General features: G+C 61.8%; 51 protein-coding genes, 1 tRNA gene and 1 pseudogene. 20 read left to right on the forward strand and 33 right to left on the reverse strand.

Annotated elements, in window-relative coordinates; genetic code table 11:
• Window positions 1–183: 183 nt before the first annotated feature.
• Window positions 184–891, forward strand: coding sequence for an IS6 family transposase (locus BUB53_RS00005; protein WP_073031319.1), 708 nt, complete (start codon window positions 184–186; stop codon window positions 889–891).
• A gap of 51 nt (window positions 892–942) precedes the next feature.
• Here BUB53_RS00005 and BUB53_RS00010 read toward each other — a convergent pair.
• The 9 genes and pseudogenes from BUB53_RS00010 to BUB53_RS00050 all read right to left on the reverse strand — a co-directional run.
• Window positions 943–2,148: pseudogene (locus BUB53_RS00010) on the reverse strand (L-aspartate oxidase); the annotation flags it as partial.
• A 3-nt stretch (window positions 2,149–2,151) separates the two neighbouring features.
• On the reverse strand, window positions 2,152–2,493 hold the full coding sequence (gene sdhC, locus BUB53_RS00015) for a succinate dehydrogenase, cytochrome b556 subunit (protein WP_229709469.1): 342 nt from the start codon (window positions 2,491–2,493) through the stop codon (window positions 2,152–2,154).
• The gene (locus tag BUB53_RS00020) at window positions 2,490–2,822 is read right to left on the reverse strand and encodes a succinate dehydrogenase (RefSeq protein ID WP_073031323.1); all 333 of its coding nucleotides are present in this window, start codon (window positions 2,820–2,822) and stop codon (window positions 2,490–2,492) included. The genes sdhC and BUB53_RS00020 overlap by 4 nt, the downstream gene beginning before the upstream one ends.
• Window positions 2,815–3,549: a succinate dehydrogenase/fumarate reductase iron-sulfur subunit gene (locus tag BUB53_RS00025; protein WP_073031325.1), complete on the reverse strand. Its 735-nt coding sequence runs from the start codon at window positions 3,547–3,549 to the stop codon at window positions 2,815–2,817. Before BUB53_RS00025 ends, BUB53_RS00020 begins: the two co-directional genes overlap by 8 nt.
• A gap of 109 nt (window positions 3,550–3,658) precedes the next feature.
• A complete protein-coding gene (locus tag BUB53_RS00030; protein ID WP_073031326.1) occupies window positions 3,659–5,038 on the reverse strand; it encodes an amidase family protein in 1,380 nt (459 codons plus the stop codon).
• Window positions 5,035–6,645 (reverse strand): ABC transporter ATP-binding protein, encoded by a 1,611-nt coding sequence (locus BUB53_RS00035; protein WP_073031328.1) that lies wholly within the window; start codon window positions 6,643–6,645, stop codon window positions 5,035–5,037. Before BUB53_RS00035 ends, BUB53_RS00030 begins: the two co-directional genes overlap by 4 nt.
• A gap of 3 nt (window positions 6,646–6,648) precedes the next feature.
• Window positions 6,649–7,488: an ABC transporter permease gene (locus tag BUB53_RS00040; protein WP_200797764.1), complete on the reverse strand. Its 840-nt coding sequence runs from the start codon at window positions 7,486–7,488 to the stop codon at window positions 6,649–6,651.
• Window positions 7,489–7,500: 12 nt separating this feature from the next.
• On the reverse strand, window positions 7,501–8,466 hold the full coding sequence (locus BUB53_RS00045; RefSeq protein ID WP_073031329.1) for an ABC transporter permease: 966 nt from the start codon (window positions 8,464–8,466) through the stop codon (window positions 7,501–7,503).
• 97 nt (window positions 8,467–8,563) lie between these two features.
• Window positions 8,564–10,108 carry an ABC transporter substrate-binding protein gene (locus tag BUB53_RS00050; protein ID WP_073033637.1) on the reverse strand — a complete coding sequence of 515 codons (1,545 nt, stop codon included), beginning with the start codon at window positions 10,106–10,108 and terminating at the stop codon, window positions 8,564–8,566.
• Window positions 10,109–10,349: 241 nt separating this feature from the next.
• On the opposite strand from BUB53_RS00050, the gene BUB53_RS00055 reads away from it, so the two are divergent.
• Window positions 10,350–11,054: a GntR family transcriptional regulator gene (locus tag BUB53_RS00055; protein WP_073031331.1), complete on the forward strand. Its 705-nt coding sequence runs from the start codon at window positions 10,350–10,352 to the stop codon at window positions 11,052–11,054.
• Here BUB53_RS00055 and eda read toward each other — a convergent pair.
• The 5 genes from eda to BUB53_RS00080 all read right to left on the reverse strand — a co-directional run bounded on the left by eda (window position 11,045) and on the right by BUB53_RS00080 (window position 18,175).
• On the reverse strand, window positions 11,045–11,695 hold the full coding sequence (gene eda / locus BUB53_RS00060; RefSeq protein ID WP_073031333.1) for a bifunctional 4-hydroxy-2-oxoglutarate aldolase/2-dehydro-3-deoxy-phosphogluconate aldolase: 651 nt from the start codon (window positions 11,693–11,695) through the stop codon (window positions 11,045–11,047). The genes BUB53_RS00055 and eda overlap by 10 nt on opposite strands.
• Window positions 11,695–13,515, reverse strand: a complete 1,821-nt coding sequence (edd, locus tag BUB53_RS00065; RefSeq protein WP_073031335.1) for a phosphogluconate dehydratase — start codon at window positions 13,513–13,515, stop codon at window positions 11,695–11,697. The genes eda and edd overlap by 1 nt, the downstream gene beginning before the upstream one ends.
• 63 nt (window positions 13,516–13,578) lie before the next feature.
• Window positions 13,579–14,838 carry an NAD(P)/FAD-dependent oxidoreductase gene (locus BUB53_RS00070; protein ID WP_073031337.1) on the reverse strand — a complete coding sequence of 420 codons (1,260 nt, stop codon included), beginning with the start codon at window positions 14,836–14,838 and terminating at the stop codon, window positions 13,579–13,581.
• Window positions 14,822–17,065: a TRAP transporter permease gene (locus tag BUB53_RS00075; RefSeq protein ID WP_073031338.1), complete on the reverse strand. Its 2,244-nt coding sequence runs from the start codon at window positions 17,063–17,065 to the stop codon at window positions 14,822–14,824. Before BUB53_RS00075 ends, BUB53_RS00070 begins: the two co-directional genes overlap by 17 nt.
• A gap of 99 nt (window positions 17,066–17,164) precedes the next feature.
• Entirely contained in the window at window positions 17,165–18,175 is a 1,011-nt protein-coding gene (locus tag BUB53_RS00080) for a TAXI family TRAP transporter solute-binding subunit (protein WP_073031340.1), read from the reverse strand.
• 166 nt (window positions 18,176–18,341) lie between these two features.
• Here BUB53_RS00080 and BUB53_RS00085 point away from each other — a divergent pair, with 166 nt between their 5' ends.
• Window positions 18,342–19,265, forward strand: coding sequence for a LysR family transcriptional regulator (locus tag BUB53_RS00085; RefSeq protein WP_073031342.1), 924 nt, complete (start codon window positions 18,342–18,344; stop codon window positions 19,263–19,265).
• A 126-nt stretch (window positions 19,266–19,391) separates the two neighbouring features.
• Window positions 19,392–20,039: a phosphoribosyltransferase gene (locus BUB53_RS00090; RefSeq protein ID WP_073031344.1), complete on the forward strand. Its 648-nt coding sequence runs from the start codon at window positions 19,392–19,394 to the stop codon at window positions 20,037–20,039.
• Window positions 20,040–20,118: 79 nt separating this feature from the next.
• Here BUB53_RS00090 and BUB53_RS00095 read toward each other — a convergent pair whose 3' ends face one another.
• The 6 genes from BUB53_RS00095 to BUB53_RS00120 form a co-directional block, all read right to left on the reverse strand.
• Entirely contained in the window at window positions 20,119–23,889 is a 3,771-nt protein-coding gene (locus tag BUB53_RS00095) for a translocation/assembly module TamB domain-containing protein (RefSeq protein ID WP_073031346.1), read from the reverse strand.
• The gene (locus BUB53_RS00100) at window positions 23,889–25,691 is read right to left on the reverse strand and encodes an autotransporter assembly complex protein TamA (RefSeq protein WP_229709468.1); all 1,803 of its coding nucleotides are present in this window, start codon (window positions 25,689–25,691) and stop codon (window positions 23,889–23,891) included. The genes BUB53_RS00095 and BUB53_RS00100 overlap by 1 nt, the downstream gene beginning before the upstream one ends.
• 93 nt (window positions 25,692–25,784) lie before the next feature.
• Window positions 25,785–28,877, reverse strand: coding sequence for an efflux RND transporter permease subunit (locus BUB53_RS00105; RefSeq protein ID WP_073031348.1), 3,093 nt, complete (start codon window positions 28,875–28,877; stop codon window positions 25,785–25,787).
• A complete protein-coding gene (locus BUB53_RS00110; protein WP_073031350.1) occupies window positions 28,874–29,995 on the reverse strand; it encodes an efflux RND transporter periplasmic adaptor subunit in 1,122 nt (373 codons plus the stop codon). The genes BUB53_RS00105 and BUB53_RS00110 overlap by 4 nt, the downstream gene beginning before the upstream one ends.
• 154 nt (window positions 29,996–30,149) lie before the next feature.
• Entirely contained in the window at window positions 30,150–32,726 is a 2,577-nt protein-coding gene (locus BUB53_RS00115) for an ATP-binding protein (RefSeq protein ID WP_073031351.1), read from the reverse strand.
• Window positions 32,727–32,747: 21 nt separating this feature from the next.
• Window positions 32,748–33,248, reverse strand: coding sequence for a putative pterin-binding protein (locus tag BUB53_RS00120; protein WP_073031354.1), 501 nt, complete (start codon window positions 33,246–33,248; stop codon window positions 32,748–32,750).
• Between the two features lie 109 nt (window positions 33,249–33,357).
• On the opposite strand from BUB53_RS00120, the gene BUB53_RS00125 reads away from it, so the two are divergent.
• Window positions 33,358–34,014, forward strand: coding sequence for a response regulator (locus BUB53_RS00125; protein WP_373285759.1), 657 nt, complete (start codon window positions 33,358–33,360; stop codon window positions 34,012–34,014).
• A gap of 90 nt (window positions 34,015–34,104) precedes the next feature.
• Here the strand turns inward: BUB53_RS00125 and BUB53_RS00130 are convergent, their stop codons facing one another.
• Genes BUB53_RS00130 through BUB53_RS00140 form a run of 3 tightly spaced genes read right to left on the reverse strand, consistent with a single transcriptional unit; the run spans window position 34,105 to window position 36,451 of the window.
• Window positions 34,105–35,172 carry a methyltetrahydrofolate cobalamin methyltransferase gene (locus BUB53_RS00130; RefSeq protein ID WP_073031358.1) on the reverse strand — a complete coding sequence of 356 codons (1,068 nt, stop codon included), beginning with the start codon at window positions 35,170–35,172 and terminating at the stop codon, window positions 34,105–34,107.
• A gap of 20 nt (window positions 35,173–35,192) precedes the next feature.
• Complete coding sequence (locus BUB53_RS00135) at window positions 35,193–36,128, reverse strand: methylenetetrahydrofolate reductase (RefSeq protein WP_073031359.1); 936 nt, start codon at window positions 36,126–36,128, stop codon at window positions 35,193–35,195.
• Between the two features lie 26 nt (window positions 36,129–36,154).
• Window positions 36,155–36,451, reverse strand: a complete 297-nt coding sequence (locus tag BUB53_RS00140) for a virulence factor (protein WP_073031361.1) — start codon at window positions 36,449–36,451, stop codon at window positions 36,155–36,157.
• 234 nt (window positions 36,452–36,685) lie between these two features.
• Between BUB53_RS00140 and BUB53_RS00145 the strand changes: the two genes are divergently transcribed.
• Window positions 36,686–37,798, forward strand: coding sequence for a Ppx/GppA phosphatase family protein (locus tag BUB53_RS00145; RefSeq protein ID WP_073031363.1), 1,113 nt, complete (start codon window positions 36,686–36,688; stop codon window positions 37,796–37,798).
• The gene (locus tag BUB53_RS00150; RefSeq protein WP_073031364.1) at window positions 37,798–38,514 is read left to right on the forward strand and encodes an RlmE family RNA methyltransferase; all 717 of its coding nucleotides are present in this window, start codon (window positions 37,798–37,800) and stop codon (window positions 38,512–38,514) included. Before BUB53_RS00145 ends, BUB53_RS00150 begins: the two co-directional genes overlap by 1 nt.
• Before the next feature lie 15 nt (window positions 38,515–38,529).
• Here BUB53_RS00150 and BUB53_RS00155 read toward each other — a convergent pair whose 3' ends face one another.
• Both BUB53_RS00155 and BUB53_RS00160 read right to left on the reverse strand, forming a co-directional pair.
• Window positions 38,530–38,736 (reverse strand): hypothetical protein, encoded by a 207-nt coding sequence (locus BUB53_RS00155; protein ID WP_073031366.1) that lies wholly within the window; start codon window positions 38,734–38,736, stop codon window positions 38,530–38,532.
• 159 nt (window positions 38,737–38,895) lie between these two features.
• Window positions 38,896–38,985: transfer RNA gene (locus BUB53_RS00160), tRNA-Ser, on the reverse strand.
• Between the two features lie 119 nt (window positions 38,986–39,104).
• On the opposite strand from BUB53_RS00160, the gene BUB53_RS00165 reads away from it, so the two are divergent.
• From BUB53_RS00165 to BUB53_RS00200, 8 genes are all read left to right on the forward strand, one after another.
• Window positions 39,105–39,962, forward strand: coding sequence for a DUF2059 domain-containing protein (locus tag BUB53_RS00165; protein ID WP_229709467.1), 858 nt, complete (start codon window positions 39,105–39,107; stop codon window positions 39,960–39,962).
• A complete protein-coding gene (locus BUB53_RS00170) occupies window positions 39,959–40,798 on the forward strand; it encodes a DUF2059 domain-containing protein (RefSeq protein ID WP_073031369.1) in 840 nt (279 codons plus the stop codon). The genes BUB53_RS00165 and BUB53_RS00170 overlap by 4 nt, the downstream gene beginning before the upstream one ends.
• A 194-nt stretch (window positions 40,799–40,992) precedes the next feature.
• Window positions 40,993–41,655, forward strand: a complete 663-nt coding sequence (locus BUB53_RS00175) for a 50S ribosomal protein L21 (protein WP_073033639.1) — start codon at window positions 40,993–40,995, stop codon at window positions 41,653–41,655.
• 14 nt (window positions 41,656–41,669) lie between these two features.
• Window positions 41,670–41,939, forward strand: a complete 270-nt coding sequence (rpmA, locus tag BUB53_RS00180; RefSeq protein WP_073031371.1) for a 50S ribosomal protein L27 — start codon at window positions 41,670–41,672, stop codon at window positions 41,937–41,939.
• Window positions 41,940–42,109: 170 nt separating this feature from the next.
• A complete protein-coding gene (locus BUB53_RS00185; protein ID WP_073031372.1) occupies window positions 42,110–42,649 on the forward strand; it encodes a GNAT family N-acetyltransferase in 540 nt (179 codons plus the stop codon).
• A gap of 31 nt (window positions 42,650–42,680) precedes the next feature.
• Window positions 42,681–43,718, forward strand: coding sequence for a GTPase ObgE (gene obgE, locus BUB53_RS00190; protein ID WP_073031374.1), 1,038 nt, complete (start codon window positions 42,681–42,683; stop codon window positions 43,716–43,718).
• Window positions 43,706–44,812, forward strand: coding sequence for a glutamate 5-kinase (gene proB, locus BUB53_RS00195; protein WP_073031376.1), 1,107 nt, complete (start codon window positions 43,706–43,708; stop codon window positions 44,810–44,812). Before obgE ends, proB begins: the two co-directional genes overlap by 13 nt.
• Window positions 44,813–44,859: 47 nt before the next feature.
• Window positions 44,860–46,125: a glutamate-5-semialdehyde dehydrogenase gene (locus BUB53_RS00200; protein ID WP_073031378.1), complete on the forward strand. Its 1,266-nt coding sequence runs from the start codon at window positions 44,860–44,862 to the stop codon at window positions 46,123–46,125.
• On the opposite strand, the gene BUB53_RS00205 is transcribed toward BUB53_RS00200, so the two are convergent.
• The gene (locus tag BUB53_RS00205) at window positions 46,122–46,727 is read right to left on the reverse strand and encodes a histidine phosphotransferase family protein (protein WP_073031380.1); all 606 of its coding nucleotides are present in this window, start codon (window positions 46,725–46,727) and stop codon (window positions 46,122–46,124) included. The genes BUB53_RS00200 and BUB53_RS00205 overlap by 4 nt on opposite strands.
• 27 nt (window positions 46,728–46,754) lie before the next feature.
• Here BUB53_RS00205 and BUB53_RS00210 point away from each other — a divergent pair, with 27 nt between their 5' ends.
• Window positions 46,755–46,937, forward strand: coding sequence for a DUF3553 domain-containing protein (locus BUB53_RS00210; protein ID WP_073031381.1), 183 nt, complete (start codon window positions 46,755–46,757; stop codon window positions 46,935–46,937).
• Between the two features lie 118 nt (window positions 46,938–47,055).
• The gene (locus BUB53_RS00215) at window positions 47,056–47,826 is read left to right on the forward strand and encodes an L-ornithine N(alpha)-acyltransferase (RefSeq protein WP_073031383.1); all 771 of its coding nucleotides are present in this window, start codon (window positions 47,056–47,058) and stop codon (window positions 47,824–47,826) included.
• Here the strand turns inward: BUB53_RS00215 and BUB53_RS23345 are convergent.
• The gene (locus BUB53_RS23345; RefSeq protein ID WP_268794032.1) at window positions 47,816–47,947 is read right to left on the reverse strand and encodes a hypothetical protein; all 132 of its coding nucleotides are present in this window, start codon (window positions 47,945–47,947) and stop codon (window positions 47,816–47,818) included. The two genes, BUB53_RS00215 and BUB53_RS23345, sit on opposite strands and share 11 nt — an antisense overlap.
• Between BUB53_RS23345 and BUB53_RS00220 the strand changes: the two genes are divergently transcribed.
• The gene (locus BUB53_RS00220) at window positions 47,892–48,656 is read left to right on the forward strand and encodes a lyso-ornithine lipid O-acyltransferase (RefSeq protein ID WP_407690090.1); all 765 of its coding nucleotides are present in this window, start codon (window positions 47,892–47,894) and stop codon (window positions 48,654–48,656) included. The genes BUB53_RS23345 and BUB53_RS00220 overlap by 56 nt on opposite strands.
• An 86-nt stretch (window positions 48,657–48,742) precedes the next feature.
• On the opposite strand, the gene BUB53_RS00225 is transcribed toward BUB53_RS00220, so the two are convergent.
• The 3 genes from BUB53_RS00225 to BUB53_RS00235 form a co-directional block, all read right to left on the reverse strand.
• On the reverse strand, window positions 48,743–49,363 hold the full coding sequence (locus BUB53_RS00225) for a thiamine phosphate synthase (protein ID WP_073031385.1): 621 nt from the start codon (window positions 49,361–49,363) through the stop codon (window positions 48,743–48,745).
• 373 nt (window positions 49,364–49,736) lie between these two features.
• A complete protein-coding gene (locus BUB53_RS00230) occupies window positions 49,737–49,850 on the reverse strand; it encodes an entericidin EcnA/B family protein (RefSeq protein ID WP_159437749.1) in 114 nt (37 codons plus the stop codon).
• 22 nt (window positions 49,851–49,872) lie between these two features.
• A complete protein-coding gene (locus tag BUB53_RS00235) occupies window positions 49,873–51,708 on the reverse strand; it encodes an extracellular solute-binding protein (RefSeq protein WP_084728755.1) in 1,836 nt (611 codons plus the stop codon).
• 303 nt (window positions 51,709–52,011) lie between these two features.
• On the opposite strand from BUB53_RS00235, the gene BUB53_RS00240 reads away from it, so the two are divergent.
• On the forward strand, window positions 52,012–52,785 hold the full coding sequence (locus tag BUB53_RS00240) for a 3-hydroxybutyrate dehydrogenase (RefSeq protein ID WP_073033643.1): 774 nt from the start codon (window positions 52,012–52,014) through the stop codon (window positions 52,783–52,785).
• Window positions 52,786–52,852: 67 nt separating this feature from the next.
• Window positions 52,853–53,869, forward strand: a complete 1,017-nt coding sequence (locus BUB53_RS00245) for a patatin-like phospholipase family protein (protein ID WP_073031386.1) — start codon at window positions 52,853–52,855, stop codon at window positions 53,867–53,869.
• Between the two features lie 3 nt (window positions 53,870–53,872).
• Here BUB53_RS00245 and BUB53_RS00250 read toward each other — a convergent pair whose 3' ends face one another.
• The 3 genes from BUB53_RS00250 to BUB53_RS00260 form a co-directional block, all read right to left on the reverse strand.
• Window positions 53,873–54,535, reverse strand: coding sequence for a cytochrome b/b6 domain-containing protein (locus BUB53_RS00250; protein ID WP_073031388.1), 663 nt, complete (start codon window positions 54,533–54,535; stop codon window positions 53,873–53,875).
• Complete coding sequence (locus BUB53_RS00255; protein ID WP_073031390.1) at window positions 54,528–56,165, reverse strand: tetrathionate reductase family octaheme c-type cytochrome; 1,638 nt, start codon at window positions 56,163–56,165, stop codon at window positions 54,528–54,530. Before BUB53_RS00255 ends, BUB53_RS00250 begins: the two co-directional genes overlap by 8 nt.
• 116 nt (window positions 56,166–56,281) lie before the next feature.
• Window positions 56,282–56,998, reverse strand: a complete 717-nt coding sequence (locus BUB53_RS00260) for a DUF502 domain-containing protein (RefSeq protein ID WP_073031393.1) — start codon at window positions 56,996–56,998, stop codon at window positions 56,282–56,284.
• Between the last annotated feature and the right edge of the window lie 299 nt (window positions 56,999–57,297).

The following is a 57,297-nucleotide window of genomic DNA, read 5'->3' on the forward strand; positions in this document are numbered from 1 at the left end:
AGCACCGTCAGCACCGCGCAAACCAAATCCTAATCACTCGCAGAACAGCACAAAACTTTCCGCACTATTCGACAATGTATAGGCTCAGGGGTCATGTCAGAGGAACTTGGCTTGAGGCGGGCAGGGGGATGTGTCAGAGGAACCCAGCTTGAGCGGGGCAGGGCGTGCGCGTAGTCTGCAGGGATGACCCAGAAGCGCAGCCCGTTCCGATATTTCAAGACGTCACCCGAGATCATCCGCCTCACGGTGATGCTGTATATTCGCTTCCCCCTGTCGCTCCGGAACGTGGAGGACCTGTTGCACGAGCGGGGTGTTGAGGTGAGCCACGAGACAGTCCGGTACTGGTGGAACAGGTTCGGGCCGATATTCGCGGCCGAGATCCGGAAGCGCCGGGTGCAGAGCATGCGATCGAGCCAGTGGCGCTGGCATCTGGACGAGATGTTCGTGAAGATCAACGGCAAGCAGCACTATCTGTGGCGGGCCATTGATCATGAGGGGGAGGTGCTGGAGAGCTTTGTCACGGTCACACGGGACAAGGCTGCGGCGTTGAAGTTCCTCAGGAAATCGATGAAGCGGCATGGTCGACCCCGGGACGTGGTGACCGATCGTCTCCGCAGCTACGGTGCCGCCCTGAAGGATATGGGGCGGGGTGACGATCGCGAGATGGGGCGGTGGATGAACAACCGCGCGGAGAATTCACATCTGCCATTCCGAAGGCGGGAACGGGCGATGCAGCGCTTCCGGCAAATGCGATGTCTGCAGAAATTTGCCTCCGTCCACGCCTCGGTTCACAACCACTTCAACCAGGAACGTAGCCTCTCCTCGCGCTCGATCTTCAAGCAGAACCGTGCCGCCGCCCTCGCCGAGTGGCGCGGCCTTTTCGCGGCCTGACGGGTCAGCTTGCCTGCCCTTGCGGAGACCGTGTCGCATTAGTCTGACAGCACCGCCATAGACGGTGGAATTGGCCACGCCATTTCCGCCCAGCCGGTTCGAGCCATGCGCGCCGCCGGCATCCTCGCCCGCCACGTAAAGCCCTTCGAGCGCGGTGCGGGTATCCACATCGACCACAACGCCACCCATGAAGTAATGCGCGGTCGGCACCACCTCGACCCGGCCACCGGCCAGATCGAAACCGCAATCGGCGCAGCGTTTGACCATGCCTTTGAATTTCTCGGTCACGAAGTCCGGGCCGAGATGCCCCATCGAGATGTAGACCCCACCGTTTTCCGAGGTGTTGCTTTTGCGCATTTCCTCGTAAATGCCACGGCTGACCACGTCGCGCGTGGCGCGTTCGCCCTTGCCGTCGTAATCGAACATGAAGCGATTGCCGGACCCGTTCAGAAGATGCCCGCCAGCCCCGCGCAGCCCTTCTTCCAGAACCGTGCCGGTCATCCTTGTATGATCGCCCGCCAGAAGGCCGGTGGGGTGAAACTGTACCATTTCCATGTCGCGCAACGGCAGGTCCGCGCGCAGCGCCATGGCAAGCCCGTCCATCGTCTTGTCGCCCGAGGGCGTGTGATACTTGTACATGGTCGGGCCGCCGCCGGTGGCCATCAGCACGGTCTTGGCCCGCACGAAGCGGAAGCGCCCGGTGCGCATGTCGATCATCAGCACGCCAGCCAGCGCGCTGCCGTCGCGAGTGGGGATCAGGCCGATGGCGCGGTGTTCCTGCAATTTCTCGACGGGGCGCGAGAGGACCTGTTCCATCAGGCGGTTGATGATTTCGATGCCGGTCAGGTCGCCCTTGTGCACGGTGCGATCGGCAGTCTGCCCGGCAAAGGCCTTTTGGTGCAGGGTGCCGTCGGGGTTGCGGTCGAAGAAGCAGCCAATCTCGTTTTCCAGCTCGTGAATGCGGATCACGGCCTGCTCACACAGCCGCCAGGCCATGTCCTGATTGGGAAGCCACTTGCCGCCGTTGATCGTGTCCATGAAGTGCCGCTCGACCGTATCGCCGCCGCCAAGAGCGACGTTATAGCCGCCCTGAACCATGCGGGTGCAGCCGCATTTCCCGATCAGCCCCTTCACGGCGATGGTGATTTTCGTCCCCTCGGGCGCGGCCTGTTGCGCGTGCAGCGCGGCGAACAGGCCCGCGCCCCCGGTGCCGAGGATCAGGATATCGGTGTCGTGATGGTCAATGTCAGGGCGCATGGGTCAGATCGCATTCAGGAAAAAGGAGCCGGACACCAGAACCGCAACGCCCACGGCGGCGGCGGCCAGCGTTTTCTGGCTGTTGCTCCAGGGCAGGAACTCCAGCGCCAGAAGGCGCAGCCCGCCGAACAGGTGGACCGCCAGCAGAAAGACCAGCCCGAATTCGGCCAGTTTGACCATGGGCAGTTCGGTCAGCGCAAAGAAGCTGTCCAGACTGTCGGGCGCGGTGATGGCCCTGGACAGGGTCCAGAAATGCAGCGGCAGGAACAGCGCCAGCGCCAGCCCGGACAGGCGGTGCAGGATGAAGGCCAGCCAGAGGGGGTGCGCGCGCGGCGGTGTTTTCATGCGAAGGTCACGGCCCAGACGGCGCGTGCTCCGAGTGTAAAGAGGCCAAGGCCGGTGGCCCATGTGAACAATGACAACGCCATGCCCCGGAGCCCCACCCATTCATGTGCGATCACCCGCAGGCCGATGGCGGCATGTACCGATACCGCCAGGACGAACAGGCCGTAAAACGCGAACCAGAAGGCCGATCCCTGGGTGCGGCCAAGGATTTCCGCCACGCTGAGCCCGCCCTGAATGGCATAGATCATCACCGCGATATGCCCCAGCACGAGCGGCGCCATGATCAGCGCCGACAGGCGCTGCGCCATGTATAGCCGCAGATCAAGCATCCTTGCGCCTCAGCAGGGCATGGCGCACCGTTTCGCGTTTGACACCGGCGATGGCGCTCATCGGATCGAGCTCGTTCGGGCAATATTGCGTGCAGGAGCCCATCGAGTGGCAGTTATGGCAACCGCCCGCGCCCGACACCGCATCGAGGATGGTGGCCCGCGCGCCATCCCTGGTGTCGTTCAGTAAGGTCCAGGCACGTTGTAGGGCGGCGGGGCCGAGATATTCGGGATTGCCCGCCACCGTATCGCAAGCGGCGTAGCAGACCGCGCAATTGATACATTCGATCCCGGCATTGGCCTGCTTGCGCGCCGGGGTGGTTGCGTCAATCGGTTCGATCGGGTCCTGCCGGGACTGGGTGGGGTGATGTAGCCCCTCCGCCGCGACCCATTTATCGAAAAACGCGTCCATATCGGCGGCCAGGTCCTTGATGACCGGCAGGTTGCGCAGCGGTTCGATGGTCAGTTTTCCTTCATCCACCACCTTGCCCACATGGGTGCGGCAGGTCCAGCGGGGGATGCCGTTGACCATCATCGCACAACTGCCGCACATGCCGACACGACAGGCGAAACGATAGGTCAGGGTGGGATCGGAATGGTGCTGAATCCAGCTGACCACGTCCAGAACGGTCTGGTTGTCGTGCGCCGGAACCTTGTGGGTTTCAAGTTCGCCGCCCGCCGCGGTGCCGCGCCAGACCGTAACGTCGAGTGTCTGTTCCGGCTTGGACAAAAGAGGGCTCCGTCGCTGAGTTCAGGTTCGGCGACCAGTTATATTTCCGAATACAGCTAACAAAAAGGAATAAATTCTTAGAGTTATCGTTAGTTTTTCTAACGGTTTCCTACAGTGCTGTCGGTACGATTCCGGCGATGATGTCCCCGGCGTCCAAGAGGATATCCTCGCGGAACTGGTTCGCGACCAGTTGCACCCCGACAGGGCGGCCCTGTGCCGTTCCCGTGGCGACGCTCAGTCCCGGAAGCCCGAGGAAGGGCAGGCCGATCTGAAGCGCCTGCGCGGCGATGATCGCTTCGAATTCGGATTGGCTGATCACGTCGCGCAGATCGTCAAATGGCAATTCGCCCGAGACCGGGCACAGCATCACCGGGTAATCGGACAGGAAGGCCCGCCATTGCCGCATGAGGCGCGAGCGGCCGCGCAATGCCTCCAGCACCGCGGGCGGTTCGGACTCGGGCACGATGGCCTGAAGATAGTCGTAGATCGCCAGCGCGTCGGGGTCGTCCTCGTCGATGATGGCGTCATGCGCACCGATGCGCATCTCCGACAGCCACAGGATCAGTTGCAGGCGCATGGCCTCGTGGACGGGCGGGGTGTCGACCTCGTCGATTTGCCAGCCGGCCGCGGCAAGGCGCGAGGCGGCGGCGCGCAGGGCGTCCTTGACCGGGGCGTCGACCTCCATTCCGTCGGGGGCAAGGCACAGGGCGGCACGTCGGGGCAGGGTGGGGCCACGCAAGGGGGCGGGTGTGTACCACGGATCGCGCAGGTCGGGCTGCGCCATGGCGGCAAGCGACAGCCGCAGATCGGGGATCGAACGGGCCAGAGGGCCGGACACCGCCATCAATTGGGCGCCGATATTGCGGTCGGGCGCCGATGTGTTGAAGGCCGGAACGCGGCCAAGCGACGGGCGCAGGCCGTGGATGCCGCAGGCATAGGCCGGGTAGCGGATGGAGCCTGCGATGTCGGTGCCATGCGCCACGGGGCCCATCCCGGCGGCCACCGCCGCGCTAGCCCCGCCCGACGATCCGCCGGGGGTGATCCCCGGAGCGCGCGGGTTGGTCGTATGGCCATGCAGGGAATTGCGGGTGAACCAGCGCAGGGAAAACGCCGGGGTGTTGCTGCGCCCGACGATGACCGCCCCGGCCTTGCGCAGGTTCGACACGACGGGGCTGTCCTGCGTTGCGATCAGGTTGCGCTGGCGGCGCAGCCCGTTGGTGGTGGCATGGCCCACCTGATCGGTATTGACCTTGATGGTGACCGGAACACCGGCCATCGGCCCGGTGTCCAGCCCCTGGGCGCGGGCGGCATCTATTGCGTCAGCAGCGGCACGGGCTTCGTCATCGCAGCGGGCGACAATGGCGTTGCACTCGGCATTCACGGCGTCGATGCGCGACAATGTGCTTTCGGTCACCTCGCGGGCGCTGACATCGCCACGCTGAATGAGTTGAACCAGTTCGGTGGCGGTCAGGGTCCAGAGCGGCGTCATGCGGCGCCCACCTGCCATTCGGTGCCGGGCACGGCGGCCAGCAGGTTGCGGGTGTATTCGGCCTTGGGGTTGAGGAACACCTCGGCCACCGGGCCGATCTCGACCAGCTTGCCGAATTGCATCACCGCCACCCGGTCACACAGTTGCGCCGCCACGCGCATGTCGTGAGTGATGAACATCAGCGACAGGTGAAGGCGCTGTTGCAGATCGCGCAGCAGTTCCAGAACCTGCGCCTGAATGGAGACATCCAGCGCCGAAACGGCCTCGTCTGCGATGATCAGGTCGGGGTCCATCGCCAGGGCGCGGGCGATGCCGATGCGCTGCCGCTGCCCGCCCGAGAATTCATGCGGATATCGGTCGGCCGCGCCGGGGTCCAGTTCGACGATTTCCAGCAATTCGTGCGCGCGCGCCTGGGCCTTGTCTTTGGGCACGCCTTGCACGATCGGACCTTCGCACAGCGCGTGCAGGATTTTCTTGCGCGGATTGAGCGAGGCGTAAGGGTCCTGAAAGATCATCTGCACGCGGCGGCGTGCGGTGCGCAGTTCGGCGGGGGACAGGGCGTTCATGTCCTGCCCGTCAAGGATCACCTCGCCGCTGTCGGCTTCGACAAGCCGCACGATGGCGCGGCCCACGGTGGATTTGCCCGAGCCGGATTCACCGACGATACCCAGAACCTCGCCCCGGGCGATGCTGAACGATACGCCGTCAATGGCCGTTACGCTGCGCGTCGGTTTGAACAGGCCGCCAGAGGTGACGAAAGTCTTGCGCAGATCGCGGACTTCCAGGACCGGCGGTTCGGTGACCGGCTCGGGGGTGGGCACGCTATCCGAGGGGATCGCGTCGAGCAGGGCGCGGGTATAGTCGTGCTGCGGGTTGCTGAGCACCTCCCGGGCCGCGCCCTGTTCGACGATCTCGCCATACCGCATGACGATCACCCGGTCGGCGATCTCCGCCACCACGCCGAAATCATGGGTGATGAACATCACCGCCATGCCGTGGCGTTCCTGGATCGTCTTGATCAGGTCGAGGATTTGCGCCTGCGTCGTCACGTCGAGCGCCGTGGTGGGCTCGTCCGCGATCAGGATCGCGGGGTCCAGCGCAAGGGCCATGGCGATCATCGCGCGTTGGCGCTGACCGCCGGACAGCTGGAACGGATAGGCGCGGATGATCTTTTCGGGGTCGGGCAGGCCGACCTCGCGGATCAGGGCCAGAGCCTTTTCGCGCCGTTCCGGGGGTGTGTGACGGTTATGGGCCTCGAACACCTCGGCGATCTGATCGCCGATGCGCATCAGCGGGTTGAGCGCGGTCATCGGTTCCTGAAAGATCATGCCGATCCGGTCGCCGCGCAGCTTGCGCCGCTCGGTATCGGGCAGAGCGAGCATGTCACGCCCTTCGAACTGCGCCACGCCGCGCGCGACCTCGACCTGATCGGGCAACAGACCCATCAGGGCGTTGGCGGTCATCGACTTGCCCGACCCGGATTCACCGACGACGCACAGGATTTCACCGGCATTCAGATCGAAACTGATATTCTGGACGGCATAGTCACGGTCAGCCCCCGGAGGCAGGGAGATCGCGAGGTCCTGAATGGAAAGAACGGCATCCATGTCTCAGCGCCCCTTTCTGGCCAGACGCGGGTTGAGCGCGTCGTTCAGCCCTTCGCCGATCAGGTTGAGGGACAGCACCGTCAGCAGGATCGCCACGCCCGGAATGAAGCTGAGCCACCAGGCCGAGCGGATCACGGTGCGCGCGGCCCCGATCATGTAGCCCCAGCTCATGATGTTGGGATCGCCAAGCCCGAGGAACGACAGCGAGCTTTCCAGCAGGATCGCCGTGGCCACCATCAGCGAGGCCATGACGATGATCGGCGACATGGCATTGGGCAGCACATGGCCGAACAGGATACGCGTGTTCGACAGTCCCGCCAGACGGGCGGCATCGACGAACTCGCGTTTGCGCAGCGACAGCACCTCGGCCCGGACAAGGCGGGCGACGGGCGGCCAGCTGACGATGGCGATGGCCAGCGTGATCGTGGGCAGGGTGGGTTCCAGAATGGCGACCAGAACGATGGCCAGTGCGAAATTGGGGATCGTCTGGAAAAACTCGGTAAAGCGCATGGCGCCGTCATCGATCAGCCCGCCATAGAACCCGGCGAAGGCGCCGAGCGGCACGCCGATCAGCAATGCCACAAGGGTTGAGACCAGCCCGACGATCAGCGATACCCGCGCCCCGTGCACCAGTCCCGCCGCGACATCGCGGCCCAGTGTGTCGGTGCCCAGCAAGAAGCCATCGGTGCTGAACGGTGGCAGGAAGGGCCGTTGCACCATTTTCCACGGGCTGTCGGGATAAAGCAGCGGTGCGAACACCGCCAGCAGGACAACGGTGAGCAGGATGATCAGCCCGATCAGTGCACCGCGGTTGCGGGAAAAGCGTTTGAGGAAATCCATCATTGTCCTGCCTCCTCAGATTCGCGGGTCGATCAGCCGATAGACGATATCGGTGATGATGTTGAATGCGATGACCATCGCCGCCGAGACAAGGAACACGCCCAGAAGGGTGTTGTAATCCCGTGCGGTCAGGCTTTCGAACATGAGCCGCCCGATGCCCGGCCAGGCAAAGACGGTTTCGGTCAGAACCGCACCGCCCACCAGTTGCCCGGCTTGCAGGCCCGCCAGCGTGACCACCGGCAACAGCGCGTTGCGCAGGATGTGGCGGCGGCGGATCGTGCCCTCGGCCAGACCCTTGGCACGGGCGGTCTTGACGAAATCCATCTGGCTGACTTCCAGCACCGAAGAGCGTGTCATGCGCAGATAGACCGCCATGAAGAACAGCCCCAGCGTCAGCGCTGGCAGGAACAGGTGTTTCAGCCGGTCCGGGATCATTTCCAGCCCGGTGAACCCCGCGCCGACGGTTTCGTAACCGAAGGCGGGGAACCAGCCCAGCTTGACCGAGAACAGCACCACGGCCATCAGCGCCACCCAGAACAGCGGTGTGGCGTAAAACAGAAGCGCCATCGAAGTGATCGCCGTGTCACCCCACTTGCCCTGACGTGCCGCCGCCGCCAGCCCGAAGGCAATGCCCAGAAGCAGCGACATGCCGAAGGCGGTCAGCGTCAGCAGCAATGTGGCGGGCAGGCGGTCGAGGATCAGGTCCAGGACCGGCATTTGCTGACGATAGGAATAGCCCAGATCCAGTTGCAGAACGCCCGAGACGTAATTCCAGAACTGGACGTAAAGCGGCTGATCCAGCCCGAACTGTTCGCGCAGTTGCTGGATGAATTGCTCGTCCGCGGCTCCGGCTTCGCCAGCCATGACCATCGCCGGGTCGCCGGGCGCGGCGTGGATGAGAAAGAAATTGAGGATGACGATCAGCAGGAGCGTGATCACCGCCTTGGCGGCGCGCCCGAATATGGCGGCGGCAAGTGTCATATGGTCAGCCTGACGGTTTGTCGTGGAACGCGCAATGCGCGACAGGAAGGACCGGCCCGGATTTCAGTCCGGGCCAGCCGGTAAAACGCGCGGGGCGTTATTGCTTGATCCAGGCGTCGCGCGCCCCGTCGTTCACGCCGATGGCGGTGGTGACGAGATCCTGAACTTCGCAACGATAGATCGTCGGGAACTCGATTTCGAGCAGCCACGCAACGGGGACGTCATCGACCAGTTGCTGCTGAATCTTCGTATAGATTTCCTGACGTGCCTCCGGGGTTGCGCCAACGGCGGCCTCGGCGAACATCTCGTCCAATTCCGGGTTGTCATAGCCAGCGACGTTGTTCCACGGGCTGCCCTTGGCGATGTTCGAACTCAGGTAGCTGCGCGCCACGCCAAGCGCCGGATCACCGTACTGATAGAGGTAGGTGAAGGCGATATCGAAGTCCCATTCGGCCTGTTTCTGGTTCCAGCCCGCCACATCGGTGGCGACCATTTCGACGTTGATGCCGACCTCTTCGAGGTTCTGTTTCATCGCCTCGGCCCAACGCTGCCAGGTTTCGCCATAGGGCAGGGGCAGGATGCGCACCGGTGTGCCGTCATAGCCCATCTCGGCCAGCAGTTCCTTGGCCTTTTCGGGGTCCTGATCGTACATGACCGTGTCGTCGGTGTAGAAATTGGTCTTGGAGGACACGGGGCTGGTCGCGACCTTGCCGAAACCGTTCCAGATCACGTCTTTCACGAATTCGCGGTCCATCGCGTACATGACGGCCTTGCGGAACAGTTTGTCCGAGGTCGGGCCTTCGCGGTTGTTCATCCATGCCATGGCGTGCGGCGCGAAGTATTCCCAGCCCTTGCCGGTCGAACAGACGTTGTCCATTTCGGTCAGGCGCTTGACGTCCCAGTTCTCGACCGACCCGCCGGGCAGAACATCGACCTCGCCATTTTCAAAGGCGACGGCGCGCGAGGCGGCATCGGGGATCACCCGGTAATAGACTTCGTCCAGATAGGGTTGCCCGTCGAGGTAATAATCCTCGTGCTTGACCAGGTGAATATAGCTGCCCTTCTGCCATTCCTCGAACTTGAAGGGGCCGGTGCCGATGGGCGTATTGTTTGCGGGGTTCGTGGCGAAATCGGTGCCTTCATAGATGTGTTTGGGGACCATCGGCATGGTGCCGGCCTCGAACACGCCGATGAAGGGGCCGAAGGGGTTCTTCATCTTGAAGACGACGGTGTGATCGTCCGGCGCGGTGATCGTATCGACATGTTCAAGGCTGACGCGCAGGCGCGCATGGGTCTCGCGCAGGAATGTATCGACCGAGAAAACGACATCTTCGGCCGTAAAGGGTTCCCCGTCATGCCATTTGACGCCTTCGCGCAGGTGGAAGGTGTAGGTCATGCCGTCATCCGAGATTTCCCAGGACTCGGCCAGCGACGGCTGCGGGTTCAGATCGGTGTCATAGCGCAGCAGGCTTTCATAGATGTCGCCCGCGACAAGCTGCGTGGGGCCGTTCTGAACCAGGCCCAGCATCAGGCTGGGCGGTTCGGGCTGCACCACGATGTCGAGGCGCCCGCCTGCGTCTTGGGCCATGGCCGGAAGGGCCAGCCCGAGGGACAGCAAGGATGCGGTAACGAGGTTCTTCATCTGTATCTCCCAATTGGAATTGTCCGGCGCTGTATCACCACCCGCCATTTCGGGCAGGCAAGCGTGATCGCCAGTGTTTTCCTTTTGCGCTCTGCCGGTGTCCCGATCTTTTGGCGCAGTTGTGATCGTGCGGGGATTTGACTGTTAGCGCAACCCTCCGCTGACACAGGTTCGTCGTGGGGGTGCGCAAGAGTCAAGCAAAATTGTCGACAGGCGACAATTTGAAGGTTACCGTTGAACCATGACGCGTCAGAAGCAGCCACTTTTCGAACCTCTTACGCGCGATGCCCTGTCACAGAGGATCGCGCAGATGCTGACCGATGCGATTGTATCGGGCCGTCTGAAACCCGGCGATCGGGTGGCGGAATCCGTGATTGCACGGGATCTGGGCGTCAGCCGCGCGCCGGTGCGCGAAGCGGGGCGGTTGCTGGAAAGTGCGGGTTTGCTGGTTTCAAAAGCCAATCGCGGGTTTTTTGTGCGCACGATCGATTCCGAGGATCTCGATTCGCTGTATGAACTGCGCCTGTGTATCGAGCGCGAGGCCACGGCGCGTGTCGTTCGCGAAGGGCGAAGCGGCGAGATCATTCCGACATTGCTGGCGCAGATCGACGAGATGGTCGGTTTGTCACAGGACAGCCAGTTGATCTATCAGATCGGTATCGACCTGAAGTTTCACCGGACAATCGTGGAACATAGTGGGAACCGCCGCTTTCTGGCCGTCTTCGACAAGCTGGCCTCGGAAATTCAGGCCTGCACGGCGCTGATCGAAAGGGTGTTCGACGAGCCGGGAAAGGTGGCGCGCAATCATTATCTGATCGTCGACGCGCTGGAAACCGGGGATGAAATCGCCGCACGCGAGGCGATGGATTATCATATCGGCGTCGCCCGTGAGGCTGTGGTCGGCCATTTTCGCAAGCTCGAAGCCGAAAGCGGCGCTCAGGTTTGAGCGCGGGGGATACGGCTGGCGGCGCGGGCCAGTTCCGTAATCCGGTCCCAGTCTTTGGCCAGAATGGCATCGGGTGGAGCGACCCAACTGCCGCCGACGCAAAGCGTATTGCGCAAGGCCAGGTAGGACGGGGCGCTGTCCGGCGTTATCCCACCGGTCGGACAGAACGACACCTGCGGCAAGGGCGCGCCAATGGCTTTGAGCGCAGGCACGCCGCCCGAGGCTTCGGCGGGGAAGAATTTCAACATGTCATAGCCGCGCTCCAGAAGCGTCATGACTTCGGTTGCCGTGGCTGCCCCCGGCAAGACGGGTAGCGCGGCGGCTTCGCAGGCGTCGAGCAGGTTCGGGGTGCTGCCCGGCGAAACGGCAAAGCTTGCTCCGGCGGTCTTGCAGGCCTTTACGTCTTCGGCTGTCAGGACCGTTCCGGCCCCGACAATGGCGCCCTCGACCTGGGCCATTTGGGCCATTGCGTCCAGCGCGGCGGGGGTGCGCAGGGTCACTTCGAGAACGGGCAAGCCCCCGGCGACAAGCGCACGCGCAAGCGGTGCGGCGGTGGCGGGATCGTCGATGACCAGAACCGGAATGACCGGCACGAGGGTGCAGAGCGCACGGGTCCGGCGGCTGATCTCTTGCGGGGTCATCAGGAGGGCTCCTGCGGGAAAAGAGAAGACGCACCAAGCGTTGTCGAGCCGGTGGATTGGCGGAAAAGCTCGAACAGTTCGCGCCCGGTTCCGTGTGTATTGGCCGACAGGTCCGGCGTGGCCGGTGCGCGATCGAGCGCGCCATCGTTCAAAACGTCAAGCCGCCCGGCGCGGGCATCGACGCGCACCACATCACCGTCCCGCAGCCGCGCCAGGGGGCCACCAAGCGCGGCCTCGGGGCTGATATGCAAGGCGGCGGGCACCTTGCCCGAGGCCCCCGACATACGCCCGTCGGTGACAAGCGCGATACGCAGCCCGCGATCCAGAAGGACCGACAGGGTCGGTGTCAGCCCGTGCAACTCGGGCATTCCATTGGCGCGCGGTCCCTGAAACCGCACGACGACCACGCAATCGCCGGTGAATTCGCCGGCGCGGAAAGCGGCCTTGACCTGATCCTGATCGTGGAACACGCGCACCGGGGCTTCGATCACATGCAGATCGGGATCGACAGCCGAGACTTTCATGATCCCGGTGCCAAGATTGCCCGACAGGTCCTGCAATCCGCCGGTGGGTTGAAACGGGTCTGTTGCAGGGCGCAGAATTCGGTCGTTGCCGGTCTGGCCGGGACCATCCCCCCAAACGGCCACGCCATCTTTCAGTTTCGGCTCCTGCGTATAACGGCTCAGGCCCGGACCGGCGACCGTCTTGACATCGTCATGTAGCAATCCGGCCTGCAAAAGCTCACCGATCATGAACTGGAGGCCGCCCGCCGCATGGAAATGGTTCACGTCGGCCAGACCGTTGGGATAGACCTTGGCCATCAGGGGCGTAACCGACGAAATGGCGGCGAAATCCTCGGGCAATAGGATGATACCGGCTGCGCGGGCCATTGCGGGCAGATGCAGCACCAGATTGGTCGAGCCGCCCGTCGCCATCAGCCCGACCATGCCGTTCACGAAGGCGCGTTCATCCAGCACGTCGGCTGCGGGTGTATATGCGTTGCCAAGCGCCGTGATCGCCAGCACGCGTTCGCTTGCCGCCCTGGTCAGCGCATCCCGCAACGGCGTGTCGGGGGTGACGAAACTGGAGCCGGGCAGGTGTAGGCCCATGAATTCCATCAGCATCTGGTTGGTGTTGGCGGTGCCGTAGAATGTGCACGTACCGGGGCCGTGATAACTGGCCATTTCGGCGGCCATCAATGCAGTGCGGTCTATGTCTCCGGCAGCGAATTTCTGACGCACCTTGGCCTTTTCATCGTTCGGCAGGCCCGATGTCATCGGCCCGGCAGGCATGAAGATCGCAGGCAGGTGGCCGAAGGTCGCCGCCGTGATCACCAGGCCCGGAACGATCTTGTCGCATACGCCCAGAAACGCCGCCGCATCAAACGTGTTGTGGCTCAGCGCGATGCCCGCCGCCATCGCGATCACGTCGCGGGAGAACAGCGAAAGCTCCATACCCGGCTGGCCCTGGGTGACCCCGTCGCACATCGCCGGAACGCCGCCTGCGACCTGCGCCGTGCCACCGGTTGCGCGTGCGGCCTGTTTGATCAGGTCGGGAAACCGGTGAAATGGCTGATGCGCCGACAGCATGTCGTTATAGGCGGTCACAATGCCCAGGTTGGGGGCGCGATGCGTGGCAAGCCGGTCCTTGTCGCCGCCCATGGCGGCATAGGCATGCGCCTCGTTCCCGCAGCTCAGATGTGCCCGGTTCGGACCGGTTTCGCCAGCACGACGAACCCGTTCGAGATAGGCGTTTCGATGCGGAGCAGACCGTTTTCGGATACGGTCGGTGACGTCCTGAATGATCGGATTGATCGGCATTGGCGGGTCCGGCTGATGCAAATATGCGCGTTAGCGATAACATATCAGCCGGATCAATGGGTTTCAAACGGAACCGAAACGATCGACCCTGTAGGGGGACAGATCGACATTGGGCCGGATGCCACGAACCAGATCGGCCACGATACGGCCTGTACGCGGCGCCATCATCAATCCGTAATGCGAATGGCCGAACGCCGCAAACAGCCCTTTGTGTCCGGGAACCTCTCCGATTGCGGGCAGGCTGTCGGGAAAGGAGGGGCGCAGCCCGCTCCAGGTGGTTTTCCGGGCGATGTTCAGGCCGGGCAGCATGTGACCGGCGACGGTGGCGATCGTTTCGGCCCGGCGCGGATCGGGCTGTGCATCCAGACCGGCAAATTCTGCCGTTCCGGCGGCGCGCAGGCCGTCCTCCATCGAACTGGCCACGAATTTCCGGTCGGTATCCATGACCGAGTTGTTCAGCGTCACGCCCGGATCGGCGAACATCACATGATAGCCGCGCTCAGCCTCGAGCGGCAGTTTCAGCCCCAACGGGGCCAAGAGGCGGGCCGACCATGCCCCTGCCGAAACGATCAGCCGGTCGGCATGCAGGGTTTCCCCCGTGCAATCGAGTGTCCAGCCGCCTTGCGGATCGGGGCGCAGATCGCGGATCTCGGTTTGCAGCACCTCCCCGCCCATGGTGCGCAGTTTGTCGGTAAGGACCTGCATGATCCGTCCGGGCGAGGTGGCGCGGGCTTGCCCGTGGATCAGTACCGCCGCGCGGAATTCGGGGGCGAGATCGGGTTCGAGATCATGGAGATCGGCGGCGCCGATCCGCTCCACCCGCGCCCCGGCCACGCGGCGCAACTCGCTGTCCAGCCCACTGTCGGTGACCATCGCGGGATCGCGGCTGGCCAGAACGTAGCAGGCGCTGCGGACCAGCCCCTCATGGCCCGTGCCGGACAGGTGGTGGCGGTACATTTCGATGCTGCCCGAGGTCAGGTTTGCCATCGCGGCAGAGCTTTGGCGCGCTGACGTTTCGGTGCCGTTCCGGATGAACCTTAACGCCCACGGCAGGAAACGGGGCAGGTGGCGTGCGCGTATGGTGACCGGGCCAAGAGGGTCCAGCACCCAGCCGGGAGCCTTTTTCCAAATGCCGGGCATGGATTGGGGCACCACGGAAAAAGGCGAGATCACCCCGGCATTTCCGCTGGATGCGCCGCTTCCCGGCGTATCACGGTCTATCAGGCGCACGGGCACGCCATGCCCGGCCAGTTCCAGAGCCGTGCACAGACCGACGGCGCCGCCGCCCAGTATGGTGACGGGCCGATCAGTGTTCGGTGGCATTGTCGACGATCCCGTTAGCTCGTTTGCGAAGAAACTGGGGCAGGGCGACCAGCACAATGACCGCAAGCGCCAGAAGGTCGCTCGACCCGCTTGGGGCGACCAGCAGCAAACCTCCGGCAATCATGAAGAACCGGGACAGCCCGCCCATACGGTCGATGAAATACCCGGCCACCGCGGTGCCGATGGCAAACACACCCGCCGCACAGGTCAGCGAAACCTGGATGAAGGATATCAGGGTGAAATGTTCGGGCAGGACGATCAGGATCGTGGGCGCATAGACAAAGACCATTGGCACCAGCAGCTTGCCCAACCCCAGCGTAAAGGCGTTCAGGCCCGTGCGGAACGGGTTGGACCCGGCGATGCCCGCAGCCGCATAGGCCGAGGCGCAGACCGGTGGGGTGATTTCGGAAATCACGCCGTAATACAGCACGAACATATGCGTCGCCAGCGGCGGCACGCCAAGCTGGCTGAGTGCGGGCGTCGCGACGGCCACCAGCATGATATAAAGCGCCGTGGTCGGCAGGCCCGCCCCCATGAGGATACAGGCCATGGCGATCAGAACCAGCGAGATGAATTGCTGGAGCGAGGGTTGCATGAAGGCCTCGACCGGAATCCATCCGATGACCCCATGCAGCCATGTCGCGATATCCGCCGCGCCGTTCGTGACCATAAAGCCCATGCGGAAGCCGACGCCGGTGGTGTTGATAACCCCCACGACGATGCCCACCGCTGCCGAGGCTGCCCCGACCGCGAGGGCATATTGAACACCCACATGGAAGCTGTCGATCAGATCCCTGAAATCCTTGCGCTCGTTCCGGTGCAGTGAGCCGAGGATGGTGAGTGCCGCAAGGATACCGGCAAGCGTGGCCGAGAAGCCTTCGCCGCTGGCGGGGGAGGCCTTCCAGAATATGAAGGCCAGTAACGCCAGTGGAATGGCCAGTGTCAGGGGGCGGTCAAAGGCACAAAACCCCACCACGATGCACAGGGCCAGGCCGATAAAGGCCGCCATGTTGGGCGAATAGCCCGAAAACAGAACGATCAGCAGGGCAATCAGCGGGATGATCGTATACCAGCCATCGCGCCAGACCTGCATGAATTTCGGCAACTGATCCTTGGGGTAGGCGTGCAGTCCCAGCCGTTTGGCGGTGAAATGCACGATCGAGAGGACGCCGATGTAATGCATCATGGCCGGCACGATGGCTGCGATCACGATGGTGGTGTAAGGCACCTCGAGATACTCGGCCATGAGGAAACTGGCCGCGCCCATGATCGGCGGGGTGATCTGTCCACCTGCCGACGAGGCCGCCTCGACCCCTCCGGCAAAATGGCCCGGATAGCCCATCTTTTTCATGTTCGGGATGGTCAATGAGCCGGTGGAAACGGTATTCGCGATGGAACTTCCCGAGATGGTTCCGAAAAAGGCCGAGGACACCACCGAGACCTTGGCCGGCCCGCCGGTATAGCGCCCGGCCAGCATCATGGCGTTGTCGACAAAGAACTGCCCCAGCCCCATGCGCTGTGCCACGACGCCGAAAAGGACGAAGTGGAACACCACGGTCGAGACGACCCACAGGGTGATGCCGAATATCCCCTCGGACGGGAAATACATGTTGTTGACGAACTGGCGCCAGTCGACCCCTGGGTGTTGCAGGATTTGTACCGGCATCGACGGACCGAACAGGGCGTAGGCCATGAAGACGAGAATGATCAACGGCAGCACAAAGCCGATGGTGCGCCGCGCGATTTCGAGAGTGGCAAAGATCAGGACGGTTCCCAGGATCACGTCGACCGTGGTCGGGTTGCCCTGACGCAGTGCCTGTTCGGGAATGTCGAGTCCAAGGATGTCGAGGCCGCGCCAGCTGATCCACAGAAACAGCGCAGCCAGTATTGCCGCCAGTGAGATTGCCCAGTCGTAAAGCGGAACATTGCCCGGTTTCAGTGGTCCTGCGCCGTCATAGGAGAGGCTGGCAGGCGTGCGCCGCACGGGGAAATAGATGAAGATGAACAGGAAAAGCCCGGCCAGATGAATGCCCATATGGATATGATCCACCGGCGTTCCGAACCCGGCGGTCCAGACATGGTAGGCCGCGAACAGGATCGTTATCCAATAGATGGCCCGTGTCAGGGTTGGCCCGTTGTCTCGGGTATTGAGGGCGCTGTCGTATTTCTTTTCCAGCTCTTCGAGCTGCTTGGCGTCCAGATCCGTGGACAGGCGGTCACTGGCCATTCGGCAATTCCTCGGCAATAGGGAATGGCGGCGCGCTTCGGGCGCACCAGAGAAAACGGGCCAACCTGATCAGGCTGGCCCGGTGCTGCGCGGACTTGGTCAGTCCAGCATGCCCGCTTCTTTGTAGAAGCGTTCGGCCCCCGGATGCAGGGGCACGCCGATGCCTTCGACACCGTCAAGCGCGGTGTCCAGAGTGATCACCTTGGCCTTAGGGTGGCCGTTGTCCATCAGTTTGCGTGCCGTGTCGGACCACAGCGCCTTGGTGATCTCGTAGATCAGCTCTTCGTCCTGATTGGCGTTGGTCACCAGAATGCCGGAAACGGCAAGCGTATCGACGTCATAGTCGACGCCCGGATAGGTACCTGCGGGGATCATCGACTTGATGTAATACGGCACGGCCTCGTTGCCAGCTGTCAACTCTTCCTCGCTCCAGTCGTAAAGCTCCATGCCCTTGGTGTTATCGAGCTGGATCATCGCGGCGACCGGGGTGCCGGCGGCGTAGAAATAGGCATCCAGCTGACCGTCGGCCAGCCTCTCGGCGCTTTGGGTGTTGTTCAGTTCGGCCTCTTCGATGTTGTCGCGGGTGATGCCTTGCGTCGCAAGGATCAGTTCAATCGCGATTTGCGTGCCGGAACCGGCCTGCGCGATACCGACGCGTTTGCCTTCCAGATCGGCCAGGCTGTCCAGTTTCGCGCCTTTCGGCAGGACAAGGTGCAGGTCTTCGGGGAACAGGTTGGCGATCACGCGCAGATCGGGCTTGGCGTTGCCTTCGAAGACATCCGTGCCGTTATAGGCGAAATGCAGTGTTGCGGCACCTGTCAGGCCCGCTTCCATCTGACCGGCCTGCACGGCGTTTACGTTGTGGGCTGATGCGTTGGTCGATTGCGCGATGGCCACCAGCCCCGGCACGCCGCAGTTGCCGCCTTCTTCGCAGGGGCGCGACCCCGGAGGGTTGGAAATGGCATTGGCGATAATCCCGCCAATCGGGAAATAGGTGCCGCCCGCGCTGCCGGTGCCGATGCGGAAGAACTTCATGTCCTGCGCCGCGGCGGGCAGGGCCATGCCAAGACCGGCAATTGCTGCGATGGTGAAATTTCTGAGTCGTCCCATTGTGTGCATATCTCCCTGAGGAATGATTGATCCTGCGCTTTTTGGGGTGCGCAGTTGTTCAAACAGGAGCGACCGCCCCCGTCCAATGGCACGGTGCACGCTGCGGATCATAAACACAAATCGAAAATTTTTTGAATATTATAAAAAGTGCTTATATAAGGTGCCCATGAATCTGTCCCAACTCAGCGCCTTTCGCGAAGTCATGCTGTGTGGCACCGTCTCGCAGGCGGCACGTAACCTCGGGAGAACGCAGCCCGCCATCAGTACCGCGATCGCTTCGCTGGAGGATGAACTGGGGATGCCTCTGTTCGAACGCCGGTCCCGGCGGTTGCACCCCGTGCCCGAGGCGCATTACCTGCTGGCCGAAGCCACCGAGATCATCGGCCGCATGGATACGGCTCGGGAAAACCTGCAAAATCTGAAGGCGCTGACGCGGGGCGAATTGCGACTGGTGGCCATGCCCGGACCATCGGTATTCCTGTTGCCGCGTCTGGTCAGCCAACTGACCCATGACCGGCAGGATATCCATGTCACGATCCTGACCCGCAGTTCGCCGCAGGTCCATCAATTGATTTCAACACAGTCTTATGACCTGGGCATTGCGGACCTGGGAGAGGACTTCGCCGGATCGTCGCAACTCGTGACGATCAAACCCACCGCCACCCTTTGTCTGTGTGCGGTGCCTGCGGACGATCCGCTGGCCTCGAAGCCGGTGATTACCCCTGAGGACCTGAATGGCAGGCCAATGGCCACCCTCAATGAACGGCATGCAACCTATCGCGACACCAAAGACGCCTTTCATCAGGCGGGGGCCGTGTTTCGGCCACGGTTCCAGACGCAGTATTTCATCCCGTTGCTGAACTTCGTCGAACTCGGAGAAGCCTGTGCCGTGGTCGATGTTCTGAGCGCGGAAAGCTATCGGCAATATCGCGGGGTCCAGGCATGCGGTATCGCGTTCCGACCGTTCGAGCCGAAGATCGAAGTGGGGTTCAATGTCCTGACGCCGGCACATCGGCCGCCATCCCATCTGGCGTCGGCCTTCACGGAAATGTGGATCGAGGAAGTGCAACGTATCAACGCCGTATTTTGAGGCGCATTTGTCGGGGCATGGCTGATTGCCACATGCCTGCGGTTCCGCCGCCCCTCCGAAGGTGAACGCCGATATGGTAGACTTGTCATCAATCCCGAAAACCGATCACTGGAAAAGGCCGATGCGATGACGATCTATCAGGACAGGGAAGATGCTGCGCGGCAGGTTCTCGAAGCCCTGCCGCCCCTCATGGACGATGATATCGTGGTGCTGGCATTGCCTCGTGGAGGGGTGCCCATTGGTGCGGTGATCGCCCGCGCGCTCAACGTGCCTCTGGATTTGCTTCTGGTCCGCAAAGTCGGCGCCCCGCAAAATCCGGAACTTGCGATAGGAGCAGTGACGGGGCCGGGGAATGACGGCCTTGTGGTCAACGAGAGCGTTGCACAGCTTTATGGGTTGACCCGCGAGGATGTCGCAAGACTGGCCGAGCCCGAACTGGATGAACTGGAACGCAGGCGGCAGGCGTATCTGGGGCAAAGGCCCAAAGTGCCGGTGCGCGGGAAAACCGTGATTCTGGTGGATGACGGTATTGCCACAGGCACCACAGTTCGATCCGCCCTGGTGGCATTGCGGCAGCAGAGGCCAAAGCGCATCATTCTTGCGGTTCCGGTTGCCTGCGCCGATGTTCTGGCGGACCTGGAGAATCAGGTCGACCGCATCGTTTGCCCGGAACCCCATTTGCATTTCGGTGCCGTGGGCGGGGCATATCGGGTGTTCGATCAGGTTGCCGATTCCATGGTCATCGACCTTATGCAGCAGGATTTTGCGACCTGATTGTTCGACATGAAAAACGCCTGTCGAACAGTCTGAACCCCTCGCAGGTCCGGCGACGGCATCTGAGCAAAGGAAAGGCTCAATAATCTTTCTCGAAATAGATGCCGATGCCGGTGCTGCCTTCGGAGTCGAGCCGCCCCTTTACAGTCACACTGCGCGAGAGGTCGAGATTCAGGTCGATCTGCTGATTGCCTCCGCTGTCTGCACTGATCTCGGAGTAGATGTTCTCACTGACATAGGCCCCTGCACTGAGCTGGGTCGATCCGTCGTCGGCTGTGGTGACGTCGAGATTGCTCAGGCCGACGGATTCCCGTAGCCCGCCCAGCAATCCATCGTCCATACGCCCGGCGAGTGTTGCGACCGCCGCGGCCAGCTGCGCGGCCTGGAATGCGGAAATCTTGTCCAATCCCCGGCCAAAGATCAGTCTTGCGACGACCTCTTCCTGCGGAAGGTCGGGTGTCGAGGTGAAAGTTATCTCCGGCGCGCTCGCCAGGCCATCGATAACAACGCGCAGAGTGGCATCTTCGGACTCCGTACTTGCCACAAAGCGCAGATACGGATCGAAAGCCCCGCGCAGGTCGATGCGCCCTTCGTCGAGGATCAGGCGTTTGCCCAGAATGTCCAGGCGACCTCGGATGAGTTCGAACATACCGCTCGGCACCACGTCATTGGTCGTTCCGGTGACCCTGATCCGTCCGCCGAGTTCCGCATCGAGCCCGCGCCCCCGGACGAAAATACGGTTGGGCGCAGAAATGGTCAGATCCAACGCCAGAGCGGGCCCGGCCGGTGGCTCTTCCTCCTGGATAAGGCCGGCGCGGCGGCGGGTCGTGGTCACGTTTGAAGGTTCTCCGACATGTCGAATTTGCGGAAGCAGACCGACGCTGGCAATCGTGGAAGACGGCACGCGAATTTCGGTTTCATCCAGTTGCAGTTGCCCGCCGATCCTTGCGCCGCCCAGCAATGGCCCATTGACCGTAACCATGCCGCTGACCTGTGTCGTGTAGAGATCGGGATCGCTTTGGCGCAGGGCATTCAGCAGGATGGACAGGTCGGCAGGATATGGCGCTGCCAGATTGATCGGCCCGCGTAGCAAGACCGATCCTCCTTCGCGACCGTCGGCGCTGATTTGCAGGTTGGCGCGTTCTCCGGTCAGGTCGATGGTTCCGTTCATATTGGCGAAAGCCATCGACAACGAAGGAAGCGCGACACGCCCGTCGGTCAGGGTAATCCGCCCCGAAGCCGAGGAAAGGGCGGGGGCTCCGGCGATACGCAAATCAAACCGGGCCATGCCGGAGGCCGACCGTGGCGCTATGAAGCGATTTGCCAGTGCAAGCGGCGCGTTTCCGTTCATTGTCAGGTCTAGTGACTGGCCATGGTCCCGGATGGTTCCCGAAACTTGTGCCACCGTACCGCCGGGGCCGCTGGCGTTCAGGTCGACGGCGATGTCGCGCCCCATGTCGTCACGCAGGCGAACGGTGCCGCGCGCTTCGGCCGGGCCGTCAAGACCGTCGGCCAGAAGGCCGAGATTGGCCAGACGGGCCGTGATCTGGACCGGCGCGCCAGCCCCGGACCCGTTGGCATCGACCGTCAGGCGCGGGGTGTCGAGCCGAAGCGTGCGAAGGTCGATCATACCGTCTGATCGCGACGCATCCAGCCGTGCGCTGACGGTTCCGGTCAACAAGTTGTCCAGCGACGCAATGCCGCTGCGCAGATTTTGACCGTTCAACGTGGCGTCGATCATTGCAGTATCGCCTTTGACAGCGCCCTCGCCGGTTGCCTGCAATGACAGTTGCCCGGCCAATGGACGGCCCGCCAGTCGCGCAAACCGTGCGAGGTCGGCTGCCTCGAGCGTTGCCGTGCCGTTGACGGGCAGGGCAGGGTCCGCTGGATCAAGCTGCCCCGTGGCGGTCAGGGTCGCATCGGCCACCTGTGCGTTCAGTCCGGTCAGGGTCAGGCCGCCGGATTGTGTCCAGCCGATATCGCCCGTCACGCTGGCCGGGCCGGCAAGGCGTGGTTCGACCAGAGAAACATCGCTGAGCCTCGCATCGACGTTCAGCGTTCCCGAGGTTTCATCCAGCCTGCCTGAAATCAATGCCTCGACCGCAGAACTATCGACAGACAACCGTTTCAGAGCGGTGCCGGTTTCATCGCGCTGCACGGCGATGTTCAGGCGGGTTTCGGGGACCAGCAAACGGTCAAGGCGTGGTTCGCCAATGGCCAGGGCATTTGTCGTTGCGTCCAGGTTCAGATCGAACGCGCCGCCCAGGATCGCCGCTGTTCCGGACAGGTTCGCCTCGGCACTCCCTGCAAGGTCGCGCTCTGCAATGGCGGCAAAGCGCGTCAGGTCACCTGCCTGAAGCGTGGCGTTCCCCGAGACGGGAAACCCGTCTGCAAGCCCGTCTACATTGCCAGTTGCGGACAGGGTCAGGTCACCGCTGGACAGGGCCAGGTTACGGATATGGAACGGCTCGCCATCGCGCCAGGAAAATTGCGTCCGGCCTTCGGGGGCGGGGCCGATCGCCTGGGCGAGCGCGGGATCGTCATGCTGCAACCCGCTGAGCGCGAAATTCATATCGCCCGATACCTGGCGGACCCCCTCCAGCACGATACGCCCGTCTCCGGCGAGTTGCGCGTGTTGCAAACGCAGACCCTCCTGCTGCAACCCGACCATCTGTGCGGTGGCTCGCCATGTTTCGCCCAGTGACGCATCATACGCGGCGCTGATCTGCGCCGTTTCAAGGCGCAGGGGAGGTCCGGACACCGGCAGGCGGACAAGTCCCTCACCGCCAAGGCTGCCATCCAGATCGAAGCGCACCGGCCATCCGCGCGAATCCAGTTCCAAACCGCCGGAAAGTTGCAGTTGTGCCGTCTGCAAGGTCATCTCTTCCAGCACTGTTCCACCGCCAGCCGTGCGCCATCCGTTCAGCACAAGACGTGACCTGGCACCAAAAAAGCGGCGGAGTTCGGACGTAAAGAACGGCCGGATATCCCCACCCAGACGAGCCGCGAAACGACGGGTAACGGCATCTTGCGTGTCGGGTGCATCCGGTGCCTGGGAAACTGATTCGGTCGAGACAGTTCCTCCGAGACGCTGCACACCATTGCGCGTCAATGCAACCCGTGCCTCATAAGCGTCAATTGGGCCTTCTCCTGTCACGCGAAGCCCGAGTGCGGGGCGTTCGGGCAGGTTCAACACGCCCGAAAGGATGCCGCCCTGATCTTCGGTCAGGTCCAGATCAAGGGCCAGAATCCGGGTTTCGTTGCTATATTCCGCTTCGAGCGTGAAGGTGTCGTTGCGCTCCAGACGCTCGATGGTGAGGGTCGCATCCCCCGCGCCTCCGGCCAATGACAGCGCGCCTTCCGCAGAAAAATCCGCCGCCTCACCCAAAATCGGTGCCCCGAGCGCGACCTTGTCCGCACGCAACTCACCAATCTGGACCGAAACCGGCAGATCGGGCAGGGCAAAGGGTTGTGCGACGGCATCCTCGGTTTCGACGCCTCCTTCGGTTTGAGGCAGGCGCGGTATAAGGATTTCCTCGGCGGTCAGGCGGTCGACCTCGAGCCGCCCGCGCAACAGCGCACTGCGCGTCCAGTCGAGCGTCACCCCGCGCAGAGTGAGCCATACCCCTTGATCGTCGGCAATGGTCATCTCCTCCAGCGTGGCCTGCGACGACAGGGCACCGGCAAAGCCTTCGATGCGAACCTCGCGTCCGGCATCCGACAGGTTGTCTTCGATGAACCCCTGCAAAAGGCCGCGATCACGGGCAGTTTCGGCGCTGTCATCCGCGTTCTGGGCCCACAGGCCCGTCGCCCAGACAAGGAAGATCGCTATGGATAAAACCGTGCGCATCAGAATGCCTGTCCAATGCCGATATAGAGTTCGACATTTCCGCTTTTGCCGCCATCGACGGGTGTCGCAAGATCGACCCGGATCGGCCCGATGCCCGTGGCATACCGCAGGCCAAGGCCCACGCCGCTGTGCCAATCGCCGTCATCGGTGCTCCAGCTGTCACGCCCGACAAACCCGATGTCATAAAACGCGACGGCCGAGAAATTGCCCTTGAGCGGCGCGCGTATTTCCCCGGAAAAGGCCATGAAAGACCGTCCGCCGATACGGCGCCCTCCACCGAGATCAATCGCCAGGTCCTGATAGGGCTGGCCGCGTACGGTTCCGGCCCCTCCCGAGTAGAACAGCATTCCCGGTGGCAGTTCGCTCAGGCTGGCTCCGCTGACCGAGCCGATTTGCGCGCGTGCGGCAAAAACGAACCGGTCATCTGCGCCAAACCCCCAGTAGCCACGTGCGTCTCCCATTACCCACGTACCGCCCGAGTCGTCGTTGAGACCGACAAAGGGCGTTACGTTCAGATCGACATAATGGCCCTTTGTCGCATCCAGTTGGTCGTTGCGCGTGTCATAGGTCAGGCTGAGCGGCATCAGAAGATGTTCCAGTGTGCGTGTCCCCAGATCGTCGTCGATCTCGGAGTAGCGATAGGCCAGCCCGGCCTCGCCCGTCAGTTTGTCGCTGAAGATATGGGTCAGGCCGCCGCCGACCTGCAGGCTGCGTTCGCGATAGTCGGGTTCGTCTTCCTCGGCCAGGGTCGTTTCGAGGTACAGACCGGTTTCCGGGGTGAAGGTCGCCGGGCGGTCAAAGCGGCCCGACAGGTGATAATCGAGCCCGCCCGTGTCGCCGCCGATGCCTTCGACCGCGCCCTCAATCCGCAGCCGCTCGGCCCCGCCCAGCAGGTTGCGATGCATCCAGAAGGCCGATAGTCCGAACCCTTCGAGCGACGACAATTCGGCCCCGATACCGATCCTGCGTGGCTTGGCATCGACCAGACCGGCCTCGATATCAAGGCGCTGACCGGGGCTGATGGTCTCGGATTCCGCCAGCCTGACCGAACTGAAAGCCCCGGTGCGCCGTAACCTGCGCTCGGCCTCGGCAAGTGCGTCGGGTGAGAATGTCTGTCCGGTCGGCAGCCCGGCTATGGCGCGGATACGTTCGGGGCGGACAGCCCCGCGGTTCATGATGATCAGGTCGCCGAAACGAAGCCTTGGACCCGGATCAAGCCGGACATCGGCGGACAGGGTGCGGCGGGGGTGATTGGCGGTGATCTGTTGGTCGCGGATATCGGCCTTGGCATGACCGAATTCGCGCCATCCGTCGATACCGGCGCGCGCGGCCTCGCTTATCAATCCACTGCGGGCAGGTTCACCCGGTGCAAACCCCTCGGGCAGTTCCGTACTGGGGACGATGGGCGCGATACGTGCGGTGGAAAAAGCGAAGCGAGGGCCGGGCAGAACCAGAATAGCGATGTTGTCGATCCGGGAGGGCGCGGCCAAGGGCGGGATTTCAGCGGCTTCACGTCCGTCCACGGCGATGTTTACCGTGCCGCTATAATACCCGGACTCGTAAAGGACACTGACCATGCGGGCGTAGTCCGCCCGTGCGGCAGCCAGCAGGTCCTGCGGTGTCGTTTCCTCGCGCTCGGCGGTATCTCCGACGGTGGAAACAGCCCGTAACTGATCGGCAAGATCCTTCGGCGCTCCGGGCGCCACAAGACCCCATTCCGTTGCGCAAGCCGTGCCTGCACCGATCCCGGCACCCAGCAGAACTGCGCTGAAAAACTGTCCGATCTTTACCTTGCTACCCACCTGAGCACTCCAGTTCCCCGAGTGTACATATCCCGATTCCCCCGGCCTTAGATGGGTAAAATCCGATCTTGGCAGAAAACCGCCACCATTGAATCACTTTATTTGCTCGGCCTGTCTCAACTCTTGTTCCAGTGCTTTTTCAACAGCCCCGCGCGGGCGAGTCAAGCGCGCCAGGAGATCGTATAGAATTGGCGTCACGACCAGCATCAGGAGTGTGGCGAACAACAGACCGGCAATGATCACGGTGCCGATCGCATTGCGGCTTTCAGCCCCGGCCCCCGTGGCCAGAACCAGGGGCAGGGCGCCAAGAACGGTCGAAACCACGGTCATGATGATTGGCCGCAACCGCAGGACCGAGGCCTGCAAGACTGCATCGCGCACTTCCAGCCCCTCGTCGCGCAGCTGGTTGGCGAACTCCACGATCAGGATTCCGTTCTTGGCGACCAGACCGATCAACAGGATGATCCCGATCTGACTGTAAACATTGATCGACAGCCCGCCGATGGCCATCGCATAGACTGCGCCCGCCACGCCAGCCGGAACGGTCAGCAGGATTGTGATCGGATGCAGGAAACTCTCGAACTGGGCGGCCAGTACCAGAAATACGATCAATACTGAGAGGCCAAAGACCAGCCCCACCCCGGCGGACGTATCTTTGAATGTGCGCGATTGCCCTTCGTAGCCAAGCGTGGCTTCGGCAGGTAATATTTCGGCAGCTGCCATTTCGACTTCGTTCAGGACCGTGCCCAGATCGGCACCGGGGGCCAAAGCCCCGGACAACTGGATCGACGGTAAGCGGTCGAACCGGCGCAAAGACGAGGCCGCGGCGTTTTCGGTTACGCTTACCAAGGCCCCGAGAGGCACCAGAGTTTCCCCGTCACCGGAACGCACAAAGATATTGTTGATATCGGAGGGCGTGCGGCGATCCGCCTGTTCGGCCTGTGCGATCACCGGATATTCGCGTCCGCGGCTGACAAAGGTCGTCACCTGCCGCGAGGCCAGCATCGTTTGCATCGTATTGGCGATGGTATCCACGGAAATGCCGAGATCGTCGGCGCGTTCGCGGTCGATGGTCACGTCGAGCTGCGGCAGGTTCTGTTCGAAATTGATTTCGGGATTGACGAGCCCGTCGATGGTTTCGGCCCGGTCAAGCAATTGCTCCGACCAGCGTTTGACGCTGTCGAAATCCGGCCCGCCGACGATCACCTGGACCGGAGTGGAATTGCCCCTCAGGCCCAGCCCGGCTGGTGTGACGGGGAAGCCCCGTGCGATCGTCAACTGCTCCATTTGCGGTGAAATGCGACGAACGACATCGGACACGGGCAGGTTGCGTTCTTCCCAGGGGGCGAGACGAAACACCACAAAGGAACGCCATGCACGATTGCCCCAGCCGGTAAAGGTGAAAACGGTCTCGATTATGCCTTCCTCGCGCAGCGGGGCAAGAATGGCCTCGACTTGCCGGGCGGCCTGATCCGTATAGGCCACGGTACTGCCCTGTGGTGCGGTCAGCGGTACGAAACCCACGCCGCGATCTTCGCGCGGGGCCAATTCGCGCGGCAGGCTGTCATAGAAAAAATATGCGCTGCCCGAGGCCGCCACTGCGATCACCAGAACCACCAGTGGCATGCGTAAGACACGGGCCAGCAGCGCGGCATAACTTTTCTGCAACCAGCCGCGCGGTGCGTATTCGTCAGAAGGGGCTACGCCCGTTCCAGCCTTGAGCACCTTGGAGGCAAGGGCAGGGCAGGCGGTCAGTGCCACGAAGGTGGAAATCGCGACGGTGCCGGCCATGACCCAACCGAATTCGACAAACAAACGTCCCACCTGACCGGGCATGAACGATAGCGGCACGAAGACAGCGATCAGCGTGACCGAGGTTGCCAGCACGGCAAAGGTCACCTGACGTGCACCCCTCAGGCTGGCGACCAGTGGCGTTTCGCCGTTCTCGATCCGGCGCTGAATGTTTTCCAGCACCACGATTGCGTCATCCACCACCAGCCCGATGGCAAGCAGCAGCGCAAGCAGGGTAAGGGTGTTTACCGAAAAGCCCCACACCGCAATCAGGATGATGCAGCCCAACAGCGACACCGGGATCGTGATGGCCGGGATCAATGTGGCCCGGACACTGCGCAGGAACAGCAGGATCACCAGCACGACCAGCGCCAGCGAGATGGCCAGGGCCGTTACCACTTCGCGGATCGAGGCCCCTACAAAAAGGGCATCATCCGATCCGATGATGATTTCCATGCCTTCGGGCAGGGTCGGGGTCAGGCGGGCGACTTCGGCACGCACGGCGTTGGAAATTTGCAGGGTGTTCGACTGGCTCTGCCGCTGGATCGCCATGCCGACCGAATCCCGCCCGTCGCTTCGGGCAATGGTGGTGTCGTTTTCCACACCCGGCTCCACCCGCGCCACGTCGCGCAGGCGCACGGGATATCCGGCCACCCTGTCCAGCACCACGTCGCGAAAGTCTTCGACCCCCGCCAGACGGCTGTTCAGGCGTACCGTCAACTGACGATCCCGCGATTCGACTTCGCCAGCCGGAAGCTCCAGGTTGTTGCGGCGCAGGGCTTGTTCCACATCGGCGACGGTCAGTTTGCGCGCAGCCAATGCCCGCCGGTCCAGCCAGATGCGCACTGCAAAGGACCGGTCACCGTAGACGTTCACATTCGCCACGCCATTAAGTGTCGCCAGGCGATCCACGATAAAACGGTCTACATAGTCGGTGATTTCCGCGGTCGTCATCCGGTCCGACATTACCGCCAGACGCATCACCGGATCGGCATCGGCATCGGCTTTTTCGACCTCGGGCTGGTCGGCGTCTTCTGGGAGATCGTCCAATACCCGGCCGACCGCATCGCGCACGTCATTGGCGGCCACATCCACGTTCTGTCCCGCCTCGAATTCAATCGTGACGCGCGAGCGGCCCTGACGGCTTTCTGAACTGATCGAACGAATACCCGCAATTGAGGCCACGGCCCCTTCGATGGTTTCGGTAATGTCCGTGTCGATGACTTCGGGGGCAGCACCGTGATAGGTCGTGGTGATTGACACCACGGCATTGTCTACGTCCGGCAACTCTCGTACCGGGACATCCCGCAGCGCCCCGAGGCCGAACACGATTAGCAAGAGGCTGGCGACAGCGGCCAGAACGGGACGACGGACAGATATATCCGACAGGGTCATGTGTTGTCGTCCTCGGACTCGGCTTGCGCTGTATTTTCGTTGCCGGCTTCTTCACCGAGAATCTCGACGGGGCTTCCGTCGCGAAGGGTTTGCAACCCCCGGATCACGACCAGATCTCCAACCTCAAGCCCCGCCAACACCGCGACCATACCGTCGCGCCGCTGCCCGGTCATGAGCGGGACACGGCGTGCGGTTCCGTCTTCAACCACGAAGACATACGTTTCAGCGGCCTGAAACACCAGGGCCTCTTCGGGGACGACGACACGCTCGGCTTCGGACAGGACCAACTCCAGCGACATGAACATACCCGCGGGCAGCGTGCCTTCGGGATTTGGCAGGATGGCGCGCGTGCGGAACGAACGGCTCACCGGGTCAATCCGGCTGTCCTTGGCTTCGATCCGACCCTCGAATTGTTCACCGGGGAACGCTGCGCTGGTGGCCGTCACGATCTGACCCATCGAAACCTGTGCGAACAGGGTTTCGGGCAATGCGAATTCGATCTCGACCTCGTCGAGATCATCCAGTTTCGTGATCAATGTGCTTTGATCCACGCGCGCCCCGGTGTCCACGTTGCTGAGGCCAACGATCCCCGCGAATGGCGCAGTGATTGTGCGTTCCTCCAGATGCCGGGCTGCCCGGTCCAACTGAGCCAGGGCTTCGGCCCGACGTGCCTCGGCCTCTTCAAGGGTCGCTTCGGCGGCTGCGTTGGTGCGGCGCAGCTGCCGGATACGGTCAAGGGCTTGCGTACGCTCCTTGAGACGGGCCTCCGCCTCGGCAAGATCGGCGCGTGCGATGACATCGTCCAGACGGACCAGCACCGCGCCCTGTTCAACCTTGGCACCGGGTGTGATCGCCAGTTCCACGATCCGGCCTTCGGCTTCGGGTACGATCTCGATGGATTGCCTGGCGCGTGTGGTTCCGACGGCTTCGACCGTATGGCGCAGCGTTGCGACGCTTGCTGCGGAGACTTCGACTATGGTCGAACTGCCGGTCATTTCTGCATTGTCGGCGGAAACGGATGTGTCAGAACGGGACAGATAGCGTTGATATCCCTCGTATCCGCCGTAGGCCAAGGCCCCCAGCAGACACAGAAGGAAGAGTTGTTTCCATACAGACACGCAGACAATCTCCAAACCAGCCCGCAGCGGGATGCTTGCGGGTCTACTGGAGGTTATAGCAGGAAAAAGCGATGACAACTCACAAAGCGTTGTCAATGACACTTAGCAACCTTATGGTTGTGGAGCTGGATACGAGCATCGCCTTATCATTGTGTCAGGCGGCAGATGTTCCTGACAGCGACCGCAATTGTTCGACGGTCGATGCCCAGACATCCGCAAAGCTCTCAAGTTCCTTGCTCAGGGTCTCGTGATCGCCATGTCGTGCTGCGGACTCGGCATGCGCGAGCAGGCCCTGAACCCGGAGCGCGCCGAGAACGGCACCGGACCCGGCGACACGATGTAGAAAATTGGCCGTGTCGGTGTCGGCGGCCAATTGCCCGGATTGAATTCGTGCTATGATAGTGTCGCCCTCATCGACAAAGGACTGCACCAGCGCGTCAAGCCGTTTTGGGGAAATGGCCGCCCGCATGTCTTCGTAGATATCGGAAACCAATGGTGCCGCAGAGTCGGCTTGGTCATTTTTCTTGCCCATGATATCCCTGAGCCCGTCAAGGCCGAGGGGCTTGGTGCGTACTTCGTCTATGCCGGCCTTACGCATGGACGGCCATAATTCCATGGAATAATGGGCGGTCAATGCCACGATACGTGCTTTCGCCGCGCCGGTTCCGGCCTGTCGAATCTGGCGCGCTGCTGCGATTCCATCCAGCCCGGGCATGTTGATGTCCATGAGGATCAGGTCGAATGTTCTGTCGCGGGCCAGGGCGACACCTTTGGCGCCATCATGAGCCAGCGTTACCGAATGACCATCCAGACGCAGCATCTGTTGCAGGACGAACCTGTTCGTTTCGTTATCTTCGACCAACAGAACGGCCATAGGTGGAGAGGGGCGCGCGGCGCGCATTTTGATCTTGGTACTGCTGTCCGCAATAACCGGGGACCGGCCCGGCAGCGGCAGGCGCACCCAGAACAGGCTGCCTTCGCCCTCGATGCTTTCCGCGCCGATCTGCCCGCCCATCAATGTGACGAGGTTGCGCGCGATGCCCAATCCAAGGCCCGTTCCCTGAACGGGATCGTCACCCGGTGTCGGTAAGCGGACAAAGTCATCAAAGATACGTGGCAGATCCGATTGGGAAATCCCGATCCCCGTATCGGATACCTGAAATTCAACGATATTCGGCTGATCACCGTCGGACCTGCTTGCCTCGAGCGTTATGCGCCCCTCCCGAGTGAATTTGATGGCATTCGAAATGAGATTGAGCAAAATCTGTTGAACGCGTTCCGGGTCTCCAAACGCCATGCCGAGTGGGTTTTTTCGCGGGATTTGTTCCAAAGTGGTGTTATGCGCCTGCGCCTCGGATCGCTGACTGAACATCAAATCCTCCAGCATCCGGTCCAGATCGAACGCGACTGGCGACATGGCGAGTTCAAGATCATCCGCTTGCGTGACATCCAGAGTGTCATCGATTTGATTGAGGAGAATTTGGCCGGAGGATTTCATGACTTCCGCGTATCGCCACTGCTCGGGACTGAGTGCTGTTTCTTCCAGCAAATCCAACGTGCCGAGGATGCCGTGCAGGGGCGTGCGCATCTCGTGGCTGATACGGGCCAGAAAGGTGGCCTTGGCGCGTTCGCCGGACAGCGCCTTGTCGCGTGCGGCCATGACCTCGGCTTCGGCACTGAGACGATCCGAAATATCACGGAGAAAACAAATGCAGACGTTATCGCCGGATCGCGATGCTATATTGGCGGATAGTTCGATCGGAAACCAAACCCCGTCCGCCCTGCGGGCCATGGATGCGGCAACGCGGCCAGGTCCGGAGCCGCATGAATCGACCAGTTCCTGCCCGGTCACAGGCATCACATTGCCGTCTGGCTGTTGCCGGCCAAGGATATCCGAAATAATCCGAGAAGGGTGAGCGGTATCCGGATCGCGCGTTTGACTAAGGCCGAAAAGGGTGCGGGCGGTATCGTTGGTATCGACGATTTCACCGTCCGGACGAAAAACGACAATCGCATCTTCCGAGGTGTTCAGAATCGTTGCCAACCGATTGAGGGTAACCCGGTTTTCAAGCGCGCGGGTTCGATAAAGCCGGTACAGTCGCCACAACAGGAATGCGAGAGACAGCAAGGTTATCAACAGCAAAAGGCTGAGAGCCGTTAACTGAACCAGCTTGTTGGTAAGTGCGGCACGTTCGGCTTCGTTGCGATCCGCATCAATGGCGATGCCGGCACTGGACATTCGCCGGATGGCCGGTGTCAATCCGTCGATTGCGTTTTTTGCCCCGAGGTGCCGAGCCAGAAATTCGTCGTCACCGGCATCGAAGATCGGAATTAGTTGTTGCAGCACATCCTGAACGTCCTGAAGTTGTCGTTCCGCTTCGGTTCCGTTCAGCGCGCGGCTGTAGGTCTGACTTTGCCGAATGGTATTGATCCGGCTGTAAAATACGTCGAACCGTGATCGTGCATCGTTAATTCTTTGGGGCGTGGGGCTGTCCAGCCTCTCCAGCGCAGCGGACAACTTGACCTGTTCGACCTCGATCTGGGCCATGGTCCATTCGATATTGTCGACCGACGAACTGCCATATTCTTCGAGCTTGAAGAAAACCTGTATCGTCAACAGGCTGGTAGCGAACAAAAAACCGAGGGAAAGTGCGCCTAACAGTATCAGTTGCGCCCGGCGGCGCATCAGACGGCTGAAAAACGGACTTAAGAGGGTCACATTGAGATCCACCAGGAACGATAATATCTCGTGCTAGCGCGAAATGCTGATACGGTCCAGTTGCCAGATACTGCGCGAATAGTAGGTCTCGGATCTGTATTCGGGGTCTGAATCATAATCGTAGACAAGCCAGAGCGGCCCATTTTCGCGTGCCGTCATGACATTCCCGTTCCGTTGATACGCCAGCAGTGCACCCTTTGGCTCTATCTGTTCGATCGGAAAGCTGACACGATAATCATTGATCGCCTGCAACTCGATAACGCCACTGGTGATTTCCAGGTGTTCCAGCAAGGTGGACAACCAGACGCCCGAGAACACCTGTGGTCCGTTCGTCCAGATGGTTGTGGTCGCGAATTGCGTGACGGGCAGGGCCTGCAGGTCTTTGAGTGTCAACTCGACATGATGTGTTTCGGAGTCGCCATCGTCGATGTCTATGAACAATACCACCGTATCGGGTTCTGAGCGAACCGGGGTCACGTATGCGGTTGCCAAAACGCATGCGAACAGAAGAAAACCTGCCAGAATCCGGGTCAATGAATAGCCCCCTCAACTCGAATAAAACGTGCATCGCGTTATACTTACATAGATTATAGTGCTGAAAACCGCACCATGTCCCTATGCAACCGGATAGGTAGGGCCTAGAGTGGATCGCGAATTGGCTTATAAGTTCGGCGACTCCGTCAAAGAGGGCCCAATGAAAAAAATACTGATCGCCGATGATCATGATTTGGTACGCGAAACCATCGCGGATTATTTGCGCCAACAAACAGACATTGAAATCGAGACTGCCCGCAGTCTTGATGACGCTCTCGCCATAGAGAACAACAATGGCCCTTACGAACTTGTTTTACTTGATTATTCCATGCCCGAAATGGATGGCTTGAACGGTCTGACCCGGATGATTGCGCAAACGACGGGCCCGGTGGCGATATTGTCGGGAACGGCCCCCTCAGGTGTGGCGCAACGGGCGCTGCGCATGGGCGCTGCGGGGTTTGTGCCAAAGACATTGGCGCCCAACGCTCTGGTTGCGGCAGTCGAGCATATGATCGCCGGTGAAATCTATGTGCCCGAGGATGTCGAACTGCAGCGGGGGCGTGGATTGTCAGAGGTCAAGCTGACACCGCGTGAAACCGATGTCCTGCGCCGGTTGACCGATGGTATGTCCAACAAGGAGATTGCGCGCGATCTGGATATCCAGGAAGTCACCGTCAAGCTGCATGTCAAGACCTTGTCGCGCAAGCTGGATGCGCGCAACCGGACGCATGCGGCGATGCTGGCGCGTGATCTCGACCTGTGCTGATGCGAACAGGGCACCTGCAAGACGCCGATTGAAATGCAAACCCCGCGCCGAATGACCGGCGCGGGGTTTTTTCCTGGTACAAAGACATTGTCAGGCGCGGCGGCGGCGGCGCCCGCCAGCGCGGCCGCCACGACCGCCGGCCGCCTCTTCGCCGGGTTTGGCCGGAGCCTTGTTGAACTTGATCCACTCGCCGCCATGTGGGTCGTTGTTGGTCAGGAAGTTGGCGGCGCGAATGGCCTCCATCTCTTTTCCGGGGCGCGGCATGGTCGACCCCAGACCGAACAACTGGCAGAAGGTTTCGTCGTCTATGTCTGCGGGCAGTTCAAGGCCCGTCGCGGCCACTTCGGCCTTTTTGGCCTCGATTTCAGATTGTTTTACCGGTAGGGCCACCGGGTTCATGATGGCCGAGGTCATACCTGCGCCCATCGCCATCGGCAGGAAGGCATTGTTGATGCCGTGACGGTTGGGCAGGCCGAAGCTGATGTTGGAGGCGCCGCAAGTGGTATTCACGCCCAGTTCTTCGCGCAGGCGTCGGACAAGGGTAAAGACCTGCAAACCGGCAGTGCCCATTGCGCCGATCGGCATGACCAGCGGGTCAACGACGATGTCATGGGCGGGAATGCCGAAATCGGCGGCGCGCTCGACGATCTTCTTGGCCACGGCAAAGCGTACATCGGGGTCTTCGGAAATGCCGGTATCGTCGTTCGAAATTGCCACGACCGGCACGTTGTATTTCTTGACCAGCGGCAGAACCAGTTCAAGCCGATCCTCTTCGCCGGTCACCGAGTTCAGCAACGGGCGACCTTCGCAAGCTTCGAGTCCGGCCTTGAGCGCACCGGGCACCGAACTGTCGATGCACAGCGGCACATCGACAAGCCCCTGAACCAGTTCGATCATCTTGGTCATCAGCGGTGGTTCGGTTTCGTTCGGGTTGGGGTTCGAGTTGTAGACGACACCGGCATTCACATCGAGAACGGTCGCCCCGGCCCCGACCTGTGCGATGGCATCTTTTTCGACGGTCGAGAAATCGCCAGCCTCAAGCTCGGCTGCCAGTTTCTTGCGACCGGTGGGGTTGATCCGTTCCCCGATCACGCAAAAGGGCTGATCGAACCCGATAATGGCGGTTTTGGTTTTGCTTTCGACGACTGTGCGGGTCATGTTTTCTTTCTGTCCTTCGCTCAGGATGCGTTTGCGGGCACGGTGGAGGTTCCACCGTGTTCGATGGCCCAGGTGGCGTTGGTCTTGATGCCGCCCAGCGGGAAGAAGTGGACCGACTCGATATTGAAATCGGGGTTGGCGGCCTTGTGGGCGGCCAGATCGGTCAGAACCTCGGTGGGTTCGTAGGGCAGCAGGAGCTTCGACACGTCCATAGCGCGTTTTTGCAGAACTTTCAAAGACGGGCCGACGCCGCAGGCGATGGCGAACTTGATCAGTGTCTGCAATTTGGCGGGGCCGGCGATGCCGATATGGACGGGCAGGGTGACCCCGGCCTCGCGCAGGTTGTCTGCCCAGGCGATGATTGGCTTGGCGTCAAAGGCGAACTGCGTGGCCAGCGCCATCTGCGCATCCGTGCGCTCCGAGAATTTCTGTTTCCAGCGCAGGGCCTCTTCGACGTTTTTCATGCTGCCGTCGGGGTCGATGTCCTTGTTGCCCTCAGGGTGACCGGCGACATGCAGGCGTTTGAACCCCGCCTTGTCGAATTCACCGCTTTCCAGCAATTGCATGGAACTGTCGAACGTGCCGTGCGGCTTGTCCACGCCACCGGCCAGCAACAGGGCCTGTTCGACCCCGGCCTCGCCCTGATAGCGGGCGATCCAGTCGGCGAGAGTGGCCTGATCCCGGATGATGCGGGCGGGGAAATGGGGCATGACGGGATAACCTTCGCGCGCCAGGCGAGCGGCGGTGGCGACCATGTCGTCAATCGGCGTGCCTTCGATATGCGCAATGTAGACGCGCGTCCCCTCGGGCAGAAGATCGCGGAAGGTATCGACCTTTTCGGCCGTGCGCGGCATCACCTCGATCGAATAGCCCTTGAGAAAGGCCTCGACCTGTGGATTCACGGGGGCAGGGGCCGCAGCGCCTGCGTCACGCTTTCTGAAGTTCAACAAAGCCATTGCGGCCTCCCATAGCGATCCGGGTTTCATGCCCAGCCATCATTTGCAATCAGGGCCTTGATGCGCTCCTGATCGTATTCGGCGTCCAACCGGGCCGCTTCGGCCTCGGCCACCTCGGAAGCATCGCCTTCGACCGGATAGGGCGCGGCCTTGCGCCATTCGGCCAGATAGGCATCGGTATCCTGTGCGCCGATTTTCATCGCGGCGCGGTCAATGGCCTGCTCGAACCGTTCGGGAAGTTGCTTTTTCGCGCCCCGGCGGCCCTTGCCGACGATCACCTGCGCGGGAATGTCCCGCCAATATACGATTGTGACGTCAACCATCGCTGATTCCTCTTCCTCAGTGGTCCCTCTGTAATGCAGTCGCATCGACGCGCGGGGACGGTTTTCGACAGAACGCGCGCATCAAGCGACGTTTTCAGAATACTGTCGGGCAGGGCGGGCCGCCACAGCCCGCTGCCGGAAAAGCGTTCATGATGATCGTGACGCGCGGCAGCGCTTGCGCCGCGCCGCCCGAAGCACTACTTTCAACGTAACTCGAAATGGAGGGCGTGCAAAATGGCGCCCAGGCGTCCCAACGGTGCGGGCGCACTCCCGAAACAGGTTGAGAGCCCCGCACTGAGCTCCCCCGGTCCGGCGGACCTTTATGCCGCGCTGGATTTGGGCACAAACAGTTGTCGTATGCTGATTGCCCGGCCCGAGGGCGATCAGTTCAAAGTCGTGGACAGCTTTTCGAAATCTGTTCAGCTTGGGGCGGGGCTTGAGAAAACCGGGCGGCTGTCGCGTTCGGCCATTTATCGTACGCTCCAGGCGCTGCGCGTATGCCAGCAGAAGATCAGACGCCATGATGTGGGTCGTATGCGGCTGGTCGCGACCGAGGCTTGCCGACGCGCAAGCAACGGCAAATCGTTTCTGAGCCGCGTGCGCAAGGAAACCGGCTTGTATCTGGATATCATCAAGCCGCAGGAAGAGGCACAGCTTGCCGTGGTGTCCTGCGCGCCGCTGGTCAACCCCGGAACCGAGCAATTGCTGGTCGTCGATATCGGCGGCGGATCGACCGAACTGGTGTGGATCGACCTGCGCGATGTCCCCGCGCCCGAGCGCTCTCGCGCGATCATGCGAATGCACAGCGGATTTTACCGCACCGACGATGGGCGCCCCGGTGCGCGGGTGGTCGACTGGATCAGTGTGCCGCTTGGCGTGGCCACGTTGCGCGACCAGTTTCACGATGTCGAAGACGACAGTGCACGATTCGCATTGATGAGCTGGTTTTTCGAAGAAAACCTGGCCGAATTCGCGCCATACAAGAATGAGCAATCCCGCGACGGGTTCCAGATTATCGGGACATCCGGCACCGTCACGACCGTGGCCGCCAGTCATTTGGGATTGCGGCGCTATGACCGCAACAAGGTGGACGGGTTGTGCATGACCAGCGACGAGATCGACCTCGTCATTCGGAAATACCTTGCGCTCGGACCGGCGGGGCGGCGGCGTGACCCGAGGATCGGGATGGACCGGCAGGCCTTGATCATGTCCGGTGCGGCGATTCTGCAAGCGTTGTTACGTTGCTGGCCCACCGACCGGTTATCGGTCGCTGACAGGGGGCTGCGCGAGGGGATGCTATATGCGCTGATGTCGGGTGATGGCGCGCTGAAAGATGGACAAGGGTAATGGCGAAACGACCGGACGGCAAGAACACCTCGGGGCGCGGGCAACGTGACCTGACGGTCAAGGTCAAGACGGCGCGGGGGCGTAAATCATCGTCGACACGATGGCTGCAACGGCAGTTGAACGACCCTTATGTCAAGCGTGCACAGGCCGAAGGCTATCGCGGTCGCGCCGCGTTCAAGATCATGGAACTGGATGACAAATACCGGTTCCTCGTTCCGGGCGCGCGTGTGGTTGATCTGGGCTGTGCGCCGGGGGGGTGGTGTCAGGTGGCGGTGCCGCGCGTGAACGCGCTCGGAGAAAAGCAGGGCAAGGCGCAAGGGCGCATTCTGGGGGTCGATCTGCAGGAGGTCGAACCGATCGCGGGTTGTGAAATCCACCAGCTCGATTTCATGGAGGACGATGCCGACGAGAAGGTCAAGGCCTGGCTGGGCGGCAAGGCCGACGTGGTGATGAGCGATATGGCTGCCGCCAGTTCCGGGCACAAGCAAACCGATCACCTGCGGATCATCGCGCTGTGCGAGGCGGCGGCCTATCTGGCATTCGACGTGCTGGAAGAGGGCGGCACCTTCGTATCCAAGGTACTGGCGGGCGGGGCCGAGGGCGAGTTGCAAAAACTGTTAAAACAACGGTTTGCCAAGGTGGCCAACGTCAAACCGCCCGCATCACGGCCCGACAGTTCCGAAAAATTCGTGGTCGCCACCGGGTTCCGGGGCTGACATCGTCCGCATTCCTTATGTGATCGGCGATTGGTCATGCCTGATCGTCAGAGAGCGTACCGCGTCTGCCAGAAATGCCTGCCGTTCCTGCATCTCGCTCAATGTCCTGTGCTGACCGAGGATCAGCCGCGACTGGACATCCCGCGCCATGTTGCGCTGACGGATCAGTTCGAACAGCCGCTCATGGCGGGCTGGAAAGACAGGATGTCCGGGTCGGGTCATGGTTGCCACCTTTCGCAGCAAGGATGCAACATGACCTTTGACAAAGCATTAAGGCCAGAGCGGTGCGAAATTATAGCCCAAGCATGGCAAATCGGGGGTCATTGCCGGCAGCGCAATGCATGATATGGAATGCCATCGACAATCCGGAAGCCGGATAAATGGCGGAGAGACAGGGATTCGAACCCTGGGATCCCGTGAAGGATCAACGGTTTTCGAGACCGCCCCGTTCGACCACTCCGGCACCTCTCCGCGGGGGTCTGGAGGCTGCGTTTAATTTCCTTTCGCGGCGATGACAAGGGGGGTTTTGCATTGTTTATGCGTCGTTTTCACCTAGGTTGGAAAAAGGCCCTGCAGAGAAAGGAGCGCGCATGACAGTCCTGACCCAATCAGCAGCAGTCGCAATGCGCCCGGTACGGCTGATACTGGCGATCCTTGCCCTTACAGTTGCGGCGTTCCCGGCCAGGGCTGTCGATCGCGACAGGTTGCAGGCGTTTCTGGAGGTAACGGGATTCGGTGTTGCGCTGGATAGTATCGCCCTGTCTGCAACCGATGCGCCGCAGATGCTTGGTATGCAGGCCAGTGATTTCGGAACCGAATGGCGCCACGCGGCGGAAGACGTGTTTGACACCGAAGGGATGCGTGAGACTGCGTTGGTTATTCTGGAACAAACCCTGAGCGACGAACTGCTGACCCATGCCGCTGCGTTCTATGCCTCGCCGCTCGGGCAGCGTCTGGTCGAGGTCGAGAACGACTCGCACATGACCGAGGATGATGCCGCCAAGGCCGAGCGGGGCGAGGCGCTGATCGGTGAGATGGTGGAACGGGGCGACCAAAGGATTGATGTGCTGCGCGGATTGACCACTGCGGTGAATGGCGATGACGTGGCTGTGCGGGCCGTTCAGGAAGTGCAGATGCGCTTTCTGATGGCGGCGTCTCATGCCGGGGTTCTGGAAAACGAACTGGACGAGGGTGCGCTGCGCGCCCTGATGCGCGCCAACGAGGCCGATCTGCGCGTTTCGTTGAGTAAATCCGCCTTGTCCGGAGCCGCTTATACGTATCGTGATATTTCCAATGACGATCTGGTCGCGTATCTTGAGGCACTGAAAGAGCCGCAGATGCAACGGGTCTATGAATTGATGAACGCCGTCCAGTATGAAATCATGGCCAGCCGGTTCGAGGTATTGGCCGTGCGCATGGCCACTCTGAACCGGGGACAGGACCTATGATCAGGCGGGCGGCCTCGCTGATGCTGAGCGCCATGCTTGGCGGTTGGCTTCTGCTGGCCGGCTCTGCCACGGCTGACGAAACGCAGGCGCAATTCGAGGCGCTGCTGAACGCCCTGCAAATCGAGGAAACCGTGCATGTCATGCACGACGAGGGTGTGGCATATGGCAAGGAGGTCGGTGCCGACATGTTGCCCGATGCCGATGCGGTTAGCTGGCAGAGGGTCGTGAACCGCATCCACGACGCGGATACGATGCGTGCGCTTGTCGAACAGGGATTTGCCGATGCGCTGGCCGGCGAAGACCTGACGCCGATGCTGGACTTTCTGCAAACTCCGCGCGGGCAGAATATCGTCGGGCTGGAAATTGCCGCGCGGCGGGCATTTCTGGACAGCGTGGTGGAAGAAGCCGCACGCGATCGCCTGGAACAGCGCCGCGACGAAAATGCGCCGGTGCTGGATCAGATCGCGCAATTGATCCACGACAGCGACCTGATCGAGCGAAATGTCACCGGAGCGCTGAACTCGAACCTGATGTTTTATAACGGGCTGGTGGACGGTGGGGCACTGGAGATGTCGCAGGACGATATCCTGTCCGATGTCTGGAGCCAGGAAGACACCGTTCGCGAAGATGCGCGCAACTGGATGAATGCCTTTCTTCTCATGGCCTACGAGCCTTTGGCGCCAGAGGATTTGCAAGCCTATGTCGAATTTTACCGTACTCCGGCCGGGCGTGTTTTGAATCGGGCGATGTTCGACGCGTTCAATCGCATGTACGAAGAGTTGTCCTATATTCTGGGCCGCGCCGTGGCCCGGCATATGCAAAGCGAAAAACTCTGACGATTAAGGGGATCGGCCCCTTGACTTCGAGCTCGATCTTTTGAATAAGCGCGCATCCCGGCAGGATATCCTGCGCGGGAGGTGTAACTATCGCCTGGAATGAAGGGCGCGCAGTTCGAGGTGGCCAGGGGGCCGGAAACACCCGCGAGGGACGCGGGCGACCACAGAACGCGGCAATGGAAAAGGAAATGCAGATGTTTGCGGTTCTCAAAACCGGTGGCAAGCAGTACAAGGTGCAGTCGGGTGACGTTCTGCGCGTTGAGAAGCTGGCAGCCGATGCCGGTGAAAAAGTTCAGTTCAACGAAGTTCTGATACTGGGCGGTGACAAGCCGGTAATCGGCGCGCCCTTCGTTGAAGGTGCGGCCGTTCAGGCCGAGGTGGTCGACCAGATCAAGGGTGACAAGGTCATCAAGTTCGTCAAGCGTCGCCGCAAGCATGGCTCCAAGCGCACAGTGGGCCACCGTCAGCAGCTGACGCTGTTGCGTGTGACCGAGATTCTGGAAAAAGGTGGCGACAAGTCGGGCGTCAAGGCCGCTGTCGGTGCCGGGTCGGTCGCTGCCGTGGCCGCCGGTGCTGTCGAAGCCAAGAAAGCCGAGCCGAAAAAGGCCGAAGCCAAGAAAGACGCGCCCAAGAAAGCCGCCAAGAAGGCCGATGCCGCTGGTGACGACCTGAAACAGCTGTCGGGCGTAGGCCCCGCGCTGGAGAAAAAACTGCACGAAGCCGGTGTCACCACCTTCGCGCAGATCGCAGCATGGACCGAAGCGGACATTGCTGATATGGATGAAAAGCTGTCCTTCAAAGGCCGGATCGAGCGTGAAGGCTGGGTCGATCAGGCCAAAGAACTGGTCAAGGGCTAAAGGAGTAACACGATATGGCACACAAGAAAGCAGGCGGTTCCTCCCGTAACGGTCGCGACTCAGCGGGTCGCCGCCTTGGCGTCAAGAAATATGGCGGCGAAGCCGTCATTCCCGGCAACATCATCGTGCGTCAGCGCGGCAACAAGTTCTGGCCCGGTGCCAATGTTGGCCAGGGCAGGGACCACACGTTGTTCGCCACCGTCGAAGGTGCTGTGAAATTCCACAAAGGCCTCAAGGGCCGCACCTTCATTTCGGTCATGCCAGCGGCAGAGGCCGCCGAGTAAGCCGACCGTACAGGGTTAGAAATCCAGGGGATCGGCGGAAACGCCGGTCCCTTTTTCGTTGTTTGGGCAATCGGGCGCATCGCCTGACGATTGACGGACCGCGCTTGAAGAGGAGACAGGCCAGTCCCAAGTGATCATTGTTCATCCGTATCGCCAGGAGGAGAAGGCGAATGTTACATGACCCCATCGTTAATCGGCCCGTGATCGAGGCAGACAGGTTCGACCTGCGCCCGTTGCGCGTCTCGGATGCCGGTTTGATCGAATTTTATACCGGTGACGAACGCGTCGCAAAGGCAACGACCTCGATCCCCCATCCCTTGCCACCGGGTACGACTGAGGCGTTCGTTGCGCGTGTTTGCGACGATGCAAACGATGAATATGTCTGGGCGATGGACGGCACGAAAGCAGGCGGTCCCGAACTGATGGGCGTGATCAGCCTTGACCGGATGGATCGCAACCAGTGTGAAATCGGGTATTGGGTGGCCCCGGCCTATTGGAACTCGGGCGTGGCGTCGAGCGCGGTAGCGGCCTTGATCGGTGCCAATCCGTTGGAATGCCGGACCTTCTTTGCCACCGTGTTTCAGGACAATGCGGCTTCGGCGCGGGTGTTGACCAACAACGGATTCCAGTATCTCGGGGACGCGGAATCGTTCAGTGTGGCGCGCAATGCAAAGGTCGCCACCTGGACCTACAGCCTCAAAATGGATTGAGCCGGGTGAGACCTTTGCTTAAGGAGACGACATGAAATTTCTCGATTTGGCAAAGGTCTATATCCGGTCCGGCAGCGGCGGTGGCGGTTGTATCAGCTTCCGCCGCGAAAAATATATCGAATACGGCGGTCCCGATGGCGGAGACGGTGGCACGGGCGGGTCGGTCTGGGCCGAGGCTGTCGACGGCCTGAACACGCTGATCGACTTTCGCTATCAGCAGCATTTCTTTGCAAAAAATGGCCAGCCCGGAATGGGCAAGCAACGCACCGGCAAGGATGGCGACCACATCGTGCTGCGCGTGCCCGTCGGGACCGAGATTCTGGACGAGGATCAGGAAACCGTCATTGCCGATATGACCGAGGTGGGCCAGCGCGTGTTGCTGGCCAAGGGCGGCAACGGGGGGTGGGGCAACCTGCATTTCAAAAGCTCGACCAATCAGGCACCGCGCCGCTCCAATCCGGGCCAGCCAGGGGTGGAGCGTACCCTGTGGCTGCGGCTGAAGCTGATTGCCGATGTGGGCCTTCTGGGTTTGCCCAATGCGGGCAAGTCGACCTTCCTGGCCGCCACGTCGAACGCCCGCCCCAAGATCGCGGATTACCCGTTCACCACGCTGCATCCCAATCTGGGGGTCGTGGGCGTGGACGAGGTCGAATTCGTCGTGGCCGACATCCCCGGCCTGATCGGCGGCGCAAGCGAGGGCAGGGGCCTTGGCGATCTGTTCCTCGGGCATGTCGAGCGCTGCGCGGTTTTGTTGCATCTGGTGGACGGCACCTCGGAAACCATCGCCGAGGATTACGGCACCATCATTCATGAACTGGAGGCCTATGGCGGCGATCTGGCCGATAAACCGCGTGTCACCGTCCTGAACAAGATCGACGCACTGGATGAAGAAGAACGTGCCGCTGCGCGGGCCGAACTGGAACAGGCTTGTGGCGATACGGTACTGGAAATGTCGGGTGTCGCACGTCAGGGCACGACCGAGGTGTTGCGTGCGCTGCGTTCCCGGATCGACGACGACCGCCTGCGCCGCACCTCTCAAGATGAAGAGCCCGAGCCGTGGCAGCCGTGACCGAGGCCAAACGGCTGGTCATCAAGATCGGTTCGGCGCTGCTGGTGGATCGCGACAGCGGCCAGTTGCGCGCGGCTTGGCTGCGCGCGCTTGTGCAGGACGTTGCGTGGTTGCGGGATCAGGGCAAGGATGTGATCCTTGTCTCGTCAGGGTCTATCGCTCTTGGTCGCGGGGCGCTTGGACTGCCGATGTCGGAACTCACGCTCGAACAATCGCAGGCGGCGGCCTCAGTCGGGCAAATCCAATTGGCCCGCGCCTATGCAGAGGCTCTGGCTGAACATGGATTGCAGGCCGCGCAGGTCCTGGTCACGCTGGAAGACAGCGCCGACCGCCGCCGCTATCTGAACTCGCGTGCAACGCTGGAGCAATTGCTGAGCCTGGGCGCGGTGCCTATCGTCAATGAAAACGACACGGTCGCAACGGATGAGATCCGCTATGGCGACAATGATCGGATGGCTGCGCAGGTGGCGGTGACCGCAGGGGCCGATCAGTTGATTCTGTTATCGGATGTCGACGGGTTCTATTCGGCCAACCCGTTACAAAACCCGGATGCGCGCCGTTTTGACGTGATCGAAACGATCACCCCCGAGATCGAAGCCATGGCTGGCGACGCGGGGTCGGGCCTGTCCAAGGGGGGAATGAAAACCAAGCTGATGGCAGCCAAGACCGCCACAGCGGCGGGCTGTGACATGGCGATCACCGAAGGTTCGGTGTCCAATCCCGTTCAGGCACTGGTCAACGGCGCGGCGGCGACGTGGTTCAAGGCACAGGGCGATCCGCAACAGAAACGCAAGGCGTGGATCGCGGCGATGAAGCCGCGCGGGCGCGTCGTGGTGGATGCCGGGGCGGCACGCGCGCTGCGCAGCGGCAGCAGCCTGTTGCCCGCCGGCGTAAAGGCCATCGAGGGGCGTTTCGGGCGCGGCGATCCGCTGGAAATCGTCGATCCCGAGGGCCATGTTCTGGGGCAGGGGCTGACGCGCTATGATGCTGCGGATGCAGATCAGATCAAGGGGCTTCGTTCGGCGCAAATCGAGCCGGTTCTGGGCTATCCACCTCGTGGGCCATTGATTCACCGTGATGATATGGTGTTCTGAACCACCTCCGAAAACAGACTGAAGCCGACTTTCAAGGATATGACCCGATGAGCGATACAGATAACATTCCCGCCCTGATGGCCGATATCGGTGCCCGTGCCAAAGCCGCAGCGGCAGAGCTGGCTGTTGCCACGTCGGAAAGCAAGGCGCAGGCGTTGCAGAGCGCCGCCGAGTCCGTCTGGGCTCGCCGTGCCGAGATCATCGAGGCGAACGAAAAGGATCTCGCCTATGGTCGCGACAAGGGACTGACCGAGGCGATGATGGATCGCCTGCTTTTGACCGAGGATCGGATCAGGGGGGTTGTTGACGGGCTGCGTGCCGTGGCCGCGCAACCCGACCCGGTGGGCGAGGTCATGGCCGAATGGGACATGGAGTCGGGCCTTCATATCCGCCGGGTGCGCACGCCTATCGGGGTGATTGGCGTGATCTATGAGAGCCGCCCCAACGTCACGGCCGATGCCGGGGCGCTGTGCCTGAAATCGGGGAACGCGGTGATCCTGCGGGGCGGATCGGAAAGCTTTCACTCCTCCGGGTCGATCCATGCCTGCCTTGTCGAAGGGTTGCGTGCCGCCGGTTTGCCCGAAGATGCGGTACAACTGGTGCCCACGCGGGACCGAGCCGCCGTGCAGGAAATGCTGACCATGGTGGACATGATTGACGTGATCGTTCCCCGTGGTGGCAAGGGGCTGGTCGGGCTGGTCCAGCGCGAGGCGCGCGTGCCCGTCTTTGCGCATCTCGAAGGGATCGTGCATATCTATATCGACCGCGAGGCCGACCCTGAAAAGGCGCTGAAGGTGGTGATGAACGCCAAGACCCGCCGCACCGGAATTTGTGGCGCGGTCGAATGCCTGCTGATTCATCATGACGTTGTGGATACGATCGGACAGGGGCTTCTGCGGGCATTGATCGACGCCGGTGTCGAGGTGCGGGCCGACGAAACCCTGCAAGTCATCCCCGGAACACACGCCGCGGGCGATGACGATTGGGGCAAGGAGTTTCTCGACAGTATTGTCGCCGCCCGGATGGTGGCGGATGAGGACGAGGCGATCGCGCATATCCGGCGTCATAGCTCGCATCATACCGATTGTATCATCACCGAAGACGATCAGGCTGCATCGAAGTTCTTCAGGCAGTTGGACAGCGCGATCCTGATGCGCAATGCGTCGACCCAGTTCGCCGATGGTGGCGAATTCGGCATGGGCGCGGAAATCGGTATCGCCACGGGCAAGCTGCACGCGCGCGGCCCGGTGGGGGCGACGCAGCTGACGAGCTTCAAGTATCTGGTCGAGTCCGACGGCGCGATCCGCAGCTAAAAGGTAATTTCAGCGGTTTTGCCGGTGATCTGCACCTCACAGCGGCGACCCATCCGCCCGAGCAGTCGCGGCAGCAGCAGAAACTCGACGGCAGAGGGCGGCACGTCTTGCGCATCGGTCGTGGGATCGCCTTGCAACAAGGCCCAAAGGGCCGGGTCGGCGCCGAGCCTGTCGCTTTCGGCACGGATTTGAAACAGGCCCTCATGTATGCTCACACGTAGCTGCCCGCCAAAGGGCAACGCGTGTTCGGCGCAAAGCACCGCCAGAATCAGGGCCTTGGCCTGCACCCTGTCGAAATCCTGATCGGGGAAGGTCGCTATCCTGATCCGCCCGTTTTCGTAAAGTTTCGACAGAAGGCCTGTGATCTCATCACGGGCTACGCCTTGCCCGTCAGATGCCTGCCCGAAAGCCAGACGAAACAAGCGAATCCTGGCGTTGGTGGTGGCGGCGCTGTCGCGCAGAAGTTGCATTTCCGGTCCATCGGTCGTCCCCGCCATGCCCAGGAGTTCGATCCCGTTGCTGACAGCCCCTGCGGGGCTGATCAGGTCGTGGCAGATGCGTGACCCTACCAGTGCCGCTATCATGTCGCTATGATGGGTCATGTTTAACTCCCTAAGACAGGACAGGCGATGTCAGACCTGAACGCGTTGCTGGAACCCGGTATGCTGGTGCGCCACCCCGATCAGCCGGATTGGGGAACCGGGCAGGTTCAGTCCAATATTGGCAACAGGATTACCGTGAACTTTCAAGAGGTTGGAAAGGTCGTGATTGATGGTTCACGTATTGGACTTGTTCCCGTGATTGATCCATAATTTTGGTTATCAAACGGTTAACGAGCCTTGGGGGTGATCGCCACTTTTTCAGACCGTTGCCTTTGCGGCGCAGCTTTCCTACAACCCCGGCACAACGCGCAAGGACATTCAGACGCCCATGAGCCCGGACAACCCCCCGCAATTCCGCGTCAAACTGGCGGCCGCCGCTGATGAACTGCAAGCAGCGCAGCGTTTGCGCTATGACGTGTTCATCAAGGAACTGGGCGGCAGCGGGCCGATGGTCGATCACGACGCGCGGCTGGAGCAGGATCGTTTCGATCCGTTTTTCGATCATCTGCTGTTGCTCGACGATGCCGCCGATGGCGCGGTGGTGGGTGTGTACCGCCTGCTGCGCGACGATCAGGCGGCCCATGCCGGGCAGTTCTATTCCGAGGACGAGTATGATCTTTCCGCTCTAAGGCATTGTAATAGAAAGGTTATGGAGCTTGGCCGCTCATGCCTTCATCCCGATTATCGTGGCGGGGCCGGTCTTTATCACCTGTGGAGCGCATTGGCCGCATATATCGCGGAACATGAGGTGGAAATCCTGTTCGGAGTCGCCAGTTTTCATGGCACCAACCCGCAGGATCTGGCGCAACCGTTGTCGCTGCTCCATCATCGGCATCTGGCGCCCGAGGCGTTGCGGGTGCGCGCGCAGGCGGCGCATTATCAGACGATGAACCTGATTCCAGAGGAAAAACTGGATCGGCGGGCGGCGATGTTGCAGGTGCCGCCGTTGATCAAGGCCTACCTGCGGCTTGGCGGATTCGTCGGGGACGGGGCCTTTGTCGATCGGGCATTCAATACCACGGATGTTTGCCTTGTCGTGGATACAAGCGATATGAGCGAAAAGCAAAAATCAATTTATTCCAAAGGTGTTACAGGGTGAACTTCATCTGGAATTCGGGGGATGTTCCACCCGATGACCCGATCCCGCCCTTGGGGTGGGTATATGTGGTGTTGAGGGGCGGGATACTGAGTTTCGTATTGACCTCGGGTGTGGTGGCCACGGTGCTGCTGCGCGGGCCTGAGCGGGTGTTGTATGGGTTGCATCGGCCGTGGACGCCGTTCATCACGCAATGGGTTTGCCGTATCGCGTTCATGGTCCTGGGAATGCGGTTTGAAAGCCGTGGAACGCCCATGAAAACCGCTGGAGCAGTGGTGTCTAACCATGCGTCATGGCTGGATATTTTTGCTCTCAACGCGCGCAAGAGAATCTATTTCGTTTCCAAATCCGAGGTGGCCGGGTGGCCGGGGATCGGGACGTTGGCGAGGATTACGGGGACCGTGTTCATCAACCGCGATCCGCGGGAGGCGAAGCGGCAGAAGGACATGTTCGAATCCCGGTTGCTGGCGGGGCATAAACTGCTGTTTTTTCCCGAGGGAACATCGACCGACAATATGCGGGTTTTACCTTTTAAATCAGCACTTTTTCAGGCGTTCTTCACGCCCGATCTGAGGCATGAAATGTATATACAACCGGTCAGTCTGATCTATACCGCGCCGGAGGGGGCGGATGCGCGGTTTTACGGGTGGTGGGGCGATATGGAGTTTGGGCCGCATTTGTTGCGGGTGCTGGCCTCGGCCCGACAGGGTGGGGTCAAAGTCGTTTACCATCCCCCTGAAAAGGTTGACGAATTCGCCAGCCGCAAGGATCTGGCGGCGCATGTGGAGCGGGTTGTGCGGCAAGGTATGCCGCCGGAGCGGCGGATGAGCTGAGTTTCGTACGTTTTGTACGAAGTGTACGCGGGTTTTGTACGAAATCAGACCCGCCAGCCGGAACCTGTGTCCATCAGGGACGCAACTCAGCCCATCGCGGCGATCAGATCGCCCAGAGCGGCGGCGGGATCGTCGGCTTTCCAGATCTCGTCCCCGATGCCGAAAAAGTCGGTGACCGGGGTCAGGGTCCGGATCAGAGCGGTATCGAGCGCGCCTTCGGCGACGACGGGCAGTTCGATCATCTGCGACCACCATTCGAACAATTCGGGATCGGCCACGGACCCGTCGCCAAGGCCGGTCGCGCCTACGGGGCCGAAACTGACATAGTCCGCCCCGGCCTCACCGGCGTTCATGCCTTCGTGGCGTGAGGTGCCGCAGAACGATCCGACGATGGCCTCGGCGCCCAGTTCCTTGCGCGCGGCGCGGACCGAGCGCGCGCCGTCGGTCAGGTGAACCCCGTCGAGCCCCAGCCGTTCGACCATCATCAGATGGCTGTCGATCACCAGCGCGATGTCGCGGGCGTGGGTCACCTCGCGGCAGGCATCGGCGGCGCGCGACAGGCGGTCTTCGTCGCGCGTGGCCAGCGCGAGGCGCACGCAGGCGACCTCGTGCGCGTCCAGCACGCGGGCCAGCCGGTCCGGGAAGGTGGAGAGCTCGATCTCGGGCGGGGTGATGAGGTAGATTTGCGGCTGCTCGGGCTCGGCCATTGTCGGGCGCTCCTGCGTTATCGGGTCCAGCCCCTATAGCGTGGAAGGACCGGGCGCGCCAAGTGGGGTTTGTTGGTGACGGGGCAGGGATGACCGCCAGAGGACTGGAAGCGCGTTTCCTGGTGGTGCGGAACCTCTGGATGACGAGCCGCGCATTGCCAGACCGCGGGGTGGCGAAAAAACGGTCATTCAATGCAGTTTATGCCCGCTAAATTCGAAATAGCCCTGAATGGCGCACTGTCCTTACCAAATCGCCAGCCCGGGGGGGGGCGGTCTGGCGATGCGCGGCGCCTTCGGCGCTGTTTCGCGCAGGAGAAAGTCCGCGGCACCGCGTATTTTCGTGCTTCCGATCCCGCACGGGGCTGCGCCAGCCTCAGAACCAGCTTTGCACGCCGCGCGCCGCGCCGGAGATGTCGCGCCCGACGCCATCGACGGTGGCGCAGGCCGACAGGGCCGCGATCAGGGCCAGAGCGATCAGGTTGCGCATGGGGTTTACCTCTTTGTGGGTCTTACTGCTCTTGATCTTTTTCGTACCACCAGACCTCGGGGAGGAAGCCGACGCCGTCCCCGTAGATCGGCAGATGATCCTTTAAATAGCGCAATTCGCGGATATGGGCAATTCTGCCCACGGCGTATTGATGAATGGGGATCACGTAGCGCCCGGCGGTCAGCACGCGATCCAGTGCGCGGGTGGCGGCGACAAAGTCTTCGCGGTTGCGCGCGGTCAGCATGGCGTCGATCATCGCATCGGCGGCGGGCGAGCGCATGCCCATCAGGTTGCGGCTGCCGGGCTGGTCGGCGGCCTCGGAGCCCCAGTAGAAACGTTGTTCGTTGCCGGGGCTGAGCGAGAGCGAGCGGCGCATGAAGGTCAGGTCGAAATCGAACATGCGCTCGCGTTCGGCATATTGCGCCTTGTCGATGGATTGCACGTCGAGCGCGATACCGAGGCGTTCCAGCGCACGGGCGTAGATATCCATGATCGCCGTGGCCTGCTGAATCAGTGCGTCCTGCTGCAACAGGACGGTCAGTTCGAGCGGCTGTTCGTCGGCGTTTTTCAGCACGCCGTCCTGTACCGTCCACCCGGCCTGTTCCAGAAGCGCCATCGCCTTGCGCAGGTTGCTCCGGTTGCGGGCCGAGCCATCGCCGATGGGCAGGGCGTAGCCTTCGAGCGTGCCGGGGGGCAGGGTCCCGGCAAAGGGTTCCAGCAGGTCACGCACGGCCCCCGTGGCCGGGCCGGGCTGCATCGCAAGGTCGGAATTCGAGAAATACGAGGTGATGCGCGGCTGCCGCCCGCCGGTGAGCGTGTCGTTGATATATTCGAAGTTGAAGGCGTGGATCAGCGCCGCGCGCACCCGCCAGTCATCCAGCGGCGGGCGGCGGGTGTTCATCACGAAACCGGTCATGCCCGAGGGGGTGGAATGGGGAATCTCCGATTTGACGATCTCACCCGAGCGGACGGCGGGAAAATCGTACTGGGTTTCCCAGCGGTCGGCGTTGAATTCGCGAATCCATGACAGGGCCCTGGCCTTGAACGCCTCTTTCAGCACGGTGTTATCGCCGTAGAATTCGATGCGGATTTCGTCGAAATTGTTTGTGCCGCGCCGCAGGGGCAGATCGTTGCCCCAGTAATCGGGATTGCGGCGCAGGGTGACGTGGCGGCCCACCTCGTAATCGGCCACCACATAGGGGGCCGATCCGATGGGAATGTCGCCAAGGGCGGCATTGGCGAAATCGCGCCCGTCCCATTGGGATTTCTTCAGGATCGGGCGCAGCCCGGCGATCAGCGCCAGTTCGCGGTCTTCGGTGTCGAAGGTCAGCCGGACGCTGCGCGGGCCGGTCTGTTCTATGCTTGCGACCTGATCCTGGAGGGTGCGGTAGCGGGGGTGCCCCTGGGTGCCGAGCGTTTCGTAGGACCAGATCACATCGGCGACGGTGACGGGGCTGCCGTCGGAGAATCGGGCCTGCGGGCGGAGGGTGAATTCGACCCATTCGCGATTCGGCCCGGTCTCGACCGATTCGGCCAGAAGGCCGTAGAGCGTGAACGGTTCGTCCCAGGAACGGCCCATCAGGGATTCGTGCGTGAGGTAGCTCAACTGCCAGGGCGGGGTGCCTTTCAGCGCGAAGGGATTGAGCGAATCGAAGCTGCCCACATTGCCGGTGACCACGCGCCCGCCCCTGGGCGCGTCGGGGTTGGCATAGGGCAGGGACACAAAATCAGGTGGCAGGGCGGGGTCGCCATACATAGCTATGCCATGCGCGGGGTCGGACCATGCCGCTTGACAGGTGAAAAGCCCGGCCGCGAGCAATGCGGCGGCCTTTAATGGCAGGAAAAAAACCGGTCTCATTCTGGCAACAATCTCCGCTGTGCCTTGTGTGCTTGAACCGGGACCGTAGTGACGGATTCATGGGTTTTCAAACTTTTAGCTTGGATGAGAGCGCCGGATTGCTTATAAAGGGGTTACTGCTCGATAGGTTTCTTGCCTGTATGAAACCTGCCTCAATAACTTAACGCCGGCTTCGTGCCGGCGTTTTTTTTTCGTCCGGTTCCGGGCCGCGCATCAGGGCACAGTCGACTGTTCGTGTTTTCCGGTGGCATTCGCGAATGCGGCATTTATGCTGCGTATGCATATGTCATGGAGGGCACCAAGATGAGCGCAGCAGGCAAGACAGCCGTCATTACCGGATCGAACTCGGGGATCGGGCTGGGCATCGCCGAGGAGATGGCGAAGGCCGGGGTCAACGTGGTTCTGAACTCGTTCACCGATTCGCAGGACGATCACGCGCTGGCGGAGCGAATCGGAAAAGAGCATGGGGTGAGCGCGCGCTACATTAAGGCGGACATGTCGAAGCCCGAGGAATGCCGCGCGCTGATCGAACAGGCGGGGGCCTGCGATATCCTGATCAACAATGCGGGCATCCAGCATGTCGCGCCGATTGCCGAGTTTCCGACCGAGAAATGGGACGCGATCATCGCGATCAACCTGAATTCGGCGTTTCACACCACCGCTGCGGCGCTGCCGATGATGCGCAAGGCCGGCTGGGGCCGGGTGGTGAACATCGCCAGCGCCCACGGGCTGACCGCCAGCCCGTTCAAATCCGCCTATGTGGCGGCCAAGCACGGGATCGTCGGGCTGACCAAGGTCACGGCGCTGGAAACCGCGCAGGAGCCGATCACCGCCAACGCGATCTGCCCCGGTTACGTGCTGACGCCGCTGGTCGAGGCGCAGATTCCCGACACGATGAAGGAATACGACATGTCCCGCGAGGACGTGATCAAAAACGTGATGTTGCAGCGCCAGCCCTCGAAGGAGTTCGCCACGGTCGAACAACTGGGCGGCACGGCGTTGTTCCTGTGTTCGGATGCGGCGGCGCAGGTGACGGGGACGACGATCAGCGTCGACGGCGGCTGGACGGCGTTGTGACCGGGGCGAGGGGCTCATCCTCTCGTGCTCCCCGGGCTATTTCGGGCAAGAAGAAACGGGGTGTGGTGTGAGTAAAAAGAAGCGGATCAACCTGGCGCTTCAGGGCGGGGGCGCGCATGGCGCGTTCACCTGGGGTGTGCTGGACCGTTTGCTGGAGGATGACGGGATAGAGGTGGCGGCGATCTCGGGCACTTCGGCGGGAGCGCTGAACGGGGCGGCGTTCAAGTCGGGGGTGCTGGAAGACGGGCGCGCGGGCGCGAAGGCCAATCTGGACTGGCTGTGGAGCCAGATGGGGGCGGTGCAGGACATGCGCATGCCCGCCTGGATGGCGGGGCCTGCGCCGGGGCTGATGAGCGCGGCGCTGGAGGCGTCCATGCCCTATGCCGCCGTGGACACCATGAGCCGGGTCATGTCGCCCTATGCCTATGGGCCGTTTTACCGCAATCCGCTGGAACGGATCGTGCAGCAGTTTCATTACGAAACGGTCTGTGCCGACGAGGGGCCGCGATTTTTCGTCAGCGCGACGAATGTGCATTCGGGCAAGATCCGGGTGTTCACCGGAGACGGGATTTCGACCGACAGCATTCTGGCCTCGGCCTGTTTGCCGACGCTGTTCCAGGCGGTCGAGATCGACGGGGCGCATTACTGGGACGGGGGCTATACCGGCAATCCGGCGCTGTTTCCGCTGTTCGGGTCCGATCTGCCCGAGGATATCGTGATCGTGAACATCAACCCTCTGGAGCGCGAGGAGGTGCCGCGCAGCCCGCAGGAGATTCAGAACCGGATCAACGAGATCAGTTTCAATTCGTCGCTGTTGCGGGAATTGCGCGCCATTCATTTCGTGCAGCGCCTTCTGGATCAGGGGGCAATGAGCGACGGCGCGATGAAGCGGGTGCATGTGCACATGATTTCGGATGACGCGCTGATGGGAGAACTGTCCGTGGCCAGCAAGCTGGTGCCGACGCCCTGGATGCTGCACAAGCTGCGCGATGCGGGCCGAGAGGCGGCGGAGATGTTCCTGAGCCAGCACCGGGACGCGCTGAACAGGCGCGGCACGGTGGATCTGGCGGCGATGTTCTCGTGAGGGTCAGCCGCGCGGCCTGATCCGTCCCGGTTCGTCGGCTTCGAGATAGGCCTCTTCCTCGGGGGTGAGGTCGATCTTGTCGAAGCCGGTGATCATCGGTTTGACATGTTCGCGGAAGGAGTGTCCGACCGTCAGCAGGTAGACATGGGCGATCACGAAGGCGGCGATGGCGTAGGCGGCGACGAGGTGAATGCCCGTGACCCAGCCTGCCAAAGCGGTGGCGTTTTCGGCGCCTTCCCAGAAATTCCAGCCAAGCGCCAGAAGGCCGGTGATCCAGATTGCCGGAAACAGGATGATCTTGAGCGCAAGGTAGGTGATCGACTGAAGCGGGTTGTGCTTGCGCCAGTAGGCCTTGCGATAGGGGTGGGGATCGCCCTTGAAGATGTCGAACAGGTAGAATTTCGCCACCCGGACCAGCCCGTTGCGGGTGGGCACGTAATGTTTCCATGTGCCGGTGGTCAGGTGCCAGAAGATGGCAAAGACCCACAGCACGATCAGCGCCAGCGCGGCCACCGTATGCAGCATCACCGCCGGGCCGAAGGGTATCAGCGTGTGCAGCCCGTTCAGCCCCAGCCCGGTGAACAGCAGCGCCACGATCAGCAGCATCTGCGTCCAGTGCCAGAAGCGTTCGAACCGGGGGTAGACCTTGACGTAACGCTCAGTCATGGGAGGCTCCGTTTTTCGAAGGGCGCAGCAGGCGGATGGCGGCGTGGATCAGAACCCCGCCCATTGAGGCCAGCAGCATGGCGAGGCCCAGGATGCCCGCCGTGTCATAGGGGGCGGTGCCGGGCATGTTCACGCCGGTGATCCCGGCCATGCGGCCGTCTTTGGCGTGGCAGCTTTCGCAGTCCACGGCGTCCTTGGCGGGGGCGACCATATGGGTGATGGGCCAGTACATATGGGTATCGACGAAGCCGAACTCGCCCGAATATTCCTCTCCGGCGGCTTTCATGCCCGCGTCGATCGCCTTGGCCCAGTCGAAATTGGTCCATAGCGCGGTGTCGGTATCGGGGCCCCAGACCTGGGTATAGACCAGTTCGTTGTTGACGCTGTCATAGGGCTGACGGCCTTCCATGCGTTTGAAGGGCCAGATGCGGCTGTCGGGCGCGTTGGGCGTGCCGTGGATCGGGTTGATCTCGACCGTTCGGGTCGGGTCGATCTTGAGGTCGCCGGTGGTGTATTCGACCACGCCGTTGAACCATGCGTAATAGGGCACCACGTTTTCGCCCCATTCGAAATCGCCCTTGGTGGACAGGTAGGTGTGGCGGTGATCGCCGTCGGCTTCCAGATAGTCCGAGATCGAAATCGCCCGGCCCTGTTCGTCGAGCCTGCCGGCGGTGGACCAGTCCCAGACGGTTTTGGTGGCCACGCCGCCACGGGCGAATTCGGGAATGTGGCAGCTTTGGCAGGCCAGCGTGTCGGTATGGTCGTTGAGCTTCATGCCCTTCAGCCCCGCCGGGTGGGGCGTGTTGCCGTGGCAGCTTTCGCAGGTGGCGGCACCGCGCGGCTCGCCGGGTTTGCCGGTGCCGTGCGGATCGGTGGCCTGCATCATGTAGCGCGACCCGGCCCAGTTGTGCCGATCGCTGACATGGCAGGTGGCGCAGGTGAAATCCCCGCCTTCGGGGGACATATGGATATCGGTGGCGAGCGAGGGCTCGTAAAGCGCCGAGGACAGATCGCCGTGTTTCACGTTATCGCCGCCGCCGCCGTAGAAGTGACAGTTGCCGCAATTGTCGCGCCCCGGCATGCCGACGCTGCGCGCGGCCTTGCCCAGATCGACGGGCCAGGACGCGGCCCCGGTGATCGTCTGGCTGCCGGCGGGCACCGGATCGAGCGGCGGGTGGCCCGCGCCGGTGGCGGTTTTGGTGTACTGGCCCGAGGTGTCGTGACAGACGAGGCAATCGGGCGTGGCCTGCGCCTGAGCCGAGCTTTGATTCATGTCCTCCCAGCCATAGCCGGCATGGCAGGAGGTGCAGCGCGGTTCGTTTCCGGCGACCGAGCCGCAGAACGCGTTGATCACGTTGCGCTTGCCCAGCATCTGGCCGGTTTCGGGGTGTTCGAACTCCCATTTGAAGTGGATGGAGTGCATGATCTGATCGTCGGCCTCGGTATGACACGACAGGCAGGCACGGGTGACTTCGGGGCCCGAGGTGAACTCTTTTTGCAGAATTTCGAACTTGGAATGATCCGTGGTACTGCCGGAGCCGGGCAGGGCGGGGGCCGAGCCCTGTTGGGCGAGGGCGGAGCCCGCGACGGCAAGGACCGACAGCAGGAGTGGTGGCAAGAGGCGAATCATGGGCGCACCCTAAGTGTTGACAGAATCTGCATTCCGGAATTGGAATATGATTTTGTCGCCCGGGGCATTGATCTGGCGCAAGGTGAAACATGCGCATCTGATGTATTCGCGCGCGATCAGCCGGATTTATCTGCCTTGGATTTGTCTGCCTTGGGGCGGGGATCGTTCGGGTCGACCTGGCCGGGATAGACCAGCCCGGCCGAGATCACGAGCTTGGCCGCGTCCTCGATGCTCATGTCCAGTTCGATCACGTCTTCGCGCGGAAAGAACAGCAGGAAGCCGCTGGTCGGGTTCGGGGTGGTGGGCACGAAGACGCTGAGCAGGTCCGAGCCGGTTTCCGCCTTTTCGTTCACCTCGCCCCTGGCGGCGGTGGAGATGAAGCCCACGGCCCAGATATCCTTGCGCGGGTATTGCACGAGGCAGGCCTTTTCGAAGCTGCGCTCGGACTGGGCGAAGACGGTTTCGGCGATCTGTTTGACGCCCGAATAGATCGAACGGACCACCGGCATGCGGTTGACCAGCGATTCCGCGAAGCGGATCAGGGATTTGCCGATCAGCCCCTTGGCGACCCAGCCGACGATCACGGTGAAGATCAGGAAGATGATCAGCCCGACGCCGCGCAGGTTGATGCCGATGTAATGCTCGGGGCGCAGATTGATCGGAACCAGTGGCAGGACCACGCTGTCCACCCAGCCCATCAGCGACCAGACCAGCCAGATCGTCAGGGCGACAGGGGCGATCACGACGATCCCCGTCAGGAAGCTGGCGCGCAGCCCGGCGAACCTGCCGGGCTTGCGGGTCGGGTCTGGAAGGTCGTCGAAAGGCGTGGTCATCCGGGTATAACTGCTTTGCTGAGCAATATCCGCTATCTAAGGGGTTTGCGGGGCGCTCACAATGGGTTTGCGCCGCACATCGCGACCGGACGGCGCGGGCCGCCCGATCGGTGGGCGGTTTTCGGCGGAGGGTCCGGAGTTTCCGCCTTGCGGGTTTCGGGCGGGCGGTTGCCATGGCCGGGGGCCCGGCGCGGAGGGCGGGATCGATAGCAGGGCGTGACGATGCGCCACTTGATCGGGGTGGGGTGATTGGGCGATGATCCCGCATAGGTTGTGTTGCCGGTGATTGCCGGTTGTTG

Source organism: Roseovarius pacificus, assembly GCF_900142665.1.
Lineage (GTDB): Bacteria > Pseudomonadota > Alphaproteobacteria > Rhodobacterales > Rhodobacteraceae > Roseovarius > Roseovarius pacificus.

What these genes read in the sequence shown, in the direction of transcription:
- BUB53_RS00205 (WP_073031380.1), bottom strand. Translation starts at nt 46,727, where the DNA reads ATGACCCATCATAGCGACATGATAGCGGCACTGGTAGGGTCACGCATC.
- BUB53_RS00255 (WP_073031390.1), bottom strand. Translation starts at nt 56,165, where the DNA reads ATGATTCGCCTCTTGCCACCACTCCTGCTGTCGGTCCTTGCCGTCGCG.
- BUB53_RS00035 (WP_073031328.1), bottom strand. Translation starts at nt 6,645, where the DNA reads ATGGATGCCGTTCTTTCCATTCAGGACCTCGCGATCTCCCTGCCTCCG.
- BUB53_RS00140 (WP_073031361.1), bottom strand. Translation starts at nt 36,451, where the DNA reads ATGGTTGACGTCACAATCGTATATTGGCGGGACATTCCCGCGCAGGTG.
- BUB53_RS00020 (WP_073031323.1), bottom strand. Translation starts at nt 2,822, where the DNA reads ATGCTTGATCTGCGGCTATACATGGCGCAGCGCCTGTCGGCGCTGATC.
- BUB53_RS00185 (WP_073031372.1), top strand. Translation starts at nt 42,110, where the DNA reads ATGTTACATGACCCCATCGTTAATCGGCCCGTGATCGAGGCAGACAGG.
- BUB53_RS00225 (WP_073031385.1), bottom strand. Translation starts at nt 49,363, where the DNA reads ATGGCCGAGCCCGAGCAGCCGCAAATCTACCTCATCACCCCGCCCGAG.
- BUB53_RS00130 (WP_073031358.1), bottom strand. Translation starts at nt 35,172, where the DNA reads ATGACCCGCACAGTCGTCGAAAGCAAAACCAAAACCGCCATTATCGGG.
- BUB53_RS00240 (WP_073033643.1), top strand. Translation starts at nt 52,012, where the DNA reads ATGAGCGCAGCAGGCAAGACAGCCGTCATTACCGGATCGAACTCGGGG.
- obgE (WP_073031374.1), top strand. Translation starts at nt 42,681, where the DNA reads ATGAAATTTCTCGATTTGGCAAAGGTCTATATCCGGTCCGGCAGCGGC.
- BUB53_RS00250 (WP_073031388.1), bottom strand. Translation starts at nt 54,535, where the DNA reads ATGACTGAGCGTTACGTCAAGGTCTACCCCCGGTTCGAACGCTTCTGG.
- BUB53_RS00215 (WP_073031383.1), top strand. Translation starts at nt 47,056, where the DNA reads ATGAGCCCGGACAACCCCCCGCAATTCCGCGTCAAACTGGCGGCCGCC.
- eda (WP_073031333.1), bottom strand. Translation starts at nt 11,695, where the DNA reads ATGACCCCGCAAGAGATCAGCCGCCGGACCCGTGCGCTCTGCACCCTC.
- BUB53_RS00175 (WP_073033639.1), top strand. Translation starts at nt 40,993, where the DNA reads ATGTTTGCGGTTCTCAAAACCGGTGGCAAGCAGTACAAGGTGCAGTCG.
- BUB53_RS00210 (WP_073031381.1), top strand. Translation starts at nt 46,755, where the DNA reads ATGTCAGACCTGAACGCGTTGCTGGAACCCGGTATGCTGGTGCGCCAC.
- BUB53_RS00050 (WP_073033637.1), bottom strand. Translation starts at nt 10,108, where the DNA reads ATGAAGAACCTCGTTACCGCATCCTTGCTGTCCCTCGGGCTGGCCCTT.
- BUB53_RS00070 (WP_073031337.1), bottom strand. Translation starts at nt 14,838, where the DNA reads ATGCCACCGAACACTGATCGGCCCGTCACCATACTGGGCGGCGGCGCC.
- BUB53_RS00200 (WP_073031378.1), top strand. Translation starts at nt 44,860, where the DNA reads ATGAGCGATACAGATAACATTCCCGCCCTGATGGCCGATATCGGTGCC.
- sdhC (WP_229709469.1), bottom strand. Translation starts at nt 2,493, where the DNA reads ATGAAAACACCGCCGCGCGCGCACCCCCTCTGGCTGGCCTTCATCCTG.
- BUB53_RS00170 (WP_073031369.1), top strand. Translation starts at nt 39,959, where the DNA reads ATGATCAGGCGGGCGGCCTCGCTGATGCTGAGCGCCATGCTTGGCGGT.
- rpmA (WP_073031371.1), top strand. Translation starts at nt 41,670, where the DNA reads ATGGCACACAAGAAAGCAGGCGGTTCCTCCCGTAACGGTCGCGACTCA.
- BUB53_RS00230 (WP_159437749.1), bottom strand. Translation starts at nt 49,850, where the DNA reads ATGCGCAACCTGATCGCTCTGGCCCTGATCGCGGCCCTGTCGGCCTGC.
- BUB53_RS00095 (WP_073031346.1), bottom strand. Translation starts at nt 23,889, where the DNA reads ATGCGCACGGTTTTATCCATAGCGATCTTCCTTGTCTGGGCGACGGGC.
- BUB53_RS00105 (WP_073031348.1), bottom strand. Translation starts at nt 28,877, where the DNA reads ATGACCCTGTCGGATATATCTGTCCGTCGTCCCGTTCTGGCCGCTGTC.
- BUB53_RS00150 (WP_073031364.1), top strand. Translation starts at nt 37,798, where the DNA reads ATGGCGAAACGACCGGACGGCAAGAACACCTCGGGGCGCGGGCAACGT.
- BUB53_RS00055 (WP_073031331.1), top strand. Translation starts at nt 10,350, where the DNA reads ATGACGCGTCAGAAGCAGCCACTTTTCGAACCTCTTACGCGCGATGCC.
- BUB53_RS00075 (WP_073031338.1), bottom strand. Translation starts at nt 17,065, where the DNA reads ATGGCCAGTGACCGCCTGTCCACGGATCTGGACGCCAAGCAGCTCGAA.
- BUB53_RS00085 (WP_073031342.1), top strand. Translation starts at nt 18,342, where the DNA reads ATGAATCTGTCCCAACTCAGCGCCTTTCGCGAAGTCATGCTGTGTGGC.
- BUB53_RS00145 (WP_073031363.1), top strand. Translation starts at nt 36,686, where the DNA reads ATGGCGCCCAGGCGTCCCAACGGTGCGGGCGCACTCCCGAAACAGGTT.
- edd (WP_073031335.1), bottom strand. Translation starts at nt 13,515, where the DNA reads ATGCCGATCAATCCGATCATTCAGGACGTCACCGACCGTATCCGAAAA.
- BUB53_RS00040 (WP_200797764.1), bottom strand. Translation starts at nt 7,488, where the DNA reads ATGATGGATTTCCTCAAACGCTTTTCCCGCAACCGCGGTGCACTGATC.
- BUB53_RS00135 (WP_073031359.1), bottom strand. Translation starts at nt 36,128, where the DNA reads ATGGCTTTGTTGAACTTCAGAAAGCGTGACGCAGGCGCTGCGGCCCCT.
- BUB53_RS00260 (WP_073031393.1), bottom strand. Translation starts at nt 56,998, where the DNA reads ATGACCACGCCTTTCGACGACCTTCCAGACCCGACCCGCAAGCCCGGC.
- BUB53_RS00165 (WP_229709467.1), top strand. Translation starts at nt 39,105, where the DNA reads ATGACAGTCCTGACCCAATCAGCAGCAGTCGCAATGCGCCCGGTACGG.
- BUB53_RS00235 (WP_084728755.1), bottom strand. Translation starts at nt 51,708, where the DNA reads ATGAGACCGGTTTTTTTCCTGCCATTAAAGGCCGCCGCATTGCTCGCG.
- BUB53_RS00155 (WP_073031366.1), bottom strand. Translation starts at nt 38,736, where the DNA reads ATGACCCGACCCGGACATCCTGTCTTTCCAGCCCGCCATGAGCGGCTG.
- BUB53_RS00090 (WP_073031344.1), top strand. Translation starts at nt 19,392, where the DNA reads ATGACGATCTATCAGGACAGGGAAGATGCTGCGCGGCAGGTTCTCGAA.
- BUB53_RS00080 (WP_073031340.1), bottom strand. Translation starts at nt 18,175, where the DNA reads ATGGGACGACTCAGAAATTTCACCATCGCAGCAATTGCCGGTCTTGGC.
- BUB53_RS00005 (WP_073031319.1), top strand. Translation starts at nt 184, where the DNA reads ATGACCCAGAAGCGCAGCCCGTTCCGATATTTCAAGACGTCACCCGAG.
- BUB53_RS00030 (WP_073031326.1), bottom strand. Translation starts at nt 5,038, where the DNA reads ATGACGCCGCTCTGGACCCTGACCGCCACCGAACTGGTTCAACTCATT.
- BUB53_RS00045 (WP_073031329.1), bottom strand. Translation starts at nt 8,466, where the DNA reads ATGACACTTGCCGCCGCCATATTCGGGCGCGCCGCCAAGGCGGTGATC.